This is a genomic window from Nitrospirillum guaranorum, from assembly GCF_034653275.1.
Taxonomy (GTDB): domain Bacteria; phylum Pseudomonadota; class Alphaproteobacteria; order Azospirillales; family Azospirillaceae; genus Nitrospirillum.
Genome location: NZ_JAYEES010000001.1, coordinates 1520687 through 1563993, shown reverse-complemented (window position 1 = coordinate 1563993; position 43307 = coordinate 1520687). Strand labels below are relative to the sequence as shown.

General features: G+C 68.8%; 37 protein-coding genes and 1 pseudogene (1 of these 38 cut by a window edge). 28 read left to right on the top strand and 10 right to left on the bottom strand.

Annotated features, from left to right (window positions below; all coding sequences use genetic code 11):
- Positions 1-1644: autotransporter family protein (locus UAJ10_RS06170; protein ID WP_322914474.1), on the top strand; the 1644-nt coding region annotated here is incomplete at its 5' end.
- 45 nt (positions 1645-1689) lie between these two features.
- Here the strand turns inward: UAJ10_RS06170 and UAJ10_RS06165 are convergent.
- Positions 1690-2163 (bottom strand): Lrp/AsnC family transcriptional regulator, encoded by a 474-nt coding sequence (locus UAJ10_RS06165; protein ID WP_322914473.1) that lies wholly within the window; start codon positions 2161-2163, stop codon positions 1690-1692.
- Positions 2164-2295: 132 nt separating this feature from the next.
- On the opposite strand from UAJ10_RS06165, the gene UAJ10_RS06160 reads away from it, so the two are divergent.
- The 5 genes from UAJ10_RS06160 to UAJ10_RS06140 are packed head-to-tail and all read left to right on the top strand — an operon-like array spanning position 2296 to position 8370.
- Positions 2296-3549 carry a thiamine pyrophosphate-dependent enzyme gene (locus tag UAJ10_RS06160; RefSeq protein WP_322914472.1) on the top strand — a complete coding sequence of 418 codons (1254 nt, stop codon included), beginning with the start codon at positions 2296-2298 and terminating at the stop codon, positions 3547-3549.
- A gap of 4 nt (positions 3550-3553) precedes the next feature.
- Positions 3554-4567 (top strand): alpha-ketoacid dehydrogenase subunit beta, encoded by a 1014-nt coding sequence (locus UAJ10_RS06155; RefSeq protein ID WP_322914471.1) that lies wholly within the window; start codon positions 3554-3556, stop codon positions 4565-4567.
- A 3-nt stretch (positions 4568-4570) separates the two neighbouring features.
- Positions 4571-5854 carry a dihydrolipoamide acetyltransferase family protein gene (locus tag UAJ10_RS06150; protein WP_322914470.1) on the top strand — a complete coding sequence of 428 codons (1284 nt, stop codon included), beginning with the start codon at positions 4571-4573 and terminating at the stop codon, positions 5852-5854.
- Between the two features lie 4 nt (positions 5855-5858).
- Positions 5859-7259 carry a dihydrolipoyl dehydrogenase gene (lpdA, locus tag UAJ10_RS06145; protein WP_322914469.1) on the top strand — a complete coding sequence of 467 codons (1401 nt, stop codon included), beginning with the start codon at positions 5859-5861 and terminating at the stop codon, positions 7257-7259.
- 28 nt (positions 7260-7287) lie between these two features.
- Positions 7288-8370, top strand: a complete 1083-nt coding sequence (locus UAJ10_RS06140; protein WP_322914468.1) for a branched-chain amino acid aminotransferase — start codon at positions 7288-7290, stop codon at positions 8368-8370.
- An 85-nt stretch (positions 8371-8455) separates the two neighbouring features.
- Here UAJ10_RS06140 and UAJ10_RS06135 read toward each other — a convergent pair whose 3' ends face one another.
- Complete coding sequence (locus tag UAJ10_RS06135; protein ID WP_322914467.1) at positions 8456-9472, bottom strand: DegT/DnrJ/EryC1/StrS family aminotransferase; 1017 nt, start codon at positions 9470-9472, stop codon at positions 8456-8458.
- Positions 9469-10665 carry an acyl-CoA dehydrogenase family protein gene (locus UAJ10_RS06130; RefSeq protein WP_322914507.1) on the bottom strand — a complete coding sequence of 399 codons (1197 nt, stop codon included), beginning with the start codon at positions 10663-10665 and terminating at the stop codon, positions 9469-9471. Before UAJ10_RS06130 ends, UAJ10_RS06135 begins: the two co-directional genes overlap by 4 nt.
- A gap of 183 nt (positions 10666-10848) precedes the next feature.
- Here UAJ10_RS06130 and UAJ10_RS06125 point away from each other — a divergent pair, with 183 nt between their 5' ends.
- The gene (locus UAJ10_RS06125; protein WP_322914466.1) at positions 10849-11898 is read left to right on the top strand and encodes a hypothetical protein; all 1050 of its coding nucleotides are present in this window, start codon (positions 10849-10851) and stop codon (positions 11896-11898) included.
- A gap of 12 nt (positions 11899-11910) precedes the next feature.
- On the opposite strand, the gene UAJ10_RS06120 is transcribed toward UAJ10_RS06125, so the two are convergent.
- Positions 11911-13437 (bottom strand): HesA/MoeB/ThiF family protein, encoded by a 1527-nt coding sequence (locus UAJ10_RS06120; protein WP_322914465.1) that lies wholly within the window; start codon positions 13435-13437, stop codon positions 11911-11913.
- Positions 13430-13723, bottom strand: a complete 294-nt coding sequence (locus UAJ10_RS06115; protein ID WP_322914464.1) for a hypothetical protein — start codon at positions 13721-13723, stop codon at positions 13430-13432. The genes UAJ10_RS06120 and UAJ10_RS06115 overlap by 8 nt, the downstream gene beginning before the upstream one ends.
- Positions 13724-13894: 171 nt before the next feature.
- On the opposite strand from UAJ10_RS06115, the gene murA reads away from it, so the two are divergent.
- Entirely contained in the window at positions 13895-15157 is a 1263-nt protein-coding gene (murA, locus tag UAJ10_RS06110) for a UDP-N-acetylglucosamine 1-carboxyvinyltransferase (protein WP_322914463.1), read from the top strand.
- Positions 15157-16020, top strand: coding sequence for a glucosamine kinase nucleotide-binding domain-containing protein (locus tag UAJ10_RS06105; protein ID WP_322914462.1), 864 nt, complete (start codon positions 15157-15159; stop codon positions 16018-16020). Before murA ends, UAJ10_RS06105 begins: the two co-directional genes overlap by 1 nt.
- Here UAJ10_RS06105 and UAJ10_RS06100 read toward each other — a convergent pair.
- A complete protein-coding gene (locus UAJ10_RS06100) occupies positions 16017-16847 on the bottom strand; it encodes a protein phosphatase 2C domain-containing protein (protein ID WP_322914461.1) in 831 nt (276 codons plus the stop codon). The genes UAJ10_RS06105 and UAJ10_RS06100 overlap by 4 nt on opposite strands.
- Positions 16848-17100: 253 nt before the next feature.
- On the opposite strand from UAJ10_RS06100, the gene UAJ10_RS06095 reads away from it, so the two are divergent.
- From UAJ10_RS06095 to UAJ10_RS06080, 4 genes are all read left to right on the top strand, one after another.
- Positions 17101-18099 (top strand): radical SAM protein, encoded by a 999-nt coding sequence (locus UAJ10_RS06095; protein ID WP_322914460.1) that lies wholly within the window; start codon positions 17101-17103, stop codon positions 18097-18099.
- Between the two features lie 73 nt (positions 18100-18172).
- Positions 18173-19291: an anhydro-N-acetylmuramic acid kinase gene (locus tag UAJ10_RS06090; protein WP_322914506.1), complete on the top strand. Its 1119-nt coding sequence runs from the start codon at positions 18173-18175 to the stop codon at positions 19289-19291.
- A gap of 12 nt (positions 19292-19303) precedes the next feature.
- On the top strand, positions 19304-19744 hold the full coding sequence (locus tag UAJ10_RS06085) for a SufE family protein (protein ID WP_322914459.1): 441 nt from the start codon (positions 19304-19306) through the stop codon (positions 19742-19744).
- Positions 19745-19778: 34 nt separating this feature from the next.
- Entirely contained in the window at positions 19779-20621 is an 843-nt protein-coding gene (locus UAJ10_RS06080; protein ID WP_322914458.1) for a HesA/MoeB/ThiF family protein, read from the top strand.
- Here the strand turns inward: UAJ10_RS06080 and moaD are convergent.
- Positions 20549-20800, bottom strand: a complete 252-nt coding sequence (gene moaD, locus UAJ10_RS06075; RefSeq protein ID WP_322914457.1) for a molybdopterin converting factor subunit 1 — start codon at positions 20798-20800, stop codon at positions 20549-20551. The genes UAJ10_RS06080 and moaD overlap by 73 nt on opposite strands.
- A gap of 94 nt (positions 20801-20894) precedes the next feature.
- On the opposite strand from moaD, the gene UAJ10_RS06070 reads away from it, so the two are divergent.
- The 12 genes and pseudogenes from UAJ10_RS06070 (at position 20895) to UAJ10_RS06015 (ending at position 35529) form a co-directional block, all read left to right on the top strand.
- Positions 20895-22085 (top strand): CaiB/BaiF CoA transferase family protein, encoded by a 1191-nt coding sequence (locus tag UAJ10_RS06070; RefSeq protein ID WP_322914456.1) that lies wholly within the window; start codon positions 20895-20897, stop codon positions 22083-22085.
- 33 nt (positions 22086-22118) lie between these two features.
- Positions 22119-23356: pseudogene (locus UAJ10_RS06065) on the top strand (cysteine desulfurase).
- A 227-nt stretch (positions 23357-23583) separates the two neighbouring features.
- Positions 23584-26316 carry a TonB-dependent receptor plug domain-containing protein gene (locus UAJ10_RS06060; protein WP_322914455.1) on the top strand — a complete coding sequence of 911 codons (2733 nt, stop codon included), beginning with the start codon at positions 23584-23586 and terminating at the stop codon, positions 26314-26316.
- Between the two features lie 108 nt (positions 26317-26424).
- Complete coding sequence (locus UAJ10_RS06055; protein ID WP_322914454.1) at positions 26425-27999, top strand: sodium:solute symporter family transporter; 1575 nt, start codon at positions 26425-26427, stop codon at positions 27997-27999.
- On the top strand, positions 28000-28884 hold the full coding sequence (locus tag UAJ10_RS06050) for an N-acetylmuramic acid 6-phosphate etherase (RefSeq protein ID WP_322914453.1): 885 nt from the start codon (positions 28000-28002) through the stop codon (positions 28882-28884).
- 36 nt (positions 28885-28920) lie between these two features.
- On the top strand, positions 28921-29646 hold the full coding sequence (locus tag UAJ10_RS06045) for a GntR family transcriptional regulator (RefSeq protein WP_322914452.1): 726 nt from the start codon (positions 28921-28923) through the stop codon (positions 29644-29646).
- Positions 29647-29791: 145 nt separating this feature from the next.
- Positions 29792-31060 (top strand): epoxide hydrolase family protein, encoded by a 1269-nt coding sequence (locus UAJ10_RS06040; RefSeq protein WP_322914451.1) that lies wholly within the window; start codon positions 29792-29794, stop codon positions 31058-31060.
- A 29-nt stretch (positions 31061-31089) separates the two neighbouring features.
- A complete protein-coding gene (locus UAJ10_RS06035) occupies positions 31090-31881 on the top strand; it encodes an alpha/beta fold hydrolase (protein ID WP_322914450.1) in 792 nt (263 codons plus the stop codon).
- Between the two features lie 21 nt (positions 31882-31902).
- Positions 31903-33330, top strand: a complete 1428-nt coding sequence (locus UAJ10_RS06030) for an aldehyde dehydrogenase family protein (protein WP_322914449.1) — start codon at positions 31903-31905, stop codon at positions 33328-33330.
- Between the two features lie 112 nt (positions 33331-33442).
- Positions 33443-34510, top strand: a complete 1068-nt coding sequence (locus UAJ10_RS06025) for an alpha/beta fold hydrolase (RefSeq protein ID WP_322914448.1) — start codon at positions 33443-33445, stop codon at positions 34508-34510.
- Positions 34511-34519: 9 nt separating this feature from the next.
- Positions 34520-35032, top strand: a complete 513-nt coding sequence (locus UAJ10_RS06020; protein ID WP_322914447.1) for a cytochrome P460 family protein — start codon at positions 34520-34522, stop codon at positions 35030-35032.
- Positions 35033-35064: 32 nt separating this feature from the next.
- Positions 35065-35529 carry a DUF1348 family protein gene (locus UAJ10_RS06015; protein WP_322914446.1) on the top strand — a complete coding sequence of 155 codons (465 nt, stop codon included), beginning with the start codon at positions 35065-35067 and terminating at the stop codon, positions 35527-35529.
- 18 nt (positions 35530-35547) lie between these two features.
- Here UAJ10_RS06015 and UAJ10_RS06010 read toward each other — a convergent pair whose 3' ends face one another.
- Positions 35548-36777 carry an MFS transporter gene (locus tag UAJ10_RS06010; protein WP_322914445.1) on the bottom strand — a complete coding sequence of 410 codons (1230 nt, stop codon included), beginning with the start codon at positions 36775-36777 and terminating at the stop codon, positions 35548-35550.
- A 245-nt stretch (positions 36778-37022) separates the two neighbouring features.
- On the opposite strand from UAJ10_RS06010, the gene UAJ10_RS06005 reads away from it, so the two are divergent.
- A complete protein-coding gene (locus UAJ10_RS06005; protein WP_322914444.1) occupies positions 37023-39524 on the top strand; it encodes an ATP-binding protein in 2502 nt (833 codons plus the stop codon).
- A gap of 35 nt (positions 39525-39559) precedes the next feature.
- The gene (locus UAJ10_RS06000; RefSeq protein WP_322914443.1) at positions 39560-39982 is read left to right on the top strand and encodes a hypothetical protein; all 423 of its coding nucleotides are present in this window, start codon (positions 39560-39562) and stop codon (positions 39980-39982) included.
- 79 nt (positions 39983-40061) lie between these two features.
- Here UAJ10_RS06000 and UAJ10_RS05995 read toward each other — a convergent pair whose 3' ends face one another.
- Together UAJ10_RS05995 and UAJ10_RS05990 are read right to left on the bottom strand one after the other, a co-directional pair.
- Positions 40062-40985, bottom strand: a complete 924-nt coding sequence (locus UAJ10_RS05995) for an AraC family transcriptional regulator (protein WP_322914442.1) — start codon at positions 40983-40985, stop codon at positions 40062-40064.
- Positions 40986-41271: 286 nt separating this feature from the next.
- Entirely contained in the window at positions 41272-41883 is a 612-nt protein-coding gene (locus tag UAJ10_RS05990; protein ID WP_322914441.1) for an ECF-type sigma factor, read from the bottom strand.
- An 89-nt stretch (positions 41884-41972) separates the two neighbouring features.
- On the opposite strand from UAJ10_RS05990, the gene UAJ10_RS05985 reads away from it, so the two are divergent.
- Positions 41973-43307: the 5' portion of a protein kinase domain-containing protein gene (locus UAJ10_RS05985; RefSeq protein WP_322914440.1), read on the top strand. It continues 1512 nt past the right edge of the window; 1335 of the gene's 2847 nt are visible here — the first part of the coding sequence; its start codon is at positions 41973-41975; the stop codon falls past the right edge of the window.

Below are 43307 nucleotides of genomic sequence, written 5' to 3'. Positions count from 1 at the left end.
ACCGGCGGTACAACGGACAAGCCGGGCACGTTCAGCGGCTATGGCGGCGGTGTCGGCACCATCACCAACACCCTGTCCGACGTGCGCTTCCTGCGCGGCGTGCAACTGCTGAATGACCGCATCAACGTCGGCAGCCACAGCGTGATCAATGGCGGCAGCACCCTGCTGGTGAACAGCGCGGTCAACATCACCGGCAGCTACAGCCAGACGGCCGGCAGCCTGGTGATCGGCGCCGCGTCGCAGACCAGCTACGGCAGCTTGGTGGTCAGCGGCAGCGCCAGCTTCACCGGCGGGTCGGTGACACTGCAGGGGGCCGGCGGCAACGCGTTGCAGGCCGGCACCTATACCATCGCGGCGGCGGGCAACGGCCTCAACCTCAGTGGCGTCAGCTTCAACGCCACCGGTTACACCGTCAGCTCCGCCACCGTCACGGTGGGCGGCACCACCGACCTGGTGGTGACGGTGGCGGGGACCACCACCAACTACACGGCCGTGGGCGTGGCCCAGGGCGGTGCAGCGGTTGGCTCGGGCGCCGCCCTGGATCAGATCGCGGCCCTGGCGTCCACGTCCATCACCAGCAACGCGCAGGTGGCGGCCTTCCAGCAGCAGGTGCTGGCGCCCCTGGCGAAACTGTCGCCGGAGGCCAAGCAGGTGGCGGTGGCGCAGCTGGCCCCCAGCCAGTTGACGCCGCAGCTGACGGCCACGGCGGTCACGCCGACGACGACGGCCATCAGCCAGCACCAGGAAACGGTGGCCGGCTTGATGGATGGATCGGCCAAGGGCGCCGCCGCCGGTTCGGAAGGCCGCGATGGCGTGATCTGGGGTGAGATCCTGGGTGGCGGCGTGTTGCGCGGCACGACGACGGAGGCGGCGGGCTACCGCGCCAGCAGCAGCGGCGTGGTGCTGGGTGCCGACTGGTTCGCCAGCGACGAGGTCATGGCCGGCCTGGCCTTCAGTTGGGTGAACAGCGCCTCGGTCGGCCAGGGCGTCATGGCGGGCAGCACCACGCGGGTGGGCAGCTATCAGCTGACCGCCTACAGCGTCTGGCGGCCCGACTGGGCGGACCAGCGCCTGTCGATCGAAGGCCAGGTGGGCTGGGGCTACAACCACTACGACCAGCGCCGCGTCATCCAGTTCTTGGGTGCCCGCGCCAACGCCAACTACGGCGGGGAGCAATACCTGGGCAAGGTGACGGTGGGCTATGACCTGCCGGTGGCCACCGACTTCACCTTGACGCCGCAGGTCAGCGTGCGGGCCGTGCGCCTGACCAACCACGACTACCGGGAACGTGACGCGGGCCCGGCCAACATGGACATCGACGCCCTGGTGACCAACGCCATCACCCATGAGGTGGGCGTGAAGCTGGACACCCGCATCGACACCGGCATCGGCCGCCTGTTCCCGGATCTCAGGGTGTTCTGGGTGCACGACTATCTGAACGGCCCCATCGCCACCACCGGCGCGCTGGCGGGCGTGACCTTCGCCAGCACCACCGGCCGGCCGCAGGCCGACGGCCTGGGGCTGGCCCTGGGCGCCACGGTGGAGCAGTCGGACGGCTTCAAGCTGCGCCTGGAGTACAACGGCGAGTTCCGCCACGACTACCAGGGCCATTCCGGCGTCCTGCGGGCCAGCTGGGACTTCTAAGGAGAGGGCGCCGGCCTCTCGCTCCAGGCCGGCGCCCGTCCTCTTTCAGACCACGATGGGCAGGCTGCTGGTCAGCTTGACGCAGCTGAGGGCGAAGCGGGAATTGACGGCCGCCACCCCCGGCAGGTGCAGCAGCACCTTTTTCAGGAAATGCTCATAGCTTTCCACACTGCTGACGATGATGCGCATGAGGTAGTCGCCCTCGCCGCCGGCCATGCAGAAGCACTCCACGATCTCCGTCCGGGTGCGCACCACCTGCTCCAGCGCCTCCAGCGTGTCCTCGTCATGCTGCTTCAGCCGCACCTCGGCGAAGACGGTGATGGGCAGGTCCAGGGCCTTGGCGTCCAGCAGCAGCGCCCGGCCCAGGATGATGCCGTCCTCCTCCAGCCGTTTCAGCCGGCGCCAGCAGGGGGTGTGCGACAGGCCGACCTTGGCCGCCAGGTCGGCGGTGGAGATGTCGGGATTTTCCTGCAAGGCCAGCAGCATACGCCGGTCTAGACGGTCCAACGCAATCGCCATCCTAAAATCCCCCCGTTTCGCGCGCTGTCCATTTCTATTACGGGCTCACTTAAGGCATATCAGATATTTTTTTTCCAGGCCCCACCCCACATCCTTATGGGCAAAAGCAAGGCACGGGAGGGACCAGGAAACATGTCGCCCCAAGACTCGTCCGGCGCGCCGAATCGGCCGCCGTTGCACCTTCACATCCCTGAGCCGCCAGCCCGGCCGGGCCAGGCGCCCCGCTTCGACCATCTACCCTTTTCCCCCGCCGGCGCCATCCGCCGGCCCGATCCCGGCGTGGCGGAGCCGGAAATCCGCGACCTGCCCTATGGCCTCATCCGCGTGCTGGATGACGAGGGCCGGGCGGTCGGCCCCTGGGACCCGGGCCTGGACGCCGAGACGCTGCGCCGTGGCCTCAAGGTCATGGCCCAGACCCGCGCCTTCGACGACCGCATGTTCCGCGCCCAGCGTCAGGGCAAGACCAGTTTCTACATGAAGTCGACGGGGGAGGAGGCCATCGGCGCCGCCCAGTCCATGATGCTGGACCGCGACGACATGTGCTTCCCCACGTACCGGGTGCTGAGCTGGCTGTGGGCGCGGGATTATCCCATGCTCGATCTGGTCAACCAGATCTTCTCCAACGAGGGCGACCCGCTGAAGGGCCGGCAGCTGCCCATCCTGTTTTCCGCCCGCGACTACGGCTTCTATTCGCTGTCGGGCAACCTGGGCACGCGCTTCAGCCAGGCGGTGGGCTGGGCCATGGCCTCGGCCTATCGCGGCGACACCAAGATCGCGCTGGCCTATGTCGGCGACGGCACCACGGCGGAGGGCGACTTCCATGAGGCGCTGACCTTCGCCGCCGTCTACCGCGCCCCGGTCATCCTGTGCGTCACCAATAACCAGTGGGCCATCTCCAGCTACGCCGGCATCGCCGGGGCGGAGTCCACCACCTTCGCCGCCAAGGCCATCGCCTACGGCCTGCCCGGTCTGCGGGTGGACGGCAACGACTTCCTGGCGGTATGGGCCGCCACCGTCTGGGCGGCGGAACGGGCGCGCACCAACAAGGGCGCCACGCTGATCGAGTTCGTGACCTACCGCGCCGCCGGCCATTCCACCAGCGACGACCCCACCCGCTACCGCCCGGCGGAGGAGGCGGCGTGCTGGCCCCTGGGCGACCCCATCGAGCGGCTGAAAACCCACCTGATCGCGCGCGGCGAATGGTCGGCCGAGCGCCACACGCAGATGGAGGCCGAACTGGCCGACGGCGTGCGCGCCGCGGTGAAGGAAGGCGAGCGCATCGGCACCCTGGGCCAGTCCAAGCCGCCCGTCAGCCAGATGTTCGAAGACGTGTTCAAGGAGCCCGATTGGCGCGTCCTGGAACAACGCCGTGAACTGGGGGTCTGATCCCATGCCCAAGATGGACATGATCCAGGCGTTGAACTCCGCCCTGGATGTGAAGATGAGCCAGGACCCCGATGTCCTGGTGTTCGGCGAGGACGTGGGCTATTTCGGCGGCGTCTTCCGCGTGACCGACGGCTTGCAGAAGAAGCATGGGCTGAAGCGTTGCTTCGACACGCCCATTTCCGAGGGCGGCATCATCGCCACCGCCATCGGCATGGGCGCCTATGGCCTGCGCCCGGTGGCTGAAATCCAGTTCGCCGATTACATCCTGCCGGCCTTCGACCAGCTGGTGTCGGAAGCCGCCCGCCTGCGCTACCGCTCGGGCGGGGAATTCTGGGCGCCCATCACCGTGCGCTCCCCCTACGGTGGCGGCATCTTCGGCGGCCAGACCCACAGCCAGAGCCCGGAGGCCATCTTCGCCCATGTCACGGGCCTGAAGACGGTCATCCCCTCCAACCCCTATGACGCCAAGGGCCTGCTGATCGCGTCCATCGAGGATGACGACCCCGTCATCTTCCTGGAGCCCAAGCGCATCTACAACGGCCCCTTCGACGGCCACCACGACCGCGCGCTGAAGACCTGGGCGGAGTCCCCCGGTTCGGACGTGCCGGAGGGGCACTACACCGTGCCGCTGGGCAAGGCGGCGGTGGTGAGGGAAGGGCGGGAGGCCACGGTGCTGGCCTATGGTACCATGGTGCACGTGGCCAAGGCGGGCATCGAGGAAGCGTGCGTGGACGCCGAGCTGATCGACCTGCGCAGCATCGTGCCGCTGGACATCGACACCATTGTCGCCTCGGTCAGGAAGACCGGCCGCTGCGTCATCCTGCATGAGGCCTCGCGCTTCGGCGGTTTCGGGGGCGAGCTCTCGTCCCTGGTGCAGGAGCGCTGCTTCTATCACCTGAAAAGCCCCGTCGCGCGCGTGGCGGGCTGGGACACGCCCTACCCGCATGCCTTCGAGTGGGACTATTTCCCGGGGCCTGCGCGCCTTGCCGCGGCCCTGAAGCGCGTCATGGAGGATTAAGCCATGGGCACCTACCTGTTCCGCCTGCCCGACGTGGGCGAAGGCGTGGTCGAGGCCGAGATCGTCAAATGGCGGGTGCGGCCGGGCGATGCCGTGCGCGAGGACCAGGACCTGGTCGACGTCATGACCGACAAGGCCACGGTGGAGATGAGCGCGCCCGTGGACGGCGTGGTCACCGCCATCCATGGCGAGGTCGGCCAGATGATGGCCGTGGGCAGCGTGCTGGTGGAACTGGAGGTGGAGGGGGCGGGCAACGCCGACACCGTCCGCCCGGCGCCCAAGGCGGAAGCGCCTAAGCCCGAGCCGAAGCCGGAGCCGGCAAAGATTGAGGCTAAGCCCGTGCCCAAACCGGTGGAGCAGGCCAAGCCCCAGCCGGCCAAAGCGAAGGCGGCGGCCTTCACCACCCGCCTGGCCGAGGATGCGCCCCTGGCCGCCCCGGCCACCCGGCGGCGGGCGCATGAGCTAGGCATCCCGCTGCAGTACGTGCCGGGCACCGGCCCCGGCGGCCGCATCACGCCGGAAGACCTGGACGCCTACATCGCCGGCGGCGGGGCCGTTCCCACGGGCGACGCGCGCTACACCGCCCGCGATGGCGTGGAGGAGACCAAGGTCATCGGCCTGCGCCGCAAGATCGCGGAGAAGATGCAGGAGGCCAAGCGCCGCATCCCCCACTTCACCTATGTGGAGGAATGCGACCTGACGGAGCTGGAGGCCCTGCGCCAGGACCTGAACGAGAACAAGCAACCGGACCAGCCCAAGCTGACCCTGTTGCCGTTCTTCATGCGGGCAGTGGTGCGCATCCTGCCGGAGTTCCCGCACATCAACAGCCGCTACGACGATGATGCCGGGGTGCTGCACACCTATGACGGTGTGCACATCGGCATCGCCACGCAAACGCCCAACGGCCTGATCGTCCCGGTGGTGCGCCATGCCGAGACGCGCGACCTGTGGGACTGCGCCGCCGAACTGGCACGGGTGTCCAAGGCCGCCCGCGACGGCAGCGCGGCGCGGGATGAGCTGAGCGGCTCCACCATCACGCTGACCAGCCTGGGCCCTTTGGGCGGCATCGCCGCCACCCCGGTGATCAACCACCCCGAGGTGGCCATCATTGGCCCCAACAAGCTGGTGGAGCGGCCGGTGGTCAACGGGTCCTTCGTCACCGTGCGCAAGATGATGAACCTGTCATCCTCCTTCGATCACCGCATCGTCGACGGCTATGACGCCGCCCGTTTCATCCAGCGGCTGAAGCGCCTGCTGGAACACCCCGCCCTCATCTTCATGGACTGACGTCATGGCCGAAACCATCAAGACATCTGTTCTCGTGGTCGGCGGGGGCCCGGGCGGCTACGTCGCCGCCATCCGCGCCGGCCAGCTGGGGCTGGACACCGTGCTGGTGGATGCCGACCGGCTGGGCGGCACCTGCCTCATCCGCGGCTGCATCCCGTCCAAGGCGCTGATCCACGCCGCCAGCCTCTATGAGGAAATGACCCTGGCGGCGGCCTCATCCGGCCGCTTCGGCATCCATCTGGGCGCCAAGCCGAAGCTGAACTTCGCCGAGACCATCGCCTGGAAGGAGGGCGTGGTCGACCGGCTGAACGGCGGTGTCACCGCCTTGCTGAAGCGGGCCAAGGTGCGCACGCTCTCCGGCAAGGCGGTGTTCAGCGAGGCCAAGCGCTGCACCGTGGAAACCGCCGACGGCCCCGTCACCGTCGTGGCGGAGAACGTGATCCTGGCGACCGGCTCCCTGCCGGTGGAACTGCCCAACCTGCCCTTTGGCGGCAAGGTCATCTCCTCCACCGGCGCCCTGTCGCTGACGGCGGTGCCGAAGCGGCTGGTGGTGGTGGGCGCCGGCTATATCGGCCTGGAACTGGGTATCGCCTACGCCAAACTAGGCGCCCAGGTCACGGTGGTGGAGGCGCAGGACCGCATCCTGCCGCTGTACGACGCCCAGTTGACCCAGCCGGTGCGCCGCTGGCTGGAAAAGCACGGCGTCACCCTGCACCTGGGCGCCAAGGCGCTCGGCGAAGAAGGGGAGGGCCTGGCCATCGAGACCAAGGATGGGGAGCGCCAGGTGCTGCCGGCCGACCATATCCTGGTCACGGTCGGGCGCCGGCCCAATACCGAGGGTTGGGGGCGTGAGGCCATGGGCCTGGCCATGAATGGCCGCTTCATCGCCGTGGACGACCACTGCGCCACGCCGACGACGGGCGTCTACGCCATCGGCGACGTGGTGGGCGAACCCATGCTGGCGCACAAGGCCTCCGCCCAGGGCGAGATGGTGGCGGAGATCATCGCCGGCAAGCGCCGCCGTTTCGATCCCGTATCAATCGTGGCCGTCTGCTTCACCGAGCCGGAGATCGTCACCGCGGGCTTGAGCCCCGATGACGTGCCGGCGGGGGTGGAGACGGTGGTGGGGCAGTTCCCTTGGGCCGCCAACGGCCGCGCCCTGTCCATGGACGCTGGCGACGACGGCGGCTTCGTCCGCGTGGTGGCGCGCAAGGCCGACCACCGCATCCTGGGCCTGCAGGCCGTGGGCCGCCACATCTCCGAACTCGCCGGCGAGTTCGCCACGCTCCTGGAGATGGGCGCCGTGCTGGAGGATGTGGGCGGCATCATCCACGCCCACCCGACGTTAAGCGAGGGCGTGCACGAAAGCGCCCTGAAGGCCCTGGGCCACGCCATTCACATTTGATCCCGGCACATTTGACCTTGGAACCACCATGACCTTCACCATCGAGCGCACCGCCACCCCCACCGATGCCGCCACCCTGGCCCGCATCCTGGAAAACCCCGGCTTCGGCAAGGTATTCACCGACCACATGGTGACCGTCCGCTGGACGGAGGGCCAAGGGTGGCACGACGCCAAGGTCACGGCGCGGGTACCGTTCTCGCTCGATCCGGCCGCGGCCGTGCTGCACTACGCCCAGGAAATCTTCGAGGGCATGAAGGCCTACCGGGCGGCCGACGGCGGCGTGACGCTGTTCCGTCCCGACGCCAACGCCCGCCGTTTCCGGGACTCAGGCAGCCGCATGGCCATGCCCCTGATTTCGGAAGAGCTGTTCCTGGAGGCGGTGGAGCAGCTGGTGCGCATCGACCAGGCCTGGATCCCCGGCGGGGAGGGCGGCAGCCTGTACATCCGCCCCTTCATGTTCGCCAACGAGGCGTTCCTGGGCGTGCGGCCGGCGTCGGAGTACATCTTCTGCGTCATCGCCTGCCCGGTGGGCGCCTACTTCAAGGGCGGGGCCAAGGCCATCACCATCTGGGCGCCGGAGAACTACACCCGCGCCGCCCCCGGCGGCACCGGTGCGGCCAAGTGCGGCGGCAACTACGCCGCCAGCCTGATCGCCCAGCTGGAGGCCAGCAAGCACGGCTGCGACCAGGTGGTGTTCCTGGACGCGGCGGAGCATCGCTGGATCGAGGAGCTGGGCGGCATGAACGTCTTCTTCGTCCGCGATGACGGCAGTCTGCTGACCCCGCCGCTCAGCGGCACCATCCTGCCCGGCATCACCCGCGACAGCATCATCCAGCTGGCGCGCAGCCTGGGCCACACGGTGGTGGAAGAGCCGTATTCCCTGGCGCAATGGAAGGAGGACGCCGCCACCGGCCGGGTGCGCGAGGCCTTCGCCTGCGGCACCGCCGCCGTGCTGGCCCCCATCGGCACCGTGCGCACGGCCGAAGGCGACTTCGTCATCGGCAACGGCGAAGGCGGGTCGACCACCGCCAGCCTGCGGGAGCGCCTGGTCGGCATGCAGCGCGGCAGCCAGGCCCCGCTGGTGGATGGCTGGATCCGCCGGGTTACCTGAGAAAGGGAACCGGGAAGGCGGGGGGAGGGAACCGCCTTCCCGGTTCAGCACCCCCGCTTCCAGGTCCCCCATTCTTGGGAGCCCGTTACTCCGGTGATGAGCGGGGGTAGTACAGCGGCACGCACCAATGATTCTTGGCCACCCACTCGGTATTGGGCAGGTCGACCTCCACCCCCATGAGGCGATGGCAGGGCAGTTCGTAGACCTTGCCGGTCGAGGTCGGGATGCTCTGGAAGACGATATACTTGTAGAAGCCGCTGCTCATGCCTTCGGGCAGGCGCACCCGGTCGGGGTACAGCGGATCCAGCACGTCGCGGGCGTAGGCCTGCTTCCAGGCCACGATCTCCGGCATGCGGCGGATCTGCACAGTGGCGAAGGCGGCGCGGAACTCATCCATGCGGTGGTTCAGGCTGCGCACCTTGTAGCCCGAGCCCCGGCCGTAATCGCGATAGGACCGGGCGTGGCGCAATACGTCCTCATGTTTGCTGACCACCACGCCGCCCTCGCCGGTGGTGATTGTCTTGGTGGCGTAGAGGGAGAAGATGCCGGCGTCGCCGAAGCTGCCCGGCTTCCGCCCGTTCCAATCGGCGCCCACGGCATGGGCGCAATCCTCCACCAGGATGATGCCCTTGTCCTGGCAATAGGCGGCGATCCTATGGATGTCGAAGGCGATGTGGCCGCCGATATGGACGATGAAGGCCAGGGCCGGCCGGTGCCGTTCCGCCTTGGCCACGAAATCGTCGAAGGATCCGCACAGGTCGTGGCGGTTGCAGTCATAGAACACCACCTCCGCCCCCGACAACTGGGCAGCGCGGGGCGTGGCGAGGAAGGTGTTGGACGGGCACAGCACCGTGGCGCCGCGCACCTTGAAATGGTCCAGCACGGCCATGGCACCGCCGGCCCAATTGTCGAAGGCCACCGCCGGCAGTTCGTTCCACGTCTGCCAGGCGCCTTCGAATTCGTCCAGATAGGCCGCATGGCTCCATTTGTTGGAGCGCAGGATGGCGCGCCAGCGGCGCATCACCTCCTCCTCGTCCCGGTCGTCGTAGCCCAGGCTGAAGGGCAAGGGGGGCGTGATGTTCTGGTCCGGCTGTCCGCTCAAAGCAACGTGTCCTTTACGTCCAGTTTGAACAGCTGGGCCCCCAGGGTCCGGCCGTAGATCTCATATTGGTTGGCCGCGTGCTGGCGGGCGGCCTGGATGTCGGCGCAGACACGCCCCAGCGGGTTGGCGACCGACAGCGCGGACGCCCCGGCGGCCTTGAACAGGCGCCGGGCCAGCCGGTCGCACCGCTCCACAACCGAGGTGGCCTGGACGCGATACAGCATGCGGTCGGCGATGGGGGCGTCCCGGCCCAGGCGGGCGTGGTCCAGCATACGGTCGAAATTGCCTTCCAGGGTGCGGGTCATCTCATCCAGCTCGGCCGCCGTCTCGCCGCAGGCCAGCTGCGCCACCGGATCCACCAGGGGGCCGGCGCCATTGGGGCCGGCGCGCCGGCGGCTATGCTCGATGAAGGCGTCCAGCATGCCGCGCAGGCCGCCCAGCGCCGGGGTGGATATGGCCCGGAACAGCATCTGGGGCAGGGGGATGTGGTAGAGCGGCGCCAGGTTCACGGTCCGACCCGGTCCCCCCGTCAGGAAACGTTCCTGCACCCCATGGCGACGGTGGGCGGGGACGAAGCCATCCTCCACCGACACGTCATGGCTGCCGGTGCCGCGCAGGCCGATGGTGTCCCAGGTGTCGTGGATGCGCACGTCGGCGCGCGGCACCAGGAAGATGACATGCTCCGGCGTGTCCCCTTCCTCCAACGCCGCCATGGCGCCCAGCATGAACCAGTCGGCGTGGTCGGCGCCGCTGGAAAAGCCCCAGCGGCCGCTGAGGCGGAAGCCGCCCGGCACGCGCGTGGCCTTGCCCGCCGGCATGTAGCTGGAGGCCAGCAGCGCCGTCGGATCATGCCGCCAGACATCGTCCTGGGCCTGCGCCGGCAGCAGCGCCAGATGGAAGGCCACCATGCCCATGACGCCCTGCAGCCAGCCGATGGACATGTCCCCGGCGGACAGGGCCGCCTGCACGGCGAAGAAGGTCGCGGGATGGCATTCCGCCCCGCCATAACGCCGGGGCTGCAGCAGGCGGAACAGGCCGGCCCGATTCAGGGCGTCGATCAGGGCGGTGGGGGCGCGGCGCTCTCGCTCGCCCTCCGCCTTCAGGCTGTCGACCAGGGGCAGCAGCTGGCGGGCGCGGTCCAGGATGTCGGCGGGCGACCGGCCATCGGCCGCCGGTGGCGGCACGTCCAACACTGGTTCCAACCCTGTTTCCGGCATGGGGCCCGTCCCCCGTGATTCTTGTCCTGAACGGAAGGGCCGGCAACCACGCCCGAGGGAGGCCGCCGGACCACTGGTTGCATACCATATGAATACCAGCTTGTCCAGGTTGGCCAGCCGTGCCACCCTGGTTTCAGCGATCCGGCGGGGAGGTGACCCATGCCCAACCTTGTCCTGAAGGCGGCCGTGGCCGACTACGGCCAGCTGGCCGCGCGCGCCGCCTACCTCGTCTCCCAGGGGCGGCCGGTGCGGCTGGAGCTGCACACCTTTGGGGAGCGGGACGTGACCTCCGCCGCCGGTCTCGCCCTGGCCCGGCATAACGTCGCCCGGCTGCGGGACGCGTTTCCGGTGGACGGGCTGATCGTCCACATCCCGCCCCAGTCGGTGCCCCTGGTCACCCGCGTCGGCTTCGATGCCGACCAATGCCGGCACACCCTGGCCTTCGCCGCCGAGATCGGGGCCGAGGCGGTCGTCCTGCACCGCTATTTCGACATGGTCTTCGGCCAGGCCCCGCCCCGCGCCCGCGACCGCGCTGAGGCCGCCCAAGGCTTTGAGGAGGCGGTGCGCGACCTGGCGCGCCTGGCGGGCGGCCTGCGGCTGCTGGTGGAGAATGTCGGCCACTATTCCCTGCTGCCCCGCGACGGTCGCAACTACATGACCGGGCCGCTGGATCATTTCTTCCCGTGGGAGATCGAGCGCTTCCGCGAGGCGCTGGCCCGGCACGGGCTGACAGGGGTGGAGCCCTTCATCGACGTCGCGCACGCCACCCTGTCGGCCAACCTGTTCAACCGCCGCCGCGCCCAGCCGCGCCTGACCGATGGCGACGCCCGCTTCGGCTGGATCACGGCCGATGACCTGGACCGGGCGGCGTGGCTGGACCCCTTCGATTTCGTGGATGAGCGGATGAGCTACCTGCACGTCTCCGACGCCATCCGCCTGGATGAGCGCGCCTGTGCCGATCCAGGCCTGGACGCGGCCACCCTGGTGCGCGCCCTCTCCTCCGAGGGGCTGGAGCTGGGCACCGGCAATCTGCCTTTCGCCAAGCTGCCGGCGCGCTTTGGGACCGATGGTGATCTGGTGCTGGAGGTGGAGCCGGCGGCGGGGGAGGACCATGTGGCCAACGGCGCGCAGCTGCGCTCGCTGGAGGCGCTGTCGGGCCACTTCATCGGCTGTTCCTGCCACCGCCCGGCGGCAGGCCTGGGATTTTAGAGCCGAACCATTTCAGAGCCTGACCGTTTTAGAGCCTGACTGGGGCAGGCCAGTGGGTGGGCGGCTGGAATGGGGCCGCGCCGGCCGCCTGGTCGGCATGGCCCCGCGTGGTGGTGCAGCTGCATCCCGGCCGGGGCCGCTGCGGCCGGTCCACGGCGCCCAGGCAGTCCGATACCAGGTCCAGCTGCAGCCGCTCGAAGGTGGGGAGAACCGGCCGGTCAGCCAGCCGATGACGAAGCCCGCCGCCAGCGTGCCGGCCGTGGTGGTGATGTAGCCCACGGTATCGATCTGCGGCACGGCCGTCAGGATGGGGTCCGGCCGTTCACCGCGCGCCGCCGCCATGGCCGCCTGGTCGGCCGGGGCCAGGCGATCGGCCACCGGCAGCATCTCCTGCATCACCCGGGTGGCGGAGATCATGCCGCGGCAGCGGGGACAGGGATCGGCCGCCAGGAAGCGGACGATCTGCACCAGCTGGCCGGTGACGATGCCGTCGCGCCCCTCGATCAGGCCGCCGCAATCCACCGCCGGGATCAGATAGCGGGTGGCGATGTCGGCCACCGCCATGCGGCTGGAATGCTGGTCGGTGCAGCCCATCAGCACGTCGGCCTGCAACACGGCGTCCAACACGTCGGGCTGCGGCAGGCGGCCGTTGATGGCTTCCACCACCGTGCCGGGGGCGTATTCCGCCACCGACCGCTTGGCGATGGTGACCTTGGGCACGCGGTTGGCCACGTCGGCCGGCGTGCTGCCATGCAGGCGTTCCAGATTGGATTCCGAGGCGTGGTCGCTGTCGATGATGATCAGGCGGCCCACGCCGGCCCGCGCCAGGATGGGAATGGCGGCGGAACCCGTGCCGCCCGCGCCGATGAGCGCGACGGTGGACCGTTGCAGTCGCTGGTACGCCTCGCGTCCAAAGGCGCTGGTCAGACGGGCCACCCGCTCTGGCGGGATGGGGGGCTCCGGTGGCGGTTCGCCGTGCGGCCAGGCGACCACGGTGGGGTCCCGCTCCGCCGCCACGCGGCCAATGTCATGCCAGGCGCCGCCGTGGAAGATTCGGCCGTGGACGGCGGCATCGCCCCCGACCTTGGAAACGATCAGGCTGACGAAAGGGCGGCCGGGGACCAGGTCGGCGAAATAGCCGGCCATGTACCGGTCCATCTCGTCATCCGCCGCGCTGGGCTTGGGCGCCACGCCGGCGGGGTGGGCGTGGATGAAGCCGACGGCCAGCGGATGACCTTCCGCCGCCAGCGCGGCACGGCGCAAGGCGTTGGCCGTGACCGTGATCTCCGCCCCGCCGCCCTCGATGTCGCCCGGCTGCGGCGTGTCGATGGCCGCCAGCGTGACCGCCAGGTGGCTGCCCGTCAGCCGCCAGCCGAAGCGGGCGAAGCAGCCGCCCTCCCGGTCCGGCTGGCCGGCGAAGGCGGTGGCGAACAGCGCCTCCTTCTCCGGCGAGGCGAGGCGCAGCAGGCCGATGGGCGCGGCCCGGTACGGTTCTCCGTTGGGGGCGGTGCGGGTGCCTGGTTCATGGGGCTCAGCCATGTCCACCCATCACGAACTGGCGGGTGACCAGGAAAGTGTCGCCCGGATGGATGTCCAGGGTTTCGGCCAGGGGCAGGGCCACCCAGTCGCCGGAGGGGTCGCCGCGTTCAACCACCGCGTTGTCCGCCGGCACGCCCATCAGGGCGGCGATGTCGGCGGCGGTCACCATCTGGTTGCTGATGGCGAAGCGGCGGCGGTTGACGAAGATTTCGCAGGTGGCGCCGGCGGAATGGGCATCCACGGCATGGGCCGGGCCGGCTTGATCGGGGGCCTGATCTTGGGTCAAGCTTGGATGGATCGGTGTAGCAGGCATCGCGGCTGGACTTCTGCTCGGTCGACTGGGATCGGTGCCGAGGCTAACAGTATAAAACCAGTTTGTCACCACTTGGCGAACTGGCATGATGAACGGAGCAGGCGCGGTGCCGGATCGGTACAAGGCTAGAATGCGGAAAACCTCATGGATCGCTTGATCATCCGCGGCGGCCGGCGGCTGGCCGGCACGGTGGACATCGCCGGCGCCAAGAACGCGGCGCTGCCCCTGGTCGCCGCCAGCCTGCTGAGCGACCGGCCGGTGACGCTGGCCAACCTGCCGGCCATCACCGATGTGGAAACCATGCTGGCGCTGGCGCGCGGCTATGGCGTCCAGGTGACGCGCGGGCAGGCGCACCAGGTGACGCTGGACGCGGCCGCCGCCGTGAACGCCGAGGCGCACTACGACACGGTGCGCCGCGCCCGGGCGACGGCCCTGGTGCTGGGGCCCCTGCTGGGGCGCTTCGGCCGCGCCCGCGTCTCATTGCCCGGCGGCTGCGCCATCGGCGCCCGGCCCATCGACCTGCACCTCAAGGCGCTGACCGCCCTGGGCGCCGAGGTGGAGGTGGAGGGCGGCTACGTCACCGCCCGGGCGCCCCACGGCGGCCTGACCGGCGCCCGCATCGTCCTGGCGCTGCCCTCCGTGGGGGCGACGGAGACGGCGCTGATGGCCGCCGTGACGGCGCGGGGGGAAACGGAAATCCTGAACGCCGCGCGCGAGCCGGAGGTGGCGGACCTGGCCGCCTGCCTGGTGGCCATGGGCGCCCATGTCGAGGGTGCCGGCACGCAGCGCCTGCTGGTGCAGGGGCCGTCCAGCTTCCGCCCGGCGTCGCACACGCTGATTCCCGACCGCATCGAGGCCGGCACCTATGCCGTGGCCGCCGCCATCACCGGCGGCCGGCTGGAACTGATCGGCGCCCGGCTGGAACACCTGGCGGTGCAATGCCAGATCCTGGAGCGGGCGGGGGTAAGCGTCTATCCCACCGACCGGGGCCTGATGGTGGAACGGGCGGGGCATCTGCGCGCCACCGATGTCTCGACCGAGCCCTATCCCGGCTTCCCCACCGACCTGCAGGCGCAGTTCATGGCCCTGATGTCGGTGGCCGAGGGGGCGGCCATGATCCGTGAGACCATCTTCGAGAACCGCTTCATGCACGTGCCGGAACTGGCGCGCCTGGGCGCCGACCTCACCCTGCGCGGCACCGCCGTGCTGGTGCGCGGGGTGGAACGGCTGCGCGGCGCCCCCGTCATGGCGACGGATCTGCGCGCCTCCGTCTGTCTCATCCTGGCGGGGCTGGTGGCGGAGGGGGAGACGGTGGTGAACCGCGTCTATCACCTGGACCGGGGCTATGAGGATTTGGCGCGCAAGCTGGTGCGCTGCGGCGCCGACATCGAGCGGGTGCCCGGCTGATGGACGACGCGCTGTACTTGGGCGTGGACGGTGGCGGCACCGGCTGCCGCGCGCGGCTGGAGGATGCGGCCGGCACCGTCCTGGGACAGGGCATCGCCGGCCCCGCCGCCACCCGCTTCGGCATCGAGGCGTCGTGGCAGGCCATCGAGACGGCGGCCCGCCACGCGATCGCGGAGGCTGGGCTGGACGCGGCGCGGGTGGGCCAAATCCGCGTCGGGGTGGGCGTGGCCGGCATCGGCCGCAAGGGCGCCCGCGCGGCGCTGGAGGCCATGCGCCACCCCTATGCCGGCATCGCCTTCACCAGCGACGCCATGATCGCCTGCCTGGGCGCGCACGGGGGCCGGGATGGCGGCATCGTCATCGTCGGCACCGGCTCCTGCGCCATCGGCCGTGTCGAGGGACGGGACATGAAGTTCGGCGGCTACGGCTTCCCCATCTCTGACGAGGGCAGCGGCGCCTATCTTGGCCTGCGGGCCCTGCAGCACAGCCTGCGCGCCCATGACGGGCGCGAGGGCGGCAGCGTCCTGACGCGGGAATTGATGGCCCGCTTCCAGGATGACCCGGCCGAGGTGGTGCTGTGGATGGACCGGTCGACGGCCACCGACTACGCCACCTTCGCGCCCCTGGTGTTGCGTCAGGCCGACCAAGGCGACGCCGTGGCCCGCCATGTGGTGCAGGACGCGGCGGAGCATGTGAACGGCCTGGTGCGGGCGTTGCTGGCGGAAGGGGCGCCCCGGGTCAGCCTGATCGGCGGACTGGCTAGCGCCATGGAGGCCTGGCTGGCCCCCGATGTGCGCCGCCGGCTGTCGCCCACCCTGGGCGATGCCGTGAGCGGTGCCCTGGCGCTGGCGGGAAGGCGTTAAACCGGGCGTACCAGCAGGAAGCTGGCGTCGTCCGACCGCTTCAGCCGCAGATGACCGTGATGCGGGTCGTCCGCCGCCTCGATGCGCCGCAACTCGCGCAGGGCGGTTTCCGCCTTGGCTTGGTCATCCAGCGCCAGGAAGCCGCCCGGCGTCCAGCGGCCGAACAGGTCGATCAGGCGCAGGAAGCCGTCGCTGCATAGCGCCACCGGCCCCCCGTCCACGGGGATCGTCGCGCGGTCGACGTGGGCCAGCGCCGCCGTGTCCGTGCTCAGCACCCAATAGCCGCCATCGATGTTCATCGATCGGCGATTGGTCCGTACCTGGTCCACCACCCGGTCCCACAGGCCCGCCGGTGTCAGGTCGGGCGCAGCCTGCAAAGCCTGCCGCGCGGCCCTCAGGGTACGTTCCTCGAAGACGGGGATGCCGGACGTGCCGAACAGTCGGGCCTGGCCGTCCTCGGCGCGGTGGACGATTTGGCAATCGCCCAGGGTGGTCATCTCCAGCCGGTCCCCCAGCCGCCGCAGCAGGGCGAAGGCGGCGGACGGCCGCTCATGCCAGGCCCGCGGGGCGTCGCGCGTCGCTTGGGTGAAGGCCTGGGCGCATTCCTCCACTACCCGGTGCAGCACGGCGTCGGTGGGCGATTGTCCGCTATCCGGAATGGCGCCGCGTAGGGCCCGATCCACCGCGCGGGCGAACCAGGCGGCATCGCTCAAGCCCTCGATGGTGGCGCCGCTGACACCCGTGGCCCCATCGATGACCCAAGCCCAATCCCCCTGGTGCCCGGCCGCATCCTCATTGGGCGCGGTGCCGCCGGCATCCGAAATCAACGCGCAAACCTCCAGCAACCGTCCGTCCTCCCTGCCCACAGCGGCCTGGGCGGCCTGGCCTTGCGCCCCAGGCCGCCCGTTTTCCGCGATCCGAACCAGTCTGTTCGTCGCCCTAAATTTTTTCCACCCATACCGTGTGAATTTAGTGATGTCTTTATGGTATTAATCTGGTACACATCTGAGCACGACATCCTTCCCGCCTGGGGCTCAACGGGCTGCCCCTGTATGACAATAAAACGGTCGGAGGTGTACGTTGTTTAAACCACTGCATGACCAGTCTGACCAAATACATCCAATATGGCTATGGTTGGATCCGACAACCCGGTGCAATTTGTCATGTCGTCTTTGCTATACCAAGCAGAGCCATGGAAAATTGGATCTGGAACCTGATGATCTTGAACAAGTACTGATAAAACTGGCCACATCATCGACGATGGAGGTCAGGGGAATACACCTGAATTGGCGTGGTGAACCCTTGATGAATCCCCATTTCGCTGAATTGTTGGCGCTGACCCGGCGGCTTTTGCCCCACTCCCCACTCCAATGGCATACCAATGGTACGCTGCTCACACCCAAACGGGTTAAGGAAATTCTGGCGGTGCCGTATTCCCACACCATTTACGTGTCCATCGATGGCGGCAACCAGGCCAGCCATGATTTGAACCGGGGTGAGGGCACATTCCAGAAGACCCTGCGCGGCCTGCGCACCCTGTTGGACGCGCGGGGCCGGGACCATGGCCATGTCCGCGTGGGGGTGTACCAGATCGACCTCAACGAACCGCTTGAGGACTATGATCCGGAGTTTCTGGAGCTGGTGGCGCGGGTGGACAACCATGTGAAAGTCACGCCCCTGCTGCCGGGCGGCGCCCACCACAAGATCCGGGAGCTGGACGACCTGGAAAGTGACGAGGCGCTGCACCGGCGCATGTCGCAGGACATCAACCCGTCCTTGCCCGTGCCCACGGGCGCCTGCTTCTGGGCCGGCCACACCCTGTGCATGGCCCCGGATGGCGAGACGTCGATTTGCGTGATCAGCCATGGCGCCCAGGGCGTCGTCGGCAACCTGATGACGGAGACGGCGGAAACCGTGGTGGGTCGCGCCGTCGACTTCCGCCGCCGCATGGCGGAGGACGGACGGCAATCCATCCTGCTCTGTGCCGGCTGCCGCAAGCCGGAGGGTGAGATCCACGCCAAGCACACCGCCGCGTTGCGGCGTGCGGACGGGCGCGAGGCCGCCCGCCAATACGCCTGACGCCGGGATGACGCGCGGGCGTGATACAGTGAAGAACCTTTGGGGAAATCAGGGAGATTGATGAATGCAACCGATGTGGGCCATCGGCCTGATGACGGGCACGGTGCTGGACGGGATGATCGATATCGCGTGCATCCGCACGGATGGCGTCCATGTGTTCGACTTTGGCCCGTGGAAATTGGCGCCCTACCCCACGGACCTGCGCGGCCTCTTGGGGGAGGCCGTGGCCCAGGCGCTCATCTGGCGTTTCGAGGGTGCGGAGCCACCGATTTTCGCTGAGGCGGAACGGGCCCTGTCCCGCGCCCAGGCCGAGGCGGTGGCCCAGTTCCTGGCTGAGAACGGGATGCGGCCGGACGAGGTCGCGGCCGTCGGCTTCCATGGCCAGACGGTGCTGCACCGCGCGCCGGTTCCCGGCCGCTTCGGTGACACCCGCCAGCTGGGCGACGGTCAGCTGATGGCCGACATCCTGGGCATCGACGTCGTTTATGACTTCCGCACCGCCGACATGCGCGCGGGCGGCCACGGCGCGCCCCTGTCCGCCAGCTATCACGCCGCGCTGCTGAAGCGTGTCCACGCCGGGCCCGAGGTCGCGGCCCTGAACCTGGGCGGCGTGGGCAACGTCACCTGGTGGGACGGCAAGGACCATTTCGAGGCCTTCGACACCGGCCCGGCCAACGGCCCCATCAATGACTGGATCATGCGCCACGGGGCGGGTGAGATGGATGTGGATGGCGCCATCGCCCGGCGCGGCCGGGTGGATGAGGCGCGGCTGGCCCGCTTGCTGGATCACCCCTATCTGTCGGCGGAATATCCGAAGTCGCTGGACCGCTACGACTTCACCGCCGACATGGCCGACGGCCTGTCGCTGGAGGATGGCGCCGCCACCCTGACCGCCTTCACGGCGGGCACGGTGGGCCGCTCGCTGGACCTGTTGCCCACCCGCCCGACCAAGCTGATCGTCTGTGGCGGCGGGCGCAAGAACCCGGCCATCATGGCCGCCCTGGGCGAGCGCGCCAAGGTCGAGGCCGTGCCGGCCGAGGCGGTGGACTGGCGCGGCGACGCGGTGGAGGCGGAATGCTTCGCCTATCTCGCCGCCCGGGTGCTGGCCGGCCTGCCCATCAGCTTCCCCAAGACCACGGGCGTGAAGGCCCCCATGACGGGCGGCATCGTGGCGCGGCACAAGCGCGGGTGACGGGGCGGACCCATGACCGACCTGGCCGAACCCACCGTCTCCGCCGTTGCGGACATCGACGCCGTCGCCACGGCGCTGGAGGCGGAGTTCGCCGGGCTGGACGATTGGTCCGCCCGCCTGAAGCACCTGATGGACCTGGGCCGCGCCCTGGACGGCATCCCGCCGGACCAGCGGCGGGACCAGGATCAGGTGACCGGCTGCCAATCGCAGCTGTGGCTGGTCATCGAGCGGACGCCGGCGGCCCTGCGCATCCGGGCGGATTCCGACGCCCTGATCATGCGGGGCCTGCTGGCCCTGGTGCTGCGGCTGTACGACGGGCGGCCGCCGGCCGCGATCCTGGCCCACAGCCCGGCGGTGCTGGACCGGCTGGCCGTGGGCCGCAACCTGGCGCCCAGCCGGGCCAACGGCGTGCACCTGATCGTGAAGCGCATCCGTGAGGCCGCCGCGGCCTGAGTGACGAAGAAAACCGGAACAGGAGGCCTGGGTGATGTCGACCGTTCCCGATGAGGCCGGTTTCTACCGGCGCCAGGTGGTTCTGCCGGAGATCGGCCCCGCCGGCCAAGCCCGGCTGAAGGCCGCGCGCGTGCTGGTCATCGGTGCCGGCGGCCTGGGCTCGCCCCTGCTGATGTACCTGGCGGGGGCGGGGGTGGGCACGCTGGGCTTCGCCGATTTCGATTGTGTCGAGCCGTCCAACCTGCACCGCCAGATCTTGCACGGTGTCGACCGGCTGGACATGCCCAAGGTGCAGAGCGCCGCCCTGACGCTGGCCCGCATCAACCCGCATGTGCGGTTGGTGGAGCACGCGGTGCCGGTGAACGCGGAGAACGCGGACGACCTGGTGGCCGGGTATGACATCGTGGCCGACGGCAGCGACAACTTCGCCACCCGCGACGCGGTGCACGCCGCCTGCCGTCGGGCCGGCGTCGTCCTGGTCAGCGCCGCCGTGCAGCTGGCCGACGGCATCCTGACCACCTTCAAATCCCACCTGGGGGGACCGCACCCCTGCTTCCGCTGCCTCTATCCCGAGGTGCCGGAGATGGCGCCCAGCTGTTCGGAGATCGGCGTGCTGGGCCCGGCGGTGGGCGTCATGGGTGCCCTGCAGGCCATCGAGGTGATCAAGGAGATTCTGGGCGTGGCGCCCAGCCTGTCCGGCACGCTGGCGATGTACGACGCCTGGAGCTGCGAGGTGACCAAGGTGGAGCTGCCCCGGCGGGAGAATTGTCCCTGCTGCGGGGCGCCCCAGGATGTGCAGGTGGCTCAGCCGCCGGTGACCGGCGGGAACAGGACCACCTCGTCCGTCGCCGTCAGCGGGTGCGATTTCTCAACATAGCGGCGGTTGACGGTGTAGCGCAGGCTGCCCTGCGCGGTCGCGATTTCGGCCAGGGCCGGATGCCGCGACGACAGGTAATCGATCAGGTCGTTCACCGTTTCACAGTTCTGCGGCAAGTCTATCTGCTCCGATGCGGTGCCTGTCTTGGCACGAAGCCAGGAAAAATATGCGATGCGCATGGCTGCCTCCTGTTTCGGATACTATTTACCATCGGCGTGATGATTTCAATAACCTATCGCGTCTGGTCGTTATATAGAAAAAGGTGAGGGGACTATGCTGGGATCACTTGACGGTATTCGTGTTCTTGACATGACGCGATACATCGCCGGCCCGTTTTGTGGCCAGTTGATGGGCGACCTGGGCGCCGACGTGGTGAAGGTGGAACGCATCGACGGTGGCGAGGATGGCCGCCGCGTGGGTGAGGCCGTGGCTGGGGACACCTTGTTCTTCCTGTCCGCCAACCGTAACAAGCGCGGCTTCGCCGTCGATTTCCGCGACCCCGAGGGCCAGGCCCTCATCCGCCGCCTGGCGGCCAAGGCCGACATTCTGATCGAGAATTTCCGACCCGGCACGCTGGAGGGCATGGGCCTGGGCTGGGACGTGCTGAGCGCGGCCAACCCTGGCCTGGTCCTGGTGCGCGTCACCGGCTTCGGCCAGAAGGGGCCGCTGGCCCAGCACCCCTGTTTCGACGGCGCCGCCCAGGCCATCAGCGGCATCATGAGCATGACCGGTGCCCACGACGGGCCGCCCACCATGTCGGGCGTCTTCGTCTGCGACTACACCACCGCCCTTTATGCCACCATCGGCGCGTTGGCCGCCCTGCGGGCGCGGGAGAAGACGGGGCGCGGCCAGGTGGTGGAGGCCACGCTGATGGACAGCGGCCTGGCGCTGATGACCACGGCCATCCCGGAATATCTGCTGAACGGGGCGGAGCCGCCGCGCCTGGGCAATCGCGACCGTTATCTCTCGCCCTCCCACTGCTTCCGCAGCCGCGACGGTGTCTGGATCTACGTCGTGGCCGGGAACGACGCCCATTTCCCCCGCTTCGCCACCGCCATGGACATGCCGGGTTTGGTCCAGGACCCGCGCTTCGCCACCTTCGTGGCGCGCAACGCCAATGTCGGTTTGCTGGAAAGCATCATCAACGAATGGGCCCTGACCCAGGATGGCGAAACCATCCTGGCCCGCCTGCATGCGGCCGAGGTGCCGTGCGAGCGGGTGGCGACCATCGCCGATGTCGTCGCCAATCCCCAGGTGCTGGAACGTAAACAGATCATCGACGTGCCCCATCCCATCCTGGGCTCCGTCCCCTTCCAGGCGCCGGCGGTGCGGCTGTGGGACACACCGACCAGCGTGCGCCGCGGCGCCCCGGCAATCGGGGAGCACAGCGGGGATATCCTGCAGGAATGGCTGGGCGCGGATGAGGCGGAGGTCGAACGGCTGCGCGACCAGGGCACCATCTAAGCGGCGGTGTGGGCCGGGGAGGGGAGACGGGTGATGGATGGTACAGTGGCGACCCCGTATGACGTCGACCGCTTGCGCGCCGACTTCCCCATCCTGGCCTTGCGGGTCGACGGCGGGCCGCTGGTCTATCTGGACAACGCCGCCTCGGCGCAGAAGCCGCGCGCGGTGGTGGACCGCATGACCCAGGCCATCTACGCCGAATACGCCAATGTCCATCGCGGGTCCCACACCCTGGCCAACCGGGCGACGGACGGGTTCGAGCGGGCGCGGGACAGCGTGCGCGCCTTCCTGAACGCGGAAAGCGTGGAGGAGATCGTCTTCACCAAGTCGGCGACGGAGGCCATCAACCTGGTGGCCCGCGCCTTTGGCGAGGCCGTCATCCGGCCGGGGGATGAGATCGTGCTCTCGGTCATGGAGCATCACGCCAACATCATCCCCTGGCATTTCCTGCGTGAGCGTCATGGCGTCGTGCTGAAATGGGTGGATGTGGGCGAGGATGGCGGCCTGTCGCTGGACGCGGTGGAGCGGGCGCTGACACCCCGGACGCGGCTGGTGGCCATCACCCACATGTCCAACGTCCTGGGCACGGTGACGCCGCTGCGCGACATCGTGCGCCTAGCCCACGCCCGGGGCGTCCCCGTGCTGGCCGATGGCACACAGGGGGCCGTCCACCTGGGCGTGGACGTGCGCGACCTGGATGTCGATTTCTACGTCCTGACGGGGCACAAGCTTTATGGTCCCACCGGCATCGGCGCCCTCTATGGCAAGGCGGCGTGGCTGCGGCGGTTGCCGCCCGTGCTGGGCGGGGGGAGATGGTGCGCCAGGTGACGCGCGACACCGTCACCTACGCCGACCCGCCCCACCGGTTCGAGGCTGGAACGCCGCCCATCGTCGAGGCCATCGGCCTGGCGGCGGCGCTGGACTATCTGCGCGGCGTGGGCCCCGCCGCCATCGCCGCGCACGAGGCGGGCCTGCTGGCCCACGCGCAGCGGCGCCTGGCCGCCATTCCTTCGCTGCGCCTGATCGGCACGGCGGCGGGTAAGGGGCCCATCCTGGCCTTCACCCTGGCTGGCGCCCATCCCCTGGACGTGGCCACCATCCTCGACGGCTTCGGCGTCGCCGTGCGCGCCGGCACCCATTGCGCCCAGCCGCTGCTGGCCCGCTTCGGCGTCACCGCCACCTGCCGCGCCTCCTTCGCGCTGTACAACACGACGGCCGAGGTCGACCGCCTGGCCGACGCGCTGCTGGCCGCGCGGGACATGCTGGGCTGACCGGCGGCCGGTCGCTGGCAGTGGTATAGACCACTAGAGTCCATCCACCGGTGGTACCTCCTTCTCCCGGGCACGAAACTGTCGAGAATCCTGCTATTTCCTGCTGGTATGGTAGGAAAACTGCAACGAGGCGCTTGACGCTACCTGGCTTCGATTGGTATTAATTGGTCTGAGGCGTACCGCAAAGTGGTATGTCCGCGATCAAAAAAACAGGGGGGGCTTGGAGCATGCGGAACAAACATTGGCGTGCCGCGCTGGCGGCACCGTTGCTTTTCCTGCCGGCGCTGGCCGGCAACGCCTACGCGCAATCCGCCGCCACGGCCGGTGCCGAGCCGGCGGATTCCGGCCTGGAAGAAATCGTGGTGACGGGCACGCGCATTCCCCGGCCCAGCCTGACGGCGGCCAGCCCGGTGGCATCGACCTCGTCCGAGGACATCCGCCTGCAGCAGGCGCTGACCGTGCAGGATTTCTCGACCAAGCTGCCGCAGCTGGCGGGCGGTGTGCGCGCCTCCTCCCAGGGCAGCGACGCCTTCGGCGCCCAGGTCTTCGACCTGCGCAACTTCGGGCAGAGCCGGTCGCTGGTGCTGATCGACGGCACCCGCGCGACCCCCTTCAGCTTCCGCAACTCCGTCGACGTCGGCAGCATCCCGGTGGCACTGATCAAGCGGGTGGACGTGCTGACGGGCGGTGCTGCGGCGGTCTACGGCGCCGATGCCGTGGCCGGCGTGGTGAACTTCATCCTGGACCGTGATTTCGAGGGCATCGAGGGCACGGTCACCGACCGCAGCGCCCAGCATGGCGGTTCCGAATACGGCGCGGACCTGACCTTCGGCGGCAATATCAACAATGGCCGCGGCCACGTCGTCGTCGCCCTGAACTACACCAAGCGGGATGAGGTGGATTCGGGGTCGCGCAAATGGGCGCTGACCCCCGCCAGCACCATCCCCAACGTGGGCGGCGTCTTCACCGACGTGGCCAGCGGGCGCAAATTCGGCTTCGACAGCGGCGGCCAGTTCACCACCAGCCCGTCGGCCACCTCGAACATCAGCAGCGAATACCCGCTGATCGAGCCGCTGAACCGCTACAACGCCACAGCACTTTACCACTACGACCTGTTCGACAACGTCGAACTCTATGGCCGCGCCATGTACACCCGCGCGAAGACGGAGGAGTCGGGCACGCCCGGCCCCAATCCGCCGTCCATCGACCAGGTCGTTTCCATCAGCCAGAACAATCCCTTCCTGACGCCACAGATCGCCAACCAGCTGACTTTCGTCAACGGCACGGCGCAGATGCGCATCACCCGCTCGCTGGCGGAACTGGGCCTCATCACCTACCACACCGACCGCGAGACGGAGCAGATCCAGACCGGCCTGCGCGGCGACATCACCAAGAACATCAAGTGGGACGCCTATGTGCAGTACGGCCGTTCCACCGAGGACTCGCCCATCACCGGCGACGGCCTGGTCACCAGCGCCGCCGGCGTGAACAACGTCGCCTCGCTGGCCAACACCATCGATTTCTTCGGGCCCAACCAGTCCAGCGTGAAGCAGCTGGGCCTGACCTTTGACGCCTTCCACCGCACCCGCGACCAGCTGATCGGCTCTGGCGTGCTGAGCGGCACCTCGGCCGACCTGTTCTCCCTGCCGGCGGGCCCGGTGGGCTTCTCGCTGGGCTATGAGTACCGTAACGAGACCGGCAATTATACCCAGGATTCCGCCCTGCTGACGGGCAACACCTTCCGCCAGGGCGTGCAGGCCGCCTACAGCGGCAGCTTCGACGTGAAGGAAATCTACGGCGAGTTGCTGGTCCCGGTCCTGAAGGACCTGCCGCTGATCAAGGGCTTCGACATCGGCGGCGCCTACCGCTACTCAGAATACTCGCTGTGGGGGGCCGACGGCACGCCCAAGGGCGAATTCACCTGGACGGTGGATGACAACATCCGCTTCCGCGGCACCATGCAGCGCGTCATCCGCACGCCGAACTTCAGCGAATACGCCGCCGCCACCTCGTCCCTGCCGTTCAACAACCTGGTGACGGTGGCCCGCCTGGCCCCGCGCTATGCCGGCGATCCCTGCGTGCTGGGCACCGGCAACGCCGCCCAGTGCGCCCGCTTCGGCGCGCCGGCCGTGGGCTCCACCAACTCCTTCGCGCCGTCCTACCTGGAGGGCCAGTACTACTACGGCGGCAACGCCAATATTCAGCCGGAAACCGGCCAGACGAAGACCATCGGGGCGGTCATCACCCCCACCTTCATCCCCCACCTGAACGTCACGGTCGACTATTACCAGCTGAACCTGACCGGGGCGATCGGCGTGATCCAGCCGGTCAACGCCCTGACCAGCTGTTACATCACCAACCCGACGGCCAACAACCCGCTGTGCAAGCTGGTGTCGCGCAACCCGACCAATGGCCACCTGGCGAACGCCTACGTCAACAACCAGAACCTGGGCCTGCTGGACCAGAAGGGTTTCGACATCGGCATGACCTATTTCGTGGAGCCGGAATGGCTGCCCGGCGCGGGCCTCCAGTTCGCCTACCAGGCCAACATCGTCTCGACCTACCTGTTCCAGCCCAACGCCGCCGTGGCCACCCTGGAATGCGCCGGCACCTACGGCGCCACCTGCTCCAGCGACGGCACGACGCTGGTGCAGCCGGACTACCGCCACAACGCCAGCGTCAGCTGGCTGTTCGACGACGCCATGGTCCGCCTGGCCTGGACGCGCATCGGTTCGGTGCGCAACAGCGCCCCGGGGCAGAACGGCACCATCGCGGCGCAGAACTACTTCGACCTGACGGGCTCGTACAAGCTGACCAAGGACATATCGGTGTCCGGTGGCATCCAGAACATCCTGGACAAGGACCCACCCTTCGTCGCCGGTGGCGTGTTCAACACCTTCCCCGACACCTACAATGTCGAGGGTCGCGTGTTCTCCATCGCGCTGACGTTCCGCCAGTAAGGGGCCAGTAAGGGGAACGTGGCGGGCATCGCCGTCTGGCGGTGCCCGCCGGCGGCCGCAAATCGAAGGGTCCCCCCCGTGTCGAGGGGGCAAGGTGTTGGGGGTGGCATGAGTGGCGCTTTCTCGGGTCTGGACTGGGCGGTCGTGGGCCTGTATTTCCTGGCCATCGCCGGCGTGGGCTATGCCGTCAACCGGCAGGACAGCGGCGACGCCCGGGATTATTTCCTGGCGTCGGGACAGGTTCCGGCCTGGCTGGCCGCCATCTCGGTCCTGGCCACCACCCAGTCCGCCGCCACCTTCCTGGGCGGCCCCGACTTCGGCTATCGCGGCGATTTCACCTATCTCAGCACCTTCCTGGGCGCCTTCCTGGCGGTGGTGATCGTCGCCCACGTCTTCATCCCCCGCTTCTACGCCAACAACGTCACCACGGTGTATGAGCTACTGGGCCAGCGCTTCGGGCCGCCGGCCATGAAGGCGGCGGGCGGCATGTTCCTGGTGGGGCGCATCATCGCCGGCGGCGCCCGCCTGTACCTGGCGGCCATTGCCGTGGCCATGATCATCTTTGGCGAGGTCACGGCGGTCAATGTCTCGGTGGCGTCCGCCTTTCTCATCCTGGCGTCCTTCCTCTTCGCCTTCCATAAGGGGCTGAAGGCCATCGTCTGGATCGACCTGCTGCAGTTCATCGTCTATGTCGGTGCCGCCATCGGCATCACGCTGCTGCTGCTGCACCGCCTGGACATGCCGCTGGGCGACATGGTCCAGACCCTGTCGGCGGCCCCGGACGGGCGTGACAAGTTGCGCCTGTTCGATCTGACGGCCAGTCTCTCCGCCCCGTTCAGCCTGTGGGCGTCGCTGACCGGCATCGTGCTGCTGTTCATCGGCAACTACGCGCTGGACCAGGACACGACGCAGCGTCTGCTGGCCTGCCGCGACGCGCGCACCAGCGCCAAGGGCCTGTACCTGTCCATTGCCGCCGCCATCCCCATCGTCTGGCTGTTCATCGCCATCGGCAGCCTGCTCTACCTGTTCTATCGCGGGCCCGCGGCGGCCGGCGCCGGCCCGGCCCGCGCCTTCCAGGGCGAGGACATCACCGTCCTCATGCACTTCATCCTGACGGAGGCGCCGGCCGGCATCCGCGGCATGATGGCCATCGGCGTCATCGCCACGGCCGTGGGCACCACCATGTCGGCGCTGAACGCCATGTCGTCGGTGCTGATCCAGGATTTCTACCGCCCCTGGCACGCCGCCCGGCACCAGGCCGGTGAGCACCACTACGTCATGGCCGGACGCTTCGGCATGGCCGCGGTCAGCGCCGCCACCCTGGCCATGGCCATAGGCTCCTACTACTGGCAGCACTACACCCGGGCGCCGCTGCTGGACTTCGTGCTGTCGGTCATGAACTTCGCCTATGCCGGGCTGCTGGGCGTCTACTTCACCGCGCTGTTCACCAACCGGGGCTCCAGCGTCTCGGTCATGGTGGCGCTGGCCGGCGGCTTCGTCGTCGTGCTGGCGCTGCAGCCGGCCGTGGCGCGGGCCCTGTCCCTGCCGGCGGGCCTGCAGACCCTCGCCTTTCCGTGGCAGCTGTGCGTTGGAACGCTGGCCGCCTTCGCCCTATGCGCGTGCGGGCGCGCCGTCCGCCAGACGGATGGCGCCGCGCGGCGCGCGCGCCTTCAGGAGATTTGAATGTCCACCGAAACCTACGGCCGACGCTTCGTCGAGATCGCCGAATGGCCGACCAAGGTCGCGCTGGAGGCGATGTTGGAGGGCCAGCTCGCCGCCGTGTCCTCCGTCTACGGCCAGCTGGACCGCATCGCCGCCGCCAGCGAGGCGGCGGCCGACCGGCTGCGGGACGGCGGGCGCATCGTCTACATGGGCGCCGGCACCTCCGGCCGCATCGCCGTCCAGGACGGCGTGGAACTGACCCCCACCTACAATTGGCCGGCCGACCGCCTGGTGTTCGTGCTGGCCGGCGGCACCCTGGCCGTGACAGAAAGCGTGGAGGGGGCGGAGGATGACGAAGCCGACGCCCGCGCCCAGATCGCCACGGCGGCCCTGGGCCCCAACGATGTCGCCATCGGCGTGGCCGCCAGCGGTCGCACGCCCTTCACCGTCGCGGGCATCGCGGCGGCGCGGGCGGCCGGCGCCCTGACCATCGGCATCGCCAACAATCCCGGCAGCCTGCTGCTGAGCGCCAGCGACCACCCCATCCTGGCGGAGACGGGGGGCGAGCCCGTCGCCGGCTCCACCCGCATGAAGGCGGGCACGGCGCAGAAGGTGGTCCTTAACCTTTTATCCACGACAATGATGCTAAGATTAGGCTTGGTCTACCGTGGCCTGATGGTGGACATGCGTGTTTCCAACGAAAAGCTGGCGCGCCGTGCCTGCGGTATCGTACAGGAATTGACGGGTGCCTCCGAAGTAGAGGCGGAGGACGCGCTGAAGGTTTCCGACTATAACATCCGCAAGGCCGTCCTTGTCGCTTCGGGCCGTCCCCCGGCGGAGGCCGACGCACTCTTGTCGCTGTATCCCAAAGACCTGAAGTCGGCCTTGGCCCATGGCCCCCTTTAACGTGTAATTCTCCCCATTTTTCGACGTGTGATCCCAATGCGCGATAAACTGGCCCCCCAGCCCGACGACAGCACCCCCATCTATTTGCAGCTCGCGCGGAAACTGCGGGAACAGATCGCGTCGGGCGGCATCGACCCCGGCAACGCGCTGCCGTCGGAACGCAATCTCAGTGACCTGACCGGCATGTCGCGGGTGACGATCCGCAAGGCCATCGACAAGTTGATCGAGGAAGGGCTGCTGTTCCGCAAGCACGGGTCGGGCACCTTCGTGGCGCCCCGGATAGAGGCCCCGGCCTTCCTCAGCGGCTTCAGCGACGATGCCCGCCGGCGCGGCGACAAGCCCGGCGTCATCTGGATGATGAAGGCCTACGCCAGCCCCACGGAGGATGAGGCGGCGATGCTGGAGATCCCGGTGGTGACCAAGGTGGCGCGGCTGAGCCGCATCCGCCTGTCGGATGGGGAACCGCTGGCCATAGAGCATGCGGTGGTGCCGGCACGTTTCCTGCCGGCGCTGGAGGAACTGGGCGATTCCCTGTACGAGGCTCTCGGCACCCACGGTTATCGCCCGGTGAAGGGCCAGCAGCGCATCCGCGCCTCGCTCGCCACACCGACGGAGGCCGGCATCTTTTCGGTCAAGGAGAATGCCGAGGTCCTGCGCATCGAGCGTGTCACCCGCCTGGGCGACGGCACGCCGGTCGAATTCACCCGCTCGGCCTATCGCGGCGACCGCTATGAGTTCATGAGCGACCTGCGCTGCGAATGAGGGTCGTCCACCAATTTCTGCGGTGAATCCGGGACGCGGCTGACAGCCGCCAATACCGCATCACAAGCCATAACAGGCGCCGCATCCGCCTCTCGCTTACTGATTCCGCCGTGGGACCATCCTCTGCGGAAAAGGGAAGCGATCCATGAATTTCCCCCCGGCGACACGCCGACATTTCCTGGCCGCCACGGCGGCGGCCGGTGCCCTGGGCACCCTTCCCGGCGCGGTGCGGGCCGCCACGGGCGACGAGGCCATCCGCCCGTTCAAGGTCCAGATCCCGGATGAGGCGCTGGCCGAGATGAAGCGGCGCGTCAACGCCACCATCTGGCCCGAGGCCGAGACCGTGCCCGACGACAGCCAGGGGGTCCGGCTGGCGACCATGCAGTCGCTGCTGCGCACCTGGGGCACCGACTATGACTGGCGCAAGCTTGAGGCCAAGCTGAACGCCCTGCCCATGTTCATCACCCAGATCGATGGGCTGGACATCCACTTCATCCATGTGAGGTCCCGGCACCCCAAGGCCCTGCCCATGATCATGACCCATGGCTGGCCGGGCTCCATCCTGGAATTCCTGAAGGTCATCGACCCGCTGACCAACCCCACGGCCCATGGCGGCAGCGCCGACGACGCCTTCCACCTGGTCATCCCCTCCATCCCCGGCTTCGGCTTTTCGGGCAAGCCCTCGGCCAAGGGCTGGGGCTCCGATCATGTCGGCCGCGCCTGGGGCACGCTGATGCGCCGCCTGGGCTATGAGCGCTACGTTTCGCAGGGCGGTGACTGCGGTTCCGTCATTTCGCAGCGCATGGCCCTGCAGAACGTCCCCGGCCTGATGGCCATCCACCTCAACATGCCGGGCACGGTGCCCAAGGAGATCGCGGCCATCCTGAAGGCCGGCGGCCCGGCCCCGGCGTCGCTCACGCCCCAGGAACGGGCGGCGTTCGACGCGCTGGAAACCTTTTACCGCGACAGCTCCGGCTACGCCGACATGATGGTCACGCGGCCGCAGACCATCGGCTATTCCCTGCTGGACAGCCCGGCCGGTCTGGCCGCCTGGATGTACGACAAGTTCGCCACCTGGACCTACAGCGGCGGCCAGCCGGAACGCGTGCTGACGCGGGAGGAGATGCTGGACGACATCTCGCTCTACTGGCTGACCCGCACCGGTGCCTCGGCCGCGCGCATCTACTGGGAAGACCACTCCAACAACTTCAACGCCATCGACATCAAGACGCTGCCGGTCGCCGTCACCGTCTTCCCCGGTGAGATTTACCGCGCGCCCAAGACCTGGGCGGACCGCTGCTACCACAACCTGGTCTATTTCAGCGAGGCCAATAACGGCGGCCATTTCGCCTCTTGGGAACAGCCCGAGCTGTTCACGGCCGAGGTGCGCGCCGCCTTCCGCGCGCTGCGCTGACCGACCCTCTCCCTTTCAAGGAAATGATCATGAAGAAGCTCTTCACCGCCGCCGCCGCGGTGGCGTTGCTGACGGCCGGCGCCGCCGCCGCCGAGACGGCCGCCAAACCCGCGAAGCCCACCATCGTCCTGGTGCACGGCGCCTTTGCCGACGCGTCCAGCTGGAACGGCGTCATCCGCATCCTGGAAAAGGACGGCTATCCGGTGGTGGCCGCCGCCAACCCCTTGCGCGGCGTGAAAAGCGACGCCGCCGCCGTGGCCGACGTGGTGGCCAGCATCCCGGGATCGGTGGTGCTGGTCGGCCATTCCTACGGTGGCTCCGTCATCAGCGAAGCCGCCAACGGCGAGGCCAACGTGCAGTCCCTGGTGTTCGTCGCCGCCTTCGCGCCCGAAGCGGGGGAGACGGCGGCCGGCCTCAGCGGCAAGTTCCCCGGCAGCACGCTGGCCCCCACCCTGGCCCCGGCCGTGACGCTGTCGGATGGCGGCAAGGACCTCTACATCCAGCAGGAACGGTTTCCCGACCAGTTCGCCGCCGACGTGCCGGCGGCGGAGGCCAAGCTGATGGCCGCGACGCAACGGCCCATCGCCCAGGCGGCGCTGGGCGAGGCGTCGGGCGAGGGCGCCTGGCGGCACGTCCCGTCCTGGTTCGTCTATGGCGACAAGGACAAGAACATCCCGCCGCAGGCCCTGGCCTTCATGGCGGAACGGGCGCATTCGCACGGCACGGTGGTGGTCAAGGGCGGGTCGCATGTCGTGATGGTGTCGCATCCCGACGCCGTCGCCGCCCTGATCGAGAAGGCCGCCGCCAGTCCGGCGCCCTGATCGCAGGAAAGGGGAAGGCCCATGTACCGCATCGACACCGTCTACATCGGCGGCGCGTTCCAGCCGGCCCATGGCCGCGAGGAACTGCTGTTGCTCAACCCCACGACCGAAGCGCCCATGGGCGTTCTGGTCCTGGCGGACGAGGAGGATACCCGGCGGGCGGTGGCCAGCGCCGCCGGGGCCTTCCCCAGCTGGTCCCGCAGCGGCCGGCAGGAACGCATCGACCTGCTGAACGCCTTGGCGGAGGCGGTGCGCCGCCGCGTCGACGACCTGACCGAGGCCACCATCCTGGAATATGGCGGGCCCATCGAGCAGGCGCGCTGGCGCGCCGGGCTGGCGGCCAACAACTTCCTGGCCGCCGCCACGCTGCTGGAGGACTACGCCTTCACCCGCCGCATCAATGAGGTGGATGTGGTGGCCCAGGCGGTGGGCGTGGCCGCGCACATCGTGCCCTGGAACAGCGTCTACAACGCCATCAGCGTGAAGATGGCGGGGGCGCTGGCCGCCGGCTGCCCGGTGGTGGTCAAGCCCAGCGAGTACAGCGCCTGGCAGGTGCGGCTGTTCACCGAATGCCTACACGCGGCCGGCGCACCGGCCGGCGTCATCAACGTCGTCAATGGCCGGGGCGTGGTGGCGGGCCAGGCCTTGGCCGCCCATCCGGAGGTCCGCAAGATCTCCTTCACCGGATCCACGCCCGTGGGCAAATCCATCCTGCGCACGGCGGCGGAGCGCATGGCCCGGGTGACCCTGGAATTGGGCGGCAAATCACCCACCATCGTCATGGACGACGCCGACCTGGCCAAGGCGGCGGCGCTGGCCCTGTCCATCGGCTTCGCCAACAATGGCCAGGCCTGCATCGCCGGCACCCGCATCCTGGTGCCCGGCGCCCGGGTGGACGCCTTTTGCGAGGCGCTGCGGGTGGCGGTCCGGGACGTGGTGCCCGGCGACCCACGGATCGCCCGCACCATCCTGGGTCCCCTGGTGAACCATCGCCAATACGACCGCGTCCAGGCCTATATCCGCAAGGGGCTGGAGGAGGGGGCGCGGCTTGTCACCGGCGGCCCCGGCCGGCCGGAAGGCTTCACGCGCGGCTATTTCGTCCAACCCACCATCTTCGCCGACGTGACCAACGACATGACCATCGCGCGGGAGGAAATCTTCGGCCCCGTGCTGTGCGTCATCGCCTATGACGATGACGACCACGCCGTGGCCATCGCCAACGACACGCCCTACGGCTTGCACGCCTATGTCATCGGCCAGGACATGGGGCGGGCGCGGGCCATCGCCGACCGCATCGACGCCGGCCGGGTCGCGATCAACGGCCTGACCCATGAGCCCCTGGCCCCCTTCGGCGGCTTCAAGCAGTCCGGCGTGGGGCGGGAATACGGCGTCTTCGGCATCGAGGCGCATCTGGAGCTGAAAGCCGTCATCGGCGCGACACGCTCATAAGGTCTCACGACGCATAACGGGCCTGCCCGGCACCGATCGCTATCCTGAACCCTGACGAAAACGCAACGCGGGTGGGACGGGACGCCCCCCGCCGGATCAAAGGTGATTGGTCATGAACCTCACGAACCCCTTCGACAAGATCGACCAGCGGCGGCGTCAGCTGCTGGGCGCCAGCGCCGCGGCGGCCGTGGCCGCCACCTTCGGCGCCACCCTGGGGACAGCCGAGCCCGCCCGCGCGGCGACCACCCCGGCCGCGGCCAAGCCGGCAGGCGGCGGGGCCGATCCCTTCGCGTCGCTGAAGCGGATCGACGCCGGGCCCCTGACCGTGGGCTATGCCGACATTGGGCCCGCCGACGGCAAGCCGGTGCTGCTGTTCCACGGCTGGCCCTATGACATCCATGCCTTCGCCGAGGTGGCGCCCAAGCTGGCCGCCGCCGGCTATCGCGTGATCGTGCCCCACCTGCGGGGCTATGGAACGACGCGCCTGCGCGATCCCAACGCGATGCGCAATGGCGAGCAGGCGGCCCTGGCCGTGGACGCCATCGCCTTCATGGACGCGCTGAACATCCGCCAGGCGGTGGTCGCCGGTTTCGATTGGGGGGCCCGCACGGTCAACATCCTGGCCGCCCTGTGGCCGGAGCGGTGCCGGGCCATGGTGTCGGTCAGCGGCTATCTCATCGGCAGTCAGGCGGCGGGCAAGGCCCCGTTGCCGCCGGCGGCGGAGCTGCAGTGGTGGTACCAGTTCTATTTCGCCACCGAACGCGGCCGGGCCGGCTATGCCGCCAACACCCATGAATTTTCCAAGCTGATCTGGCGCCTGGCGTCGCCGAAGTGGGGCTTCGACGACGCCACCTTCGACCGCTCGGCCGCGTCGTTCGACAACCCCGACCATGTCGGCATCGTCGTCCACAACTACCGTTGGCGCCTGGGTCTGGCGGAGGGCGAGGCGCAGTTCGACGAGCTGGAGAAGCGGCTGGCCCAGGCGCCGGCCATCGGCGTCCCCACCATCACCATGGAAGGCGACGCCAACGGCGCCCCGCATCCGGAGCCTGCGGCCTACGCCAAGAAGTTCACCGGCAAGTACGCCCATCGCCTGGTGACCGGCGGCATCGGCCACAACCTGCCGCAGGAGGCGCCCGATGACTTCGTCCGCGCCGTCATCGACGCCGACAGGATGTAAGGGGGCGTCATGCGACTGTTCACAAGCGCGCTACTGGCGGCCGGCGCCTCGGTCGCCACGGCGCTGGTGCCGGCGATGGCGTCCGACACCGCGACCCAGCCCAAGGCCGCATCCCCCATCTACGGCGTGACCATCCCCGAGGGATATCGCGCCTGGCAACTGGTGGCGCCGGCGCAGGAGGCGGCGCCGTTGGATGAGCTGCGCGCCATCGTGGGCAACACCACGGCCATCAAGGCCTACCAGGCGGGGACCCTGCCGTTTCCGGACGGCACCATCCTGGTGAAGCTGGCGTGGAAGCATACCCAGTCGCCGGAATTCGCCACCGCCTCCGTCCCCGGGGCGGCGACCACGGTGCAAATCATGGTCAAGGACAGCAAGCGCTACGCCGCCACCGGCGGCTGGGGTTTCGGCCGCTTCGTCAACGGCAAGCCGGCCGACCAGGCCCAGCATGAGACCTGCTGGGGGTGCCACCAGGCGCTGGTGGCCGACCGGGACTATGTCTTCACCCGGTACGCGCCCTGATCCGGCCGCGCCCTCGAATTTAAGGACAGCTCATGACCACGCATAATGCGGCGTCGGCCCTGGACCCCACATGGATCGACCGGGTGCGGGCGGCGGAGGATGGCTGGAACCTGCGCGATCTCGACGCCGTGGTCCTCAGCCACCGCATAGACTGCCACTGGCGCAGCCGCGCCGACTTCCTGTGGGGGCGGGAGCAGATCCGGACCTTCATCACCCGAAAATGGCGACGCGAGATCGAGATGCGGACCATCAAGGAACTGTGGGCCTCGCATGGCGCCCGCGTCGCCGTCCGCTTCGCCAGCGAGTTCCGCAACGACAGCGGCACCTGGTTCCGCGCCTACGGCAACGAGGCGTGGCAATATGACGAAACCGGCCTGATCTGCCGCCGCCTGACCAGCGTGAACGAGCACCCGATCCAGGAACACGAACGCATGCTGCGCTGGCGCCTGGGTGCCCGGCCCGCCGACCACGCCTCGCTGTCCGAACTGGGGCTGTAAGCCTCCGGACCTGCCGTCCTAGCGTTCCACCGCCATGCTCCTCAGCTCCCGCCCACGTGTCTCGGGCAGCAGGAAGGCGGCCACCACCACCAGGGCGTAGGCGGCGGTGGCGTACAGGCCGATGGCGTGGCGCAGCCCCAGGCCCAGGATGCCGCCGCCGATCAGCAAGGGCGTGGTGCCGGCCATGCCCCGCCCGAAATTATAACAGAAGCCCAGGCCGGACCCGCGCAGCGCCGTCGGGTACAGTTCCGCCAGGACGGCGCCGATGACGCTGAACATGCCCAGCGCGAAGAAGCCCAGCGGAAAGCTTAACAGCAGCAGCGCGTGGTCGGGCACGGGGTAAAGCGTGCAGGCCTGCAGCAGCACGGTGGCCCCCAGGGCGAAACCGGCCAGCGTCTCTCGCCGGCCCTTGCGGTCGCCCAGCCAGGCGCCGAAGGCGTAGCCCAGGAAGGACCCGGCCACCAGCGCGCCGAAATACAGGCTGGCGGTGCCGGTGGAAAACCCCCGTTCCGCCTTCAGCATGGCCGGCCACCAGGTGGCGATGGCCCAATAGCCGCCGTGCATGCCGGTGGTCAGCAGGCAGCCCTTGAGGGTGGAGGACAGGACCGGGGCGGAGAAGATGCCGTTCCAGGCCGCCCCGTCGCATGATTGCGGGAAGGCGTCGCGTGATTGCAGGAAGGCCTCGGTCTCGCCCAGGCGCCTGCGGTAAAAAAACACAAGAAGCGCGGGCGGCAGCCCGATCATGAAGGGCGCCCGCCATCCCCAGTCCGGCGGCAGCAGCGCGGGGATCAGGGTGGCGCTGGCGGCGGCCAGGCCCCAGCCCACCGGCCAGGCGCTCTGCGCGGCCCCCACCATGCGACCCCGGAACTCAGGGGCCGCGGCCTCCGCCACCAGGACGGCGCCCACCGTCCATTCGCTGCCGAAGCATAACCCCTGGAACGCCCGCGCGGCCAGGAAGGACGCATAACCGTCGACCAGGCCGCAAAAGCAGGTGGCGATGGCCAGGCCCAGGATGGTGATCTTCAACAGCCGGACGCGGCCCAGCCGGTCGGCCAGCGCCCCCGCGATCCAACCACCGGCGGCGGAAGAGACCAGCGTGACCGTGGCCAGCAGACCGGCCTGCGCATGGGTCAAATTCCACAAGGCCACCAGGATGGGCAGCATGAAGGCGTACAGCTGCACATCCATGGCATCCAGGCTGAACCCCGCGAACGAGGTCCAGAACACCCGGCGGGAATTGGTTCCCAATTTACAATACCAGTTCGTGCGCATCGCTGAGACTGACCATGTTCCGGGCTCGCTGTATAGGGGCGGCCGGTTCGAATTCATATGTCTCACAAGGTCTAACGCGCTCTAACTTGCGGGGAATGGATGAACGCACCACACACTTGTCCTTGTGGTCCGCGCGTCTCCGAACGGGGCCTGCCCACCGTGGCCTTGGCGATGGCTTGTGACTCGACCGCGCTGCGAAAAGGCGGCAGTTTGTGAACGACATGTCTTCCTCTCCCCAAATTCCCCCGGTGCAGGGTTCGCCACTGGACGGCCCCGTCACCTTTGGCCCCTTCCGCCTGACCGTGGGCGAGCGCCTGCTGACCCGCGATGGCGCCCCGGTCGAGATCGGCGGTCGCACCTTCGACCTGCTGGTCGCCCTGGTGGAACAGCCCGGCCGCGTGCTGGCCAAGCGTGACCTGCTGAAGCGGGTCTGGCCGGACGTGGTGGTGGAGGACGGCAGCCTGCGCTTCCACATGGCGGGCCTGCGCAAGATCCTGGGCGATGGCGAGAACGGCGCCCGCTACATCGCGACCCAGGTGGGGGTGGGCTACGCCTTCGTCGCCACCCTGCAGCGCGCGGCGCCGGCGGCCGAGGCGCCGCCTGTCGCGGCCCCGCTGCCGCGTGACGGGGGCCTTTACTCCATGGAGGCCGCCGGCCGCCTGCCGGCCCGCCTGCCACGCGTCTTCGGCCGCGACGCGGACGTGCATCTGCTGACGGGCCGCATACCCGAGACGCCGCTTTTCACCATCGTGGGCGCCGCCGGTGTGGGCAAGACCACCCTGGCGGTGGAGGTGGGGCACATGCTGATGCCCCGGTTCGCCGGCAAGGTGCGCTTCGTCGACCTGGGCACCTTGGAGGATCCGGCCCTGCTGGCCTCGGCCATCGCCGGGGCGCTGGGCGCGCTGGTCCAGTCCGAAGACCCCATGGCCGTCGTCCTGGGTCACATCCGGCAGGAACACCTGCTGCTGATCCTGGACAATTGCGAACATTTGGTGGACGCCGTGTCGCGGGTGGTGGAGCGTCTCATGGACGCCGCCCCTCAGGTCCGTGTCGTCGCGACCAGCCGGGAACCCCTGCGCGTGCGGGCGGAGCATGTGCATTGGCTGGGCTCTCTGGCCTATCCCGACACCGGGGCCGAGGGCCTGTCGCTGGACGCGCTGCTGGCCTATCCCGCGGTGGCGCTGTTCATGGAGCGCGCGTCGGCGGGCAACAGCGCGCTGCGCTTCGATGTCGATGCCGTCCGCCTGGTGTCCGACATGTGCGGCCGGCTGGACGGTATGGCCCTACCCATCGAACTGACGGCGGTGCGGGTGGCGGCCCATGGGCTGGAGGCCACGGCCCAACTGCTGGGGGAGCGGTTCAGCCTGGCCTGGGCCGGACGCCGCACCGCCCTGCCACGCCAGCAGACCCTGCAGGCCACGTTGGACTGGAGCTACAACCTTCTGCCGGAGGCGGAGCGCCTGACCCTGGAACGGTTGTCGGTCTTCCTGGGTCCTTTCTCCATCGACGCCGCGCTGCAGGTGGTGGCGGATGAGGAGGTGCCGCCCGACGCGGCCGTCTTGGCCCTGGATGAGCTGACGACCAAGTCGCTGGTCTCCCCCGACCGGCTGGGCAACGCCAGCACCTACCGCCTGCTGGAAATGACGCGCGCCTACGCCCGGGAAAAGCTGCTGGCCCGGGGACCGCGCTCCTTCCACGCCGTGGCCCGGCGGCACGCGGCCTTTCTCGTCGCCAAGCTGGAGGAGCCGGCCTTTTCCGACCGGCGCTGCCTGGATCGCTTCCATTACTTCTCGCGCCAGTTGGGCAATATCCGCAGCGCCCTGGACTGGAGCTTCGGTCCTGACGGCGACGTGGCGCTGGCCGTCCGCCTGGCGGCGGCGAGCGTGCCGGTTTTCACCAACATGTCCCTTCTGGTGGAATGCCGCGACTGGTGCGCGCGGGCCGTGGCACACCTGGATGGCCACCGCGACACGGCGGTGGAGATTGAGATCCAGGCGGCGCTGGGCCTGGCGCTGATGTTCACCCGCGGCAATAGCGAGGCGGCGGAAACGGCGCTGCGCCGAGCGCTGGCCGTCGCCACCGCCCTGGGCGACCATTGGAACCAGTTGCGCCTGCTGGGCCGTCTGCAGATCTTCCATGAGAGGATCGGCGACTACGCGACGGCCCATGGCTGGGCCGACATGGCGGTGAAGGTGGCCGAGGTGATCGACACGCCGGAGGCGGCGGCCATCGCGGCCTCCCTGGCCGGTATTTCCCATCACCTTGCCGGCGACCAGTCCCGCGCGCGGCAGGAACTGGAATTCTCCATCCGGCGGAGCATGCCCTCCGACCGGCGGTGGACGGTCTATTTCGGCTTCGATCATCGCAATCGCTCGGGCATCGCGCTGGCCCGCACGCTGTGGCTGCTGGGCCTGGCCGACCAGGCCCGGGCCGTGGCCGCCCGCACGGTGCGCGAGGCGGCGGGGCTGGAGCACGCGGTGACCCACTGCATCGCGCTGCTGTGGACGTTGTCGGTTGACCTGTGGGCGGGGGACCTGGACAGGGCGGAGGTGAGCCTGGCCAACTTCGCGCGCGCCGCCGAGGTGAACGCCCTGGGCCCCTACATCGCCGCCACCGGCGGCCTGCGGGGGAGCTGGCCATCCAGCGGGGCCGCGTCGGCGAGGCGCTGGATTGGCTGGAGGAAAGCCTGGCCCGCCTGCGCGCCGCCCGGTATGAGCTGCTGACCACCACCTTCAGCCTGGCGCTGACCCAGGGCCTCATGCTCAGCGGCCGACAGGGGGAGGCGCTGGATCTGGTGAACGCCGCCATCGATCGCTGCGTCGGCAATGGCGAGCTGTTCACCATGCCCGAGCTTTTGCGCGTCAAGGCCGACGTCCTGCGGACCTTGCCGGACCGCGATCCGGCGGAGGTGGAGGCGCTGCTGGAGGACGCGCTGGCGTGGAGCCGCCGGCAGGGGGCCAAGGCATGGGAATTGCGGACCGCGATCGACCTCGCCCGCCTGTGGATGGACCAGCAGCAGCCGGCCCGGGCGCTGGCCCTGCTGCGGCCGCTGCGTGACGGGTTCCAGGAAGGGCTGGATACCGCCGACCTCCGTGCCGCCGACCAGTTGCTGCTCATGCTGGCGGCTCTGCCGGGAACGGCCGACGGCGGTGGCGCGCTGTCGGCTTGGCCCTGGTCGTGAGCGCAACGGCTCAGTGGTCGCAGACGGGTGACGGCGCCGCCCGCTAAGTTTGTCCCAGCTATCGGGGCCTTCGTCGATGTCAGGTCATGCGGGCACGCCGCCACGCCGCGGGGGGCGTGCGCATGTGGCGGGAAAAAACGCGCGTGAAGTGCGACTGGTCGGTGAATCCGACGGCCAAGGCGATATCGGCCAGCGGCAGCTTGGATCCCAGCAGCAATTCGGTCGCGCGCTCGATCCGCCGCTTCAGCACCCATTTGTGCGGCGGGCAGCCGTGAGTGCTCTTGAACGCCTTGCCGAAATAGCTGGGCGACAGGCTGCATTCGCGGGCCAAGTCGGTCAGCAGGATCGGTTCGCCCAGGTTCTCGTCCACATAGGTGGCGACACGCCGCTGCTGCCAGGGCGCCAGGCCGCAGGGTGCCCGACGGGGACGGGACGTGGGCGATACGCCATAGCGGCTCACGACATAGGCCAGCGCCGTCCGGAACGTGTAGTCCAGGAACAACGGTCCGCCCTCGGCCGGGTTGGTCAAGGCTGGCAGCAGGGCCAGCGCCAGGCCGCGGAATGTCATGTCGCACTGCTGGTGGCTCACGGGGCACCGTAGCGCGCCGACCGCCATGTCGTTCTCGTCGGCGAACGCGTCCAGCGCGGCCCGGCTGACCCGCATGCTCAGGGTGTGGAAAGGCTCGCGGATGTCCGCTTCCCACACATGGTGCAGGTCGCTGATGAAAAAGCTGCCCGGGCCTTGGGGAGGCGATAGGAAATGGCGCCCATCGCACCAGGTGTCGACCGCGCCAGAGGAATAGTGGCCAAGCTGGATGACCAGCAGGTAGGCGTCCGCCGGCGCGTTGGCCGTCGTCATCCCGTGGCCGGGGGCGGTGCGCAGGGCGCGATTGATATACTGACCACCCGGTGCGCCCATGCACACCGGCGCCAAGTTGAAGACGTCGACCTGCCCCGGGGTGGTCCAGGGCTGGCCCCCGTCGCAAATGTCCGCAGGGCTCATGATTTCACCATCGCGCTGATCCCTTGCCGCTTCAGGACGGAAGGTGCCGTAGCGCATGATGGCGGTGGGGGACGGCCTGTGCCCGCTAAGTCGTACTAAGAGTTGTTAAGCCACGCTTTTCATGAACATCCGCGCAGGCGACGGGCGTTGCCGAATTTGTACGCTCGCAACAAATTTTTCCTATTTCTGCAAGACGGCCCTGCGGCGCCCTCCTATCTTTCGGCACCTTTCCGGCGTGGAGGACGCGGTCGTGGACGCTGTCTGGTTGCGATCGATGGTGCGCCGGTCACCGGGCTTGCGGCGGGTCGCCCGCGTCTTTGCCCGCTGGGTCGAAGGCGTCCGCTCCGGCATTCAACTCGCGCACCAGCCAGGCCCGCGCCTTGATCCAGTCGCGCCGCACCGTCCGGTCGGTCACGCCCAGCGCCTGGGCCGTTTCCTCATCGCCGTAGCCGGCGAAGAAGCGGCACTCCACCACGCGCGCCAGGCGCAGGTTCAGCCGCGCCAGCCGTGCCAGCGCGTCATTGACCTCAACCAGCAAGGCATCGTTCGTCTCTATGGGGATGGCGGTGTCATCGTCCAGCGGGACGATCACCGCACCGCCACCGCGCTTGGCGGCCAGGCGGCCGCGGGCGTGGTTGACCAGGATGTGCCGCATGGCCAGGGCCGAGGCGCGCAGGAAATGCGATCTGTCGCTGAAGCCCGCCCCGTCCCTCATCTTGATGTAGGCCTCATGAATCAGCGCCGTGGTCTGAAGGGTGTTGCCCGCCCAGCCATGGGCCCGCTCCCGCCGCGCCACACGGTGCAAGTCAGCGTAAAGTATCGGCAAGAGTTCATCCGCCGTCGCCAAGACGGCCGGGGCGTCGCTGGGTTCGATCAGATCAACTATTCTTGGCGACATGCTTCATGCTCCAGGCCCAGGGGATACAAAATTTTCCTATTTTCTCATGCGTCGGTGCAGGGTCCCACTGAGAATGGTTGTACGCCATCATGACTGGATTAGCCGCAAATAAATCGAGTGAATGGTCTGAAGTCGAGGCGCTGTTCGACCGCCTGCTGGATCTCCCCTTGGCCGAGCGCACGTTGATGCTGCGCGACATCGCCCGCATCAGCGCGGAGATGAGCCGGGAACTGGCGGATCTGTTGGCCTGTACCGAGCAGGAAGGAACGCTGCTGGATCAACCAGCATACGGGGCCCCGGAACGGGGCTGCCCCTCTGGCCTGGAGCCCGGTCGCCAGATCGGGGTTTATCGCATCGTCTCAGTGCTGGGCCAAGGCGGCATGGGCGAGGTCTATTTGGCCGAGCGTGCCGACGGACAGTTCGACCAGCAGGTGGCGCTGAAGATCATCCGGGCGGACGCGGTGGAGAACCTGGCGCGCTTCCAGTTCGAGCGCCAGACGCTGGCGCGCCTGGATCACCCCAACATTACCCGCATCTATGACGGTGGCGTGCTGGCGGACGGCCGTCCCTACATGGTGATGGAACTGGTGGCGGGTGTGCCCATCACCACATGGTGCCGCGACCACGGCAGCCCGTTGCGGCAGCGCCTGGATCTGTTCGTGGCTGTCTGCCGGGCGGTGGCGCATGCCCATCGCAACCTGGTGGTCCACCGCGATCTCAAGCCCGGTAACGTGCTGGTGACGGGCGATGGCACGGTGAAGGTGCTGGACTTCGGCATCGCCAAGCAGATGACGGACGGTGCCTGTTTGGAAACCTTGGCCACGCCGGTGACCCCGGCCTACGCGGCGCCGGAGCAGTTGACGGGCGCGCCCGTCAGCACCGCCACCGATACCTACGCGCTGGGCATGCTGCTGTACGAGCTGCTGGCCGGCCAGCGTCCGTTGGCGCTGGAGGAGATGCCGCTGCTGGTGGCCATCGACAAGATCGTCAACCAGCCGCTGCCCGTGCTGTCCAAGTTAGCCGCCGGCCTGTCGTCTCCACCCATCGCGCCCAAGGCCTTGACGGGCGACCTGGACGCCATCGTCGCCAAGGCTCTGCGCAAGGAGCCGGAGCGCCGCTACCAGACGGTGGAGGCGCTGATCGACGATCTGGTTCGCCACATCGACGGCCGGCCGGTGGGGGCGCGGGGCGGGGCGCGCGGCTATGTGCTGGGCCGCTTCATCCGCCGCCACCGCCTGCCCATCGCCGCCGCGTCGGTGACGCTGGCCGCCATCCTGGCTGGGCTGGCGGGCGTCAGCCTGCAATATGTACGGGCGGAGCGGCAATCCGTGCGGGCGGAGAGTGAAGCCAAGCGGGCGACGATCATCAAGCACTTCCTCGAAGAGATGTTCAGCGGCGCCGACCCTAATTTCCCCACCGACAAG

Bases quoted from the DNA above. Each gene is read 5' to 3' on its own strand.
- UAJ10_RS06165 (WP_322914473.1), bottom strand. From the start codon at position 2,163: ATGGCGATTGCGTTGGACCGTCTAGACCGGCGTATGCTGCTGGCCTTG.
- UAJ10_RS06160 (WP_322914472.1), top strand. From the start codon at position 2,296: ATGTCGCCCCAAGACTCGTCCGGCGCGCCGAATCGGCCGCCGTTGCAC.
- UAJ10_RS06155 (WP_322914471.1), top strand. From the start codon at position 3,554: ATGCCCAAGATGGACATGATCCAGGCGTTGAACTCCGCCCTGGATGTG.
- UAJ10_RS06150 (WP_322914470.1), top strand. From the start codon at position 4,571: ATGGGCACCTACCTGTTCCGCCTGCCCGACGTGGGCGAAGGCGTGGTC.
- lpdA (WP_322914469.1), top strand. From the start codon at position 5,859: ATGGCCGAAACCATCAAGACATCTGTTCTCGTGGTCGGCGGGGGCCCG.
- UAJ10_RS06140 (WP_322914468.1), top strand. From the start codon at position 7,288: ATGACCTTCACCATCGAGCGCACCGCCACCCCCACCGATGCCGCCACC.
- UAJ10_RS06125 (WP_322914466.1), top strand. From the start codon at position 10,849: ATGCCCAACCTTGTCCTGAAGGCGGCCGTGGCCGACTACGGCCAGCTG.
- UAJ10_RS06120 (WP_322914465.1), bottom strand. From the start codon at position 13,437: ATGGCTGAGCCCCATGAACCAGGCACCCGCACCGCCCCCAACGGAGAA.
- murA (WP_322914463.1), top strand. From the start codon at position 13,895: ATGGATCGCTTGATCATCCGCGGCGGCCGGCGGCTGGCCGGCACGGTG.
- UAJ10_RS06105 (WP_322914462.1), top strand. From the start codon at position 15,157: ATGGACGACGCGCTGTACTTGGGCGTGGACGGTGGCGGCACCGGCTGC.
- UAJ10_RS06090 (WP_322914506.1), top strand. From the start codon at position 18,173: ATGTGGGCCATCGGCCTGATGACGGGCACGGTGCTGGACGGGATGATC.
- UAJ10_RS06085 (WP_322914459.1), top strand. From the start codon at position 19,304: ATGACCGACCTGGCCGAACCCACCGTCTCCGCCGTTGCGGACATCGAC.
- UAJ10_RS06080 (WP_322914458.1), top strand. From the start codon at position 19,779: ATGTCGACCGTTCCCGATGAGGCCGGTTTCTACCGGCGCCAGGTGGTT.
- moaD (WP_322914457.1), bottom strand. From the start codon at position 20,800: ATGCGCATCGCATATTTTTCCTGGCTTCGTGCCAAGACAGGCACCGCA.
- UAJ10_RS06070 (WP_322914456.1), top strand. From the start codon at position 20,895: ATGCTGGGATCACTTGACGGTATTCGTGTTCTTGACATGACGCGATAC.
- UAJ10_RS06060 (WP_322914455.1), top strand. From the start codon at position 23,584: ATGCGGAACAAACATTGGCGTGCCGCGCTGGCGGCACCGTTGCTTTTC.
- UAJ10_RS06055 (WP_322914454.1), top strand. From the start codon at position 26,425: ATGAGTGGCGCTTTCTCGGGTCTGGACTGGGCGGTCGTGGGCCTGTAT.
- UAJ10_RS06050 (WP_322914453.1), top strand. From the start codon at position 28,000: ATGTCCACCGAAACCTACGGCCGACGCTTCGTCGAGATCGCCGAATGG.
- UAJ10_RS06045 (WP_322914452.1), top strand. From the start codon at position 28,921: ATGCGCGATAAACTGGCCCCCCAGCCCGACGACAGCACCCCCATCTAT.
- UAJ10_RS06040 (WP_322914451.1), top strand. From the start codon at position 29,792: ATGAATTTCCCCCCGGCGACACGCCGACATTTCCTGGCCGCCACGGCG.
- UAJ10_RS06035 (WP_322914450.1), top strand. From the start codon at position 31,090: ATGAAGAAGCTCTTCACCGCCGCCGCCGCGGTGGCGTTGCTGACGGCC.
- UAJ10_RS06030 (WP_322914449.1), top strand. From the start codon at position 31,903: ATGTACCGCATCGACACCGTCTACATCGGCGGCGCGTTCCAGCCGGCC.
- UAJ10_RS06025 (WP_322914448.1), top strand. From the start codon at position 33,443: ATGAACCTCACGAACCCCTTCGACAAGATCGACCAGCGGCGGCGTCAG.
- UAJ10_RS06020 (WP_322914447.1), top strand. From the start codon at position 34,520: ATGCGACTGTTCACAAGCGCGCTACTGGCGGCCGGCGCCTCGGTCGCC.
- UAJ10_RS06015 (WP_322914446.1), top strand. From the start codon at position 35,065: ATGACCACGCATAATGCGGCGTCGGCCCTGGACCCCACATGGATCGAC.
- UAJ10_RS06005 (WP_322914444.1), top strand. From the start codon at position 37,023: ATGTCTTCCTCTCCCCAAATTCCCCCGGTGCAGGGTTCGCCACTGGAC.
- UAJ10_RS06000 (WP_322914443.1), top strand. From the start codon at position 39,560: ATGCTCAGCGGCCGACAGGGGGAGGCGCTGGATCTGGTGAACGCCGCC.
- UAJ10_RS05995 (WP_322914442.1), bottom strand. From the start codon at position 40,985: ATGAGCCCTGCGGACATTTGCGACGGGGGCCAGCCCTGGACCACCCCG.
- UAJ10_RS05990 (WP_322914441.1), bottom strand. From the start codon at position 41,883: ATGTCGCCAAGAATAGTTGATCTGATCGAACCCAGCGACGCCCCGGCC.